This is a genomic window from Streptomyces sp. NPDC002499, from assembly GCF_053595415.1.
In genome coordinates this window covers 340,954-398,624 of the sequence record NZ_JBSFXO010000011.1, presented here as the reverse complement: position 1 = coordinate 398,624, position 57,671 = coordinate 340,954, and the positions used below count along the sequence as shown (strand labels likewise).

The window sequence follows — 57,671 nt, the reverse complement described above, 5'->3', positions numbered from 1 at the left end:
CTCGGGATCTACCAGCCAGTCCTGAAGGTACGTCACCCGCACGTGCCGCAGGGCGCCGATCCGGCCCTCGGCCACCATGTTCCGGGCGAGCGCGGTGGCGGGCACCCGGCGGTAGTTGAAGCCGACCATCGCCAACTGCCCGCGCTGGTAGGCCGCTTCGGCCGCCGCCGTCATCGACTCGGCCTCCTCGACGGTGTTCGCGAGGGGCTTCTCGCACAGCACGTGCTTGCCGGCGGCGAGGGCCGCGAGGGCGATCTCGGCGTGGCTGTCGCCCGGCGTGCAGATGTCGACCAGGTCGATGTCGTCCCGCGCGACCAGCGCCCGCCAGTCGGTCTCGGCCGCCGCCCAGCCGTGCCGGTCCGCCGCCGCCCGTACGGCGGCGGCGTCGCGCCCGCAGATGGCGGCCAGGACCGGGCGGCGCGGCAGGTCGAAGACCCGGCCCACGGTGCGCCAGCCCTGGGAGTGGGCGGCACCCATGAAGGCGTAGCCGACCATGCCGACCCGTAGCGGCGGCTGTTCTCCCGGTGACCCGTCCGACTGCTGCGGCTGTCCCATAGGGATGTCCTCCTCGTCCTCGTGGTGAATGCGCCGTGGGGGGTGCGGGGCCGGCACGGTCAGCGGAAGCCGGTGGACATGTACTGGTCGACGTTGTCCTTGTCGACGACGGCGGAGTAGAGGGTCAGCGAGGCCGGGATCTCGAACTCGGAGAGACCGCCGATGCCCTTGCCCTGGCCGAGCGCGCGGGCCAGGTCGATCGCGGAGGAGGCCATCGTCGGCGGGTACAGGACCGTCGCCTTGAGCACGCCGTTGTCCTGCTTGATCGCCTGGAACGCGGAGAGCGCGCCCGCGCCGCCGACCATCAGGAAGTCGTCGCGTCCGGCCTGCTCGATGGCGCGCAGCGCGCCCACGCCCTGGTCGTCGTCGTGGTTCCACAGAGCGTCGAACTTGGGCTGCGCCTGCAGAAGTTGGGCCATCTTGGCCTGGCCCGACTCGACCGTGAACTCGGCGGCCTGGCGGGCCACCTTCTTGACGTTGGGGTAGTTCTTCAGGGCGTCGTCGAAGCCCTGGGTGCGCTGCTTGGTCAGCTCCAGGTTGTCGAGCCCGGCGAGTTCGATGACCCGGGCGTTCTTGGTGTCCTTGAGCTGTTCGCCGATGTAGGTGCCGGCGTTGAGGCCCATGCCGTAGTTGTCGCCGCCGATCCAGCAGCGGTACGCCTGCGGGGAGTTGAAGATGCGGTCGAGGTTGACGACCGGGATGCCCGCGCGCATCGCCTTCAGCCCGACCTGGGTGAGCGCCTTGCCGTCGGCGGGCAGCACCACCAGGACGTCGACCTTCTTGTTGATGAGGGTCTCGATCTGCCCGATCTGCTGGGCGGTGTCGTTGGAGCCCTCGGTGATCTCCAGGGAGACGTCCGAGTACTTCTTCGCGCGGCTCTTGGCGTTGTCGTTGATCGCGTTGAGCCAGCCGTGGTCGGCCTGCGGTCCGGCGAAGCCGATGGTGACGTGCTTGCCGGGGGTGTCGGAGGCGGCCGGCTGGTTGTCGGAGGCGGCTGCCTCGTCCTTGGGGTCGTTGCTCGTGCAGCCCACGAGGAGGGCACCGGTGGATACGGCGGCGGCCCCGAAGAGGAGTCCTCTGCGGCTCGTGAAAGGCGTCGGCTCTGGCATGGCGGTGAACCCTTTCCTCAGGTCGTGCTCGCGGTACGGCGCTGGACCAGCACGGCGGCGACGATGATCGCGCCCTTGGCGATCTGCTGGACGTCGCTCTGCAGGTTGTTCAGGGCGAAGATGTTGGTGATCGTGGTGAAGATCAGGACGCCGAGCACGGAGCCGGTGATGGTGCCCCGGCCGCCGCTGAGCAGGGTGCCGCCGATGATCGCGGCGGCGATGGCGTCGAGTTCGTAGAGGTTGCCGTTGGTGTTCTGGCCTGAGCCGGACAGGATGATCAGCAGGAACGCGGCGATGCCGCAGCACAGTCCGGACAGCAGGTACAGGTAGAGGCGTTGGCGGCGGACGTCGATGCCGGCCAGGCGGGCGGCCTCCGAGTTGCCGCCGACGGCGACCGTGCGGCGGCCGAAGGTGGTGCGGTTGAGGATCAGCCAGCCGATGATCGTGACGACGGCGAAGACCATGACCAGCGGCGGGATGCCGAGCACGTAGGCGTCGCGTTCGCCGAGGTCGAGGATGCTGTTGATGGTGACGATCTGCGTCTTGCCGTCGGTGATCTGCAGCGCGAGTCCGCGCGCCGAGGCCAGCATGGCGAGGGTGGCGATGAACGGGACCATCCCGCCGTACGCGATGAGTAGTCCGTTGACCAGGCCGCAGCCGACGCCGACGAGCACCGCGGTGAACAGGACGCCGGCGAAGCCGTAGTCCTGCGTGGCCAGCGTCGTCGCCCACACCGAGGACAGGGCGACGATCGCGCCGACCGACAGGTCGATGCCGCCGGAGGTGATGACGAAGGTCATGCCGACGGTGACGACGCCGATCACCGAGGCCTGGGTGAGGACGAGTTGGAGGTTGCGGGTGTCCAGGAACTCGTCGGGCTTGGTGATCCCGCCGATCAGGACCAGTACGGCCAACACGCCGAGGAGGGACAGGGTGCGGACGTCGGCGTGGGCGAACACGCCCCGCCACACAGGGGGTTGGCCGACCGTCGGCACCTTGTCGGTGTTGTCCCGCGGTGGGGAGGCATGCTGCGTCATGACGCCGGGCTTCCTTCCATGACCAGGTCGAGTACGCGGTGTTCGTCCAGCTCCCGGGCGGGCGCCGTGTGGACGACGCGGCCCTCGCGGAGCACCAGTACGCGGTCGGCGAGGCCGAGCACCTCGGGCACCTCGCTGGAGACCAGGAGCACGGCGAGGCCCTCGTCGGCGAGCCGGCGGATCACCGCGTACAGCTCGGCGCGGGCGCCGACGTCGACGCCCCGGGTCGGTTCGTCGAGGAGCAGCACCCGGCAGCCGCGCAGCAGCCAGCGGGCCAGGACGGCCTTCTGCTGGTTGCCGCCGGACAGGGTGCGGATCGGGACGGACGGGTTGTCGGGCCGCAGCGACAGTTCGCGCGTGGCGGCGCGGGCCGCGCCCGTCTCGGCTCCCCGGTCGATCCAACCGGCCCGCGAGAAGCGGGACATGGAGGAGACCGAGACATTGCGGGTGACGGACTCCAGCATCAGCAGGGCCTGTGCCTTGCGCTCCTCGGGGGCGAGCCCGAGCCCGGCCCGGACCGCGGCGCGCACACTGCCGGGCCGCAACGCCCGTCCTTCGACGCGGACTTGACCGGCGGTGGGCTTGCGGGCGCCGTAGATCGTCTCCAGGATCTCCGACCGCCCCGAGCCGACGAGTCCGGCCAGTCCGACGATCTCGCCGGGCTGGATGCTGAGGTCGAGCGACTCGAACTCGCCCTCCCTGGCCAGTCCTTGGACCTCCAGGACGGGTGTGCCCTGCGGCTGTGCCGTGGGCCGCTCGGGGAAGACGTACTCGACGTTGCGGCCGGTCATCAGGGCGACCACCTCGCGCGTCGGCGTCGACTCGGCGGGCAGTCCGACCGCCACCGCGCGCCCGTCCTTCAGCACGGTCACGCGGTCGCCGATCCGGCGGATCTCCTCCAGGCGGTGCGAGATGTAGACGACGGCGACCCCGTCGGCCGTCAGGTCGCCGACGATCCGGAAGAGGTTGTCGACCTCGTCCGGGTCGAGGGCGGCGGACGGCTCGTCCATCACGATGAGGCGTACGTCGTGGGAGAGCGCGCGGGCCATGGAGACGATCTGCTGCTGGGCGGCGGACAACGCCCCGACGAGCCGCGCCGGGTCGATCTCCGGATGCCCAAGTCGCTTCAGCAGGGCGGCAGTTGACGCCTTGGCGGCCTTCCCCCGTACGACGAAACCGGCCGCCGTGGGTTCATGGCCCAGGTGGACGTTCTCGGCCACCGACAGGTGCTCCACCAGGTCGAGTTCCTGGTAGATGGTGGCGATGCCGAGGCGCATGGCGGCGATCGGCGAGCGCAGGGTGACCGGCTCGCCGCGCCAGTGGATGGTGCCCGTGTCGGGCTGGTGGGCGCCGGACAGGACCTTGATGAGCGTGGACTTGCCGGCCCCGTTCTGGCCGAGCAGACAGTGCACCTCGCCGGCCTGGACGTCGAGGTCGACGCCGTCGAGGGCCCGGACTCCGGGGAACGACTTGGTGATGCCGGACATGCTGAGCAGCGGTGGTTCTGGTGCCATCGGTGTTCCCCTTGGCTGGCGTGCGGGCCGGTTTCAGGGCAGGGCGAAGATTCGGCGCGGGGAGGAGAGTCCACGCGGGGCGAAGCTTCTGGGCAGGGCGAAGCAGGGCGCTGTACGGGTGGGCCGTTGCGGACCGCGCGTCCACGCGGTGCGGAACGTGTCTACGCGGGTGAGAACAGGTGGTCGCTGATCAGTCGGGCCGCGCCGATGACTCCGGCGGTGGGGCCCAACTCACCTAGGACGATGGGCAGGTTGCCGGTCGCCAGCGGGAGTGACTGGCGGTAGACCTGGGTGCGGATCGCGGCGAGCAGGGTGTGGCCGAGGCCGGTCACCCCGCCGCCGATCACCACCAGGCCGGGGTTGAAGAAGGAGACGAGGCTGGCGATGACCTCGCCGGTGCGGTTGCCGCCCTCGCGGATCAGGTCGAGGGAGGTGGCGTCACCCGCGGCGGCCGCGGCGGCGACGTCCACGGCGGTCAGGGTGCCGGTCGCCTCCAGCCGGGTCGCGAGCTCCACCGACCGCCCCTGCTGGGCCGCCTCCAGCGCGTCCCTGGCCAGGGCCGCGCCGCTGAAGTGGGCTTCGAGACAGCCCCGGTTGCCGCAGGCGCACGGACGTCCGTCGGGCACGGCCTGGATGTGCCCGATGTCGCCCGCGCTGCCCGTCACCCCGCGGTGGACCTCACCGCCGGCGACGATGCCGCAGCCGATGCCGGTACCGATCTTGACGCAGAGGAAGTCGCCCACGGAACGGGCCACGCCCGCGTGCTGCTCCCCCATGGCCATCAGGTTCACGTCGTTGTCGACCATGACCGGACAGCCGAGTTCCTGACTGAGCGCCTCCCGTACCGGGAAGCCGTCCCAGCCCGGCATGATCGGCGGCGCCACCGGGACGCCCTCGGGGAAGCGGACCGGTCCGGGGACGCCGATACCGGCGCCGTCGAACCCTTCCGCGAGCCCCGAGGCCCTCAACTTCGCGGCCATGGACAGGACTTGCTCGAAGACCGCGACCGGGCCCTCGCGCACGTCCATGGGCTGGTTGAGATGGCCCAGCACCTCCAGTTCGGCGTTGGTGACGGCGACGTCGACCGAGGTCGCGCCGATGTCCACGCCGAGGAACCGCAGGTTCGGGGCCAACCGGATGTTGTGGGACCGCCGGCCACCGCGCGAGGCGGCGAGTCCGTCGGCCACGATCAGGCCCGTCTCCAGCAGCCGGTCCACCTCCACGGCCAGCTTCGACCGTGACAGATCGATCTGATCGCCCAGCTGCGCACGGGAGTTGGGACCTCCGTCACGCAACAGCTTGAGGAGCCTGGCCTGATGGGCGTTGGCGGGTCGTGCCGTCATGCGTCTCACTGGCCCCTCCCCGCCTCAATCGGCCGCCTCTGTTCGGGCTTTCGAGGGGAACGTAGCAGCGGGCGCCGAACCTGGGAAGAAGCTGTGCACGAATTAGCTACGACTTTCTCCACTGAGAGGACAAAGGGAAGTCGGACGTCTCCCGGCCCCAAGAGGGTTGAAAAGGGCCGTTGTTGGCTACCCTTTGGCTGCGGTGCAGGAGTGCTTGGGGGGAGCGCGAATGACTCAGGAACCATCGCCAGGACGGATCGGCACCGGCGAGGCCGACGCCGGAACCGTCGTCGACACCGAGCCCGGTTACGCGATGAAGGTGGCGAACGGCTCGTACGACTGGTACCGCTCGGCGGCGATCAAGGCCCGCCGCTACTTCCGGCTCACCGAGGCTCTGCAACTCCTGCTCTCCGCGGCGATCCCGGTCTCCGCCGTCATCGCCCCCTCGAACGCTCAGGTCCCCGCCGTCCTCGGCGGTGTCGTGGTGGTGATCACCGGCCTGCGCGCCGTCTTCCACTGGCAGGACGACTACCTGCGCTTCAGCGAGGCCCGCGAGGCCGTCGAGGCAGAACGCAGGCTCTACCGCACGGGCGCCGAGCCGTACGACGACCCCGCCACCCGCGACCAGGTGCTCGCCGCCGGCGTGACCCGGATCGAGCAGCGGGAGATGGGCACCTGGGTGCAGCTCGCGAGCGCGCGGACCGAGTCCCAGGGGAAGTGACGGACGGGTTCATGAACGCGGCACGACGGATCCCTACGTACTTCAGCCACAGCTACCGGCGTGCGGACCGGGATGTGAACGAGTTCTTCTGGCGGACCTTCGACGCGCACCGTTTCGGGTTCACCGTCGACCCCCAGTCCGGCCCGCTGTCGACATGCCATCTGGAGATGGTGATGCGGCGCAGTGCCTGCTTCGTCGCCGTGGTGACCCTGCGCCGCCAGCAACACACTTACAAGTGCTCGCCGTTCATCGTCTACGAGTACGGGCTTGCGGTGCGGGCGCGCAAGCCGCGGCTGGTGTTCGCGGAGAAGGGGGTCCCGGCGCACCTCTTCCCGGACGCGACCGAACGCTTCGTGTTCGACCGCGACGACCTGGACACGTACGGCGGCTTCGAGGGACCGGTGCGCAAGCTGCTGCTGCAGGCGCAGGGGTACTCGGCCGCCGGCGACCAGTTGATCGGCGAGGTCGGTCTCGCGCTGCCCGACTCACCCGCCTACCGCAGGGCGATGCCGCTGCTCACCCAGGCCCTGCAACGCTTCGGGTACGCCGTCAGCAAGGTGGACCTCGACTTCCGGGACCCGGGCGGCATCGCCTTCCAGTTGGACCGCTTCGACTTCGTGATGATCGACGTGGCCGCCAGCCGCCTGCCCAAGTGGCTCTACCCGCTGCTGTTCGGCCGCTTCATCCCCACGCTCAACCTCGTCCACCACGAGGCCGCCGACCGGAGTGACCGGCGCGTTCCCGAGATGGTCGTGGGCGAGGTGCTGCGCGACGCGACCCAGCCCTACGATCCCGTCCTGTGGTGGCGGGATCCTGCGCGACTCGCCGCCGAACTCGAGCGCCAGCTGGCCCGGTTCGACCTGCCGAGGCACCAGTTCCGCACCATGGACGAGGGGATCGGGTACATCCGGAGCACCGGGCGTGCCCACGGCCGGATCTTCCTGAGCACCGCCGGACCGGACAACGCGCTCTCGCGGGAGGTGGGCCGGGTGCTCAAGCTGCACAACTTCGACTTCTTCCACTACGTCTACAACAACACGATCCCGAAGGGCTCGAACTGGCAGGTGCGGCTGGAGGAACAGCTCACCGCCAGCCAGGTGTTCGTGCCGCTCGTGAGCGAGGCGTACTGGCGGAGCGACTGGTGCAGACGCGAGTTGGTCACCGCGCGCAAGCTGAGCGACGCGGGGCGGCTGACGATCATCCCCTACTTCCTCGACGGCAGTTCCGGAGAGACGATTCCCGAACAGGGCACGGACATAGCCGACTTGACGGAGGCGGAGCGGGTGAGCCGGATCGTCGGCGACATGGACACCCACTTCACCGACCGCCCCGCCGAGGACCCCGTTTCAGGAGCAGAGGCATGACCGAACCGGGCGCGTGGCAGCCCACGCCCATCGACACGAGCGCCGTGCGGCTCGGTCCTGAACTGCTGGGCCTGGTCGAGCTGTTGGCGGAGAACACACATGCCCGCTGGGGTCTGCGCCGTCTCGCCGAACACTGGCGGTACGGCCGAAAGCGCGACGACGTCAAGCGGACGCACCCTTTGCTGATCCCCTACGCGGAGCTGCCGGAGTCCGAGAAGGAGTACGACCGGGAACTCGCCCTGGAGACCATCAAGGTGGTCCTGGGCCTCGGTTACCGGATCACCCCGCCGAACACCTGAACCGCCTGAATCCGGCGGCGGCCTGTCCCCGCCCCGCTCACTTGCTCCGCGCGTGATACGACCGCCGAGTGTGCTCCGTGTGCTCCCGCATCAGTGCCGTCGCCCGCTGTTCGTCGCGCGCCGAGATCGCCGCGATCAGCGCCCGGTGTTCGATCCACGACTCGTGGCCGCGCTGGCGGGCGATCGGGGTGTAGTACCAGCGGACCCGGCGGTCGACCTGGGCGGCCAGTTCGGCGAGGACCGTGTTGCCGGCCAGTTCCATCACCTTCGCGTGGAAGCGGGCGTTCATCGCGACGGCGCCGTCCACGTCGTCCGCGGCGACGGCCTTCTCGCCCTCGGCGCACAGTTCTTCGAGGACCTTGATGCCGGTGCTGCCCGCGTTGGCGGCGGCGAGGCGGGCGGCCTCGGCCTCCAACAGGGTGCGGACGGTGAGGAGTTGGTCGGCCTCCTCCTCCGTCGGCTCGTGCACGAACGCGCCCTGGGCGGGCCGCAGATCGACCCAGCCCTCGGTGTTCAGCCGCTGCAGCGCCTCCCGCACCGGCTGCCGCGAGACGCCGAGATGCCCGGCGAGTTCGCTCTCGACCAGGTGCTGGCCGGGCTGGAGCGCGCGCGTGGTGATCAGTTCGAGGAGCGCCTCGTAGACGCGGTCGCGCAAGGGGCCGGGCCGTTCGAGCTTGGGCACCGCGCCTTGCGGCAGTCCTGTCGACAACATCGGTCCGTCCCCCTCCTGGGCAGCGCGGGGCAACTGCAGCCGGAAAGCCAGTATGAATTGTCTTTCGTCTACAGTCTACGGCGCACAGCGGCCAGGGAGTTCGGGCGTCGACTGCGTCACATCAGCGAGAACTTCCAGGTCAGGGGCAGCGGACGACCTGACCGGCATACGACAGGTTTCCGCCGAAGCCGAACAGCAGGACCGGGTCGCCGGTGCTGAGCGCGCCCTGTTCGACCAGCTTCGAGAAAGCGAGCGGGATGCTGGCCGCCGAGGTGTTCCCAGACTCCACTACGTCCCGGGCGACTACGGCGTTCACCGCGCCGATCTTCTCGGCCAGCGGTTCGATGATCCGCAGGTTGGCCTGGTGGAGGACGACTCCGGCCAGTTCCTCGGGCGCGAGCCCGGCCTTCTCGCAGGCCTTGCGGGCGATCGCGGGCAGCTGGGTGGTGGCCCAGCGGTAGACGCTCTGCCCCTCCTGCGCGAACCGGGCGGGCTGGCCCTCGATCCGCACGGCGTGCCCCATCTCGGGCACCGAGCCCCACAGCACCGGCCCGATGGCGGCCTCCTCGCCCGGCCCGCACGCCTCGACCACGGCGGCACCCGCGCCGTCGCCGACGAGCACGCAGGTGGTGCGGTCGGTCCAGTCGGTGACCTCGGACATCTTGTCGGCGCCGATGACCAGGGCCCTGGTCGCGGCACCCGCGCGGACCGCGTGGTCGGCGGTGGCCAGGGCGTGGGTGAATCCCGCGCACACGACGTTGACGTCCATCGCGGCCGGCGAGGGGATGCCGAGCCGGGCGGAGACGCGCGCGGCCATGTTGGGCGAGCGGTCCACGGCGGTGGACGTGGCGACCAGGACGAGGTCGATGTCGGCGGGCGAGAGCCCGGCGCCGGCGAGCGCCTTGGCGGCGGCGTGCGCGGCCAGCTCGTCGACGGGCTCGTCGGGACCGGCGATGTGTCGTGTGCGGATGCCCACCCGGGACGTGATCCACTCGTCGCTGGTGTCCACCATGCCCGCGAGTTCCTTGTTGGTGAGTACCTTCGCGGGCTGGTAGTGACCGACGGCGGCGATGCGCGTGCCGTTCATCTGGGTGGTCCCCCTCGTTGTCGCCTTGAGTTGCGGGATCCTCCAGTCTGGGGAGTGACTCACCGGTACGACGGCAGCCAAGGCGACAGGATTCGGGCGCCCCTGTTGTCGGCTTCTGTCAGCCGCATGGCCTAGAGCCGGACGCCCGAACCCTTCCCGAACAATCACCCGGTGAGCGGGGCACTCACTTGGTGAACAATTGTGTCGCTTTCTGTACGAGTTCGTACAGTCCGTACACGAGCGGCGCCCCCACCCACAGCCAGGCGAAGGCGATCAGCGGGCGCCGGTCAGGCGGACTCTGACTGCTGTCGTTCGACATCGACGGTCTCCTCCCTCGGGGCGGGGATGTGGTGGCGGGCGTCGACAGGCCGGACGAGTTCGTTGGCGACGAAACCGACGACCAACAGGCCGATCATGATGATGAAGGACAGCCCGTACAGGGCGGAGCCGTGCTTGCCGGCGTCCTCCTGCCGGTCGGCGATCCAGTTCACGATCAGCGGTCCGAGGACACCGGCCAGGGACCAGGCGGTGAGCAGCCGCCCGTGGATCGCGCCGACCTGGTAGGAGCCGAAGAGGTCCTTGAGGTAGGCCGGGACGGTCGCGAAACCGCCGCCGTAGAAGGACAGGATCACCAGGGCGCACAGGATGAACAGCGGCTTGGAGGAGTCGCCGAACAGCGCGATCAGCGCGTACATCACGGCGCCGGCGCCCAGGTAGACGCGGTAGATGTTCTTGCGCCCGATCAGGTCGGAGGTCGACGACCAGCCGATGCGGCCCGCCATGTTGGCGGCGGACAGCAGCGCGACGAAGCCGGCGGCGGCCGACACGGAGACCGGGGTGGAGGTGTCCGCGAAGAAGTCCGTGATCATCGGGGCGGCCTTCTCCAGGATGCCGATGCCCGCGGTCACGTTCATGCAGAGCACCACCCACAGGCACCAGAACTGCGGGGTGCGTACGGCGTTGCGGGCGGAGACCTGCGGCCCCTGGAGGGCGCTCGGCGCACCCTCGACGGGCTTCTCGGTGCGCGGGACCCGCACGAGGAGCACCCCGAGCGACATGAACACGGCGTACACCAGACCGTGCACGAGGAACGCCTGCGCGATCCCGGAGCTGTCGCTGCCGAAGGACTCCAGCATCTGTGTGGACCACGGCGAGGCGATGAGCGCGCCGCCGCCGAAGCCCATGATCGCGATGCCGGTGGCCATGCCGGGCCGGTCCGGGAACCACTTGATCAGGGTGGAGACGGGCGAGATGTAGCCGATGCCGAGGCCGATGCCGCCGACGAAGCCGTAGCCGAGCACGATCAGCCAGTACTGCTCGGTGGCCGCGCCGAGCGCGGAGATCAGGAAGCCGGACGAGAAGCAGACCAGGGCGACGGTCATCGCCCAGCGCGGCCCGTTGCGCTCCACGAACGTGCCGCCGAACGCGGCCGACAGACCCAGCATGACGATGGCGAGCTGGAAGGGCAGCGCGCTCTGCGTGCCGCTCAGCCCGAGCGAGGATTCGAGCGGCGGCTTGAACACGCTCCAGGCGTAGGCCTGGCCGATGGAGAGATGGACGGAGAGAGCGGCGGGGGGAACGAGCCACCGGCTCCAGCCGGCGGGTGCGACGGGGGGACTCATGATCCCGGACGGTAAGCAGTACGGCGGTAGTTGAAAAGCCGCGCGTCGACCGTATGCGGTGAGCGGTATGCGACACGCGACGAACGGTCGTACCGGCAGCCGGTGTCCAAGGCTCGGTCAGGTCGTGCGCGAACCCTTGCCGCCCCAAGTCCCATACTGTAGACAATATTCCGTCGACAGACATCAAAAGTTCCTCGGTACCCTCGACCGAACGGAGCTCCCCCGTCATGAAAGTCGCAGTTCTCGGCGCCGGTGCGATCGGCGCCTACGTCGGTGCCGCGCTCCACCGCGCCGGTGCCGACGTCCATCTCGTCGCCCGTGGACCGCACTTGGCGGCCATGAGGCAGCACGGAGTACGAGTGCTCAGCCCGCGCGGCGACTTCACCGCGCACGCGCACGCCACCGACGACCCGGCCGAGATCGGCCCGGTCGACTATGTCTTCCTGGGCCTGAAGGCCAACTCGTACGCGGCGTGCGGGCCGCTGATCGAGCCACTGCTGCACGACACCACGGCGGTGATAGCCGCCCAGAACGGCATCCCCTGGTGGTACTTCCACCGACACGGCGGCCCCTACGACGGCCACCGCGTCGAGAGCGTGGACCCGGCCGGCGCGGTCAGTGCGGTGCTCGCGCCCCAGCGGGCCATCGGCTGCGTGGTGTACGCGGCCACCGAGCTCGAAGGACCGGGTGTCGTACGGCACTTGGAAGGCACCCGGTTCTCCGTCGGCGAGCCCGACCGCAGCGTCTCGACGCGCTGCACGGTGTTCGGCGAGGCCATGGTGGCCGGCGGCCTGAAGTGCCCGGTGGAGCCGGATCTGCGCAACGACATCTGGCTCAAGCTGCTCGGCAACATCTCCTTCAACCCGATCAGCGCGCTGTCCCGCGCCACCATGCGGCAGATGTGTCTGCACGGCGGCACCCGCAAGGTCATCGAGACCATGATGGCCGAGACGCTCGCCGTCGCCGAGGCCCTCGGCTGCGAGGTCGGCGTCTCCATCGAACGCCGGCTCGCGGGCGCCGAGAAGGTCGGCGACCACCGCACCTCCACGCTCCAGGACCTGGAGCGCGGCAAGCCGCTCGAACTCGACGTGCTGCTCGCGGCCGTCGTCGAGCTGGCGGAGATCACCGGCGTGGAGGTGCCCACCCTGCGCACCGTGCACGCCATCTCGGACCTGCTCGCGCTCAGGAGCGCGGCATGAGGAGCCAGGAGCGCCCCATGAGGAGCGTCGTATGAGGAAGCGGCAGCCGAAGACCTACACCCGCCTCACGCACCCGCTCGTGCGGGACTCCCGTGACGAGCCCTTCCGGCAGGCGAGTTGGGAGGAGGCCCTGGACCGGGCCGCCCGAGGACTCGCCCGCAACCGTGACGCGTTCGGCATGTTCTCCTGCGCCCGTGCGACCAACGAGATGAACTACGTGGCCCAGAAGTTCGCCCGCGTGGTCATGGGCACCAACAACGTCGACTCCTGCAACCGGACGTGTCACGCCCCGAGCGTGGCGGGCCTGACGGCCGCGTTCGGCTCCGGCGGCGGGACCTCCTCGTACGAGGAGATCGAGCACACCGACGTCATCGTGATGTGGGGCTCCAACGCCCGCTTCGCGCACCCGATCTTCTTCCAGCACGTCCTGAAGGGGATCAGGAACGGCGCCCGGATGTACGCCGTCGACCCGCGCCGCACCTCCACCGCCGAGTGGGCGGAGAGCTGGCTCGGTCTCAACGTCGGCACGGACATCCCGATGGCACACGCGATCGCCCGCGAGATCATCCACGCGGGCCTGGCCAACGAGGCGTTCATCGAGCGGGCGACCAGCGGCTTCGAGGAGTACAAGGCGCTCGTCGAACCGTGGACGCTGTCCCTCGCCGAGAAAGTGACCGGTGTACCGGCCGCCGCCATAAGGGAGTTGGCGCACGCCTACGCCCGCGCCGAGCGTGCCCAGCTGTGCTGGACCCTCGGCATCACCGAGCACCACAACGGCACCGACAACGTCCGCGCGCTCATCAACCTCTCCCTGCTGACCGGCCATGTGGGCCGCTACGGCAGCGGGTTGCAGCCCCTGCGCGGGCAGAACAACGTCCAGGGCGGCGGCGACATGGGCGCGATCCCCAACCGCCTGCCCGGCTTCCAGGACATCCTCGACCCGGAATCCCGCCTCAAGTTCGAGTCGGCCTGGGACACCGTCATCCAGCCGCACTACGGGCTGAACCTCACCGAGATGTTCGAGGCGATGGAGGAGGGCACGCTCAAGGCCGTCTACTGCATCGGCGAGAACCCGGCGCAGTCGGAGGCCGACAGCGAGCAGGCGGTACGGCGGATGCGGGAGCTGGACTTCCTCGTCGTACAGGACATCTTCCTCACGAAGACGGCCGAGCTGGCGGACGTGATCCTGCCCGCCACCGCCGGCTGGGCGGAGACCGACGGCACAACGACCAACAGTGAGCGGCGGGTTCAGCGGGTCCGGCGTGCGGTCACCCCGCCCGGCGAGGCCCGCGAGGACATCGACATCCTCTGCGAGCTGGCCGCGCGCCTCGGCCACGACTGGAAGTACGCCGACGCCGAGGCCGTCTGGAACGAGCTGCGCTCGGTGTCCCCGGACCACTACGGGATGACGTACGAGCGGCTGGCCGAGCACCAGGGCATCCAGTGGCCGTGCCCGAGCACCGAGGACATCGAACCGACCTATCTGCACGGCCGGTTGTGGGCGTCGGACCCGGCCGCGCGGGGTCGGCTCGCGCCCTTCGGGATCGTGCTGCACGACCCGCCGGTCGACCTCACGGACGAGCGGTACCCGATCCGGCTGACCACCGGGCGGCGCCTGGACTCCTACAACACCGGCGTGCAGAGCGGCAGTTTCGCCTCCCCGCTGCGGCGCGGCGAGTACATCGAGCTGTGCCCGGAGGACGCCGAGCGCTACGGGGTCGTGGTCGGCGAGGAGGTCCAGGTGTCCTCGCGGCGCGGTTCGGTGCGGGCACCCGTGTGGGTGGACACCGCGCTGCGGCCCGGGCTCGCCTTCATGACCATGCACTTTCCCGACGAGGTGGACACCAACCAGCTGACGATCGAGGCCAATTGCCCGATCGCGGGGACGGCGGAGTTCAAGGCCTCGGCGATCCGGATCGAGAAGCTTCCCGTGGCGACGATCGTGAGGTGACGTAAGTGGACCTGCACTTCGGTGACAGCAAACCGACGGACGACGAACGGGCGGCCGTGGACGCCCTGTTGGGCCCTCCCGAGTCCTCCTGGGAGGGCGCGGACCGCTCCGACGCGGACCTGCGCTGGGCCCGTGGCGGGCGCGCCGCCCGGGACCGCCGCGACCTGCTGCTGCCGGGGCTGCACGCGATCAACGACCGGATCGGCTGGATCAGCGACGGCGCCCTCGACTACCTCTGCCGCCGGCTCACGGTGCCGCCGGCGGAGGCGTACGGGGTCGCCACCTTCTACGCCATGTTCTCCGTCAAGCCCCGCCCGGCCACCGTCCTGCACGTCTGCACGGACCTCGCCTGCGCGGCGGCCGGGGCCGCGGACCTGTGCGCGGGGATCGAGTCCCGCCTCGGCCCCGGCAGCGGCGTCCACGTAGAGCGCAGCCCCTGCCTCGGCCTGTGCGAACGGGCCCCGGCCGCCCTCGCGATCAAGGCGGGCGACCCGGTGCGTACGGCGGTCTCGGCACCGGCGACCGTCCACGAGGCCGTGCTCGCCGCGAGCGCTCCGGACTCGGCGCACGAGGAGCCGTCGGCCGAACTGGCCGTACCGCAAGCGGGCAATGAGGAACTGGTCCTGCTCGGCCGCATCGGTGTCGTGGACCCGTCGAGCCTCGACGACTACCGCGCCCACGGCGGCTACACCGCCCTGCGCCGGGCCTTCGAGCTGGGTCCGGCCGGGGTCATCCGCGAGGTCACCGACTCCGGCCTGGTCGGGCGGGGCGGCGCCGCCTTCCCCACCGGCCGCAAATGGCAGGCCACGGCGTCGCAGCCCGACCACCCCCACTACCTGGTGTGCAACGCGGACGAATCGGAGCCGGGCACCTTCAAGGACCGCGTCCTCATGGAGGGCGACCCGTACGCGCTGGTCGAGTCGATGACGATCGCCGCGTACGCGACCGGCGCGCACCGAGGCTTCCTCTACCTGCGCGGCGAGTACCCGCGCGCCCTGCGCCGCCTGGAGCACGCGATCACGCAGGCACGCGCGCGTGGCTTCCTCGGCGACGACGTCCTCGGTCAGGGCTACGCCTTCGACATCGAGATCCGGCGCGGTGCCGGCGCCTACATCTGCGGCGAGGAGACGGCCCTGTTCAACTCCATCGAGGGCTACCGGGGCGAGCCGCGCGCCAAGCCGCCCTTCCCGGTGGAGAAGGGCCTGTTCGGCAAGCCGACGGTCGAGAACAACGTGGAGACCCTGGTCAACGTACTGCCGATCCTGACCATGGGCGCACCCGCGTACGCGGCGATCGGCACCGAACGGTCCACCGGACCCAAGCTGTTCTGCGTCTCCGGGAGCGTGGAGCGGCCGGGCGTCTACGAACTCCCCTTCGGCGCCACGCTCGGTGAGCTGCTGACGAAGGCCGGCGTGCGCGAGCGGCTGCGAGCGGTGCTGCTCGGCGGCGCGGCCGGCGGCTTCGTACGGCCGGACGAACTCGACATCCCGCTCACCTTCGAAGGTACCCGCGAGGCGGGGACCACGCTCGGCTCGGGGGTCGTCATGGCCTTCGACGACACGGTCCCGCTGCCCCGACTGCTGCTGCGCATCGCCGAGTTCTTCCGCGACGAGTCGTGCGGGCAGTGTGTGCCGTGCCGGGTCGGGACCGTGCGGCAGGAGGAGGCGCTGCACCGGATCGCCGAGCGCACGGGCGCGGCAGCCGCCGACGACATCGCCCTGCTGCGCGAGGTCGGCCGCGCGATGCGGGACGCCTCGATCTGCGGTCTGGGACAGACCGCGTGGAACGCCGTGGAATCCGCCATCGACCGTCTGGGGGCGTACGAATGACCGTGACACCGCTGGGGATTCCGCGCCGGCTGCTGGAGTTCACGATCGACGGGGAGAGCGTCCGCGCACCCGAGGGCGCGACGATCCTCGACGCCTGCCGGGCCGCCGGGAAGGACGTGCCGACCCTCTGCCTGGGCGACACGCTCACCCCGAAGAACGCCTGCCGGGTCTGTGTAGTCGAGGTCGAGGGCTCCCGGACCCTGGTCCCGGCGTGCTCGCGCAAGGCCGAGCCCGGCATGGAGGTCAGGACCGACACCGAACGCGCCCGGCACAGCCGCAAGATCGTCCTGGAGCTGCTCGCCTCCTCGGTCGACCTGTCGACCACCCCGCAGGTCGCCGGGTGGATCAAGGAGTACGAGGCGAAACCGGACCGTTTCGGCCCGGACGCGGCCCGTCTCGCCGAGGAGCCGAGGGTCGACAACGATCTGTATGTGCGTGACTACGACAAGTGCATCCTCTGCTACAAGTGCGTGGACGCGTGCGGCGACCAGTGGCAGAACACCTTCGCGATCTCCGTCGCCGGGCGCGGTTTCGACGCCCGGATCGCGGTCGAGCACGACGCCCCGCTGACCGACTCCGCGTGCGTGTACTGCGGCAACTGCATCGAGGTGTGCCCGACGGGCGCGCTGTCGTTCAAGTCGGAGTTCGACATGCGGGCGGCGGGTACGTGGAACGAGTCCGAGCAGACCGAGACGACCACCGTGTGCGCGTACTGCGGAGTGGGCTGCAACCTCACGCTCCATGTGCAGGACAATGAGATCGTGAAGGTCACCTCGCCGCACGACAACCCGGTGACCCACGGCAACCTCTGCATCAAGGGCCGTTTCGGCTACCAGCACGTACAGAACCGGGACTGAGGCACGACATGGGACGAGTCACGGAACGACGCAAGGTGATCCGCATCCGGGACGGGGCGGTCTCCACCCGACCGGACACACTGGTCGCGGAGGAGCCGCTGGAGATCCGGCTGAACGGCAAACCGCTCGCGATCACCATGCGCACCCCGGGCGACGACTTCGCGCTGGCCGTGGGCTTCCTGGTCAGCGAGGGCGTCCTCGCCGAGCAGAGCGACCTCCAGAACATCGTGTACTGCGCGGGCGCGACCGTCGACGGCTCGAACTCGTACAACGTGGTGGACGTCCGCACGTCCCCCGGTGTGCGGATCCCGGACATCACGCTGGAACGGAACGTCTACACGACCTCGTCGTGCGGCCTGTGCGGCAAGGCGAGCCTCGACGCGGTGCGGACGACGGCCCGCTGGCCGATCGCCGACACTCCCCCGGTCCGGGTGGAGCCCGACCTGCTCGCGAGCCTCCCCGACCGGCTCCGCGCGGCCCAGCGGGTCTTCGACCGGACCGGGGGTCTGCACGCGGCGGCCCTGTTCACCGAGGACGGCGAGCTGGTCGACATCCGGGAGGACGTGGGCCGGCACAACGCGGTCGACAAGCTGGTCGGCCGCGCCCTCCAGCAGGGGAACCTGCCGCTGTCCCGGACGCTCCTGCTGGTGTCGGGGCGGGCCTCCTTCGAGCTGGCGCAGAAGGCGGTCATGGCCGGGATACCGGTCCTGGCGGCGGTTTCGGCACCGTCCTCGCTGGCGGTGGATCTGGCGGCGGAGACCGGTCTGACCCTGGTGGGCTTCCTGCGGGGCAGCTCCATGAACGTGTACGCGGGCGAGCACCGCATCGCCCTGCGGACCGCGGCCGCCCAGGCGTGACCGGCTCTCCGCGACACGGCGGCGGGGCCCCGACCGGCGGGGAGCGCCCCCTGCGCCGCAGGGGCCCCGTCTCAGACGTTCGCGACCTGCGCGAACGCCGAGATCAGCGGTGACCGGCGGGACGCGTCCCAGGCGAGGATCACCTCGTCGGGCTCCGCGTCCGCGACCGGCACATAGGTGATGTCGGGCCGTGAGTACTGCTCGGCGACCGAGACCGGGACCAGGGTGATGCCCCGGCCCGCCACCACGCGCTCGAACTTCTCCTCGATCGTGCGGATCGGCACCTGGTCGGGACCGGCGTCGACGTAACGCAGCCGGGGCTCGTCCGCGAGGTCGGCCGTGAACAGTTCCTGCTTGCCGGCCAGCCGGTGATCGGCGGGGAGCATCGCCACCCGCGCCTCGGTGAACAGCGGCAGCAGTTTCAGTCCCCGCTCCCGGATCGGCCGGCGCAGATAGGCGAGGTCGACGGTGCCGTCGAGGATCAGCTCCTCCTGGTCGTCCCACTCGACCCGGCGGGCCTCGACGGCGACATCGGGATGCGCGGCACCGAAGGCACGCACGGCGTGCGACACGACGACACCCGCCCGGAAGCCGACGACGAACCGGCGCGGTCCGCGCGCGGCCCGGTGGGTCCGGCGGCGGGTGGCCTCAGCGGCGGCGAGCAACGTGCGTGCGTCTTCCAGGAGTTGGCGTCCGGCACCGGTCAACGTGACGCCGTGGCTGTCGCGTTCGAAGAGCGTGGCGTCCAAGTCCTTCTCCAGCGCCCGGATCTGCCGGCTCAGCACGGGCTGCGCGATGTGCAGCCCGTCGGCGGCCCGACCGAAGTGCAGTTGCTCGGCCACCGCCACGAAGTAGCGGACCTTGCGCAGGTCGAGATCCATGCCGCCCGCCCTTTCCCTCGGCGATGCCTCCAGGGTATCGCCACAGCTGAAAGAGGTCTTGGACGGCGGGACCCGGTCGGCCACAGGCTGGACGACGTCAGGACGTCAGGAGTCCCGACACCACGGAAGGAACACGTCATGAGCGTGCAGGGACAGCGGATCGTCGTCATCGGGGGTACGGGAGGGATCGGGCTGGCCGTCGCGGAGGCCGCCGCCCAGGAGGGCGCGGACGTGGTCGTCGCCTCGCGCCGGCAGGAGAGCGTGGACGCGGCGCTGAAGCGGCTGCCCGGCGGTGCCGAGGGACACGTCCTGGACGCGACCGACGAGGACTCCGTACGCGGCTTCTTCGCGCGGGTCGGCGCCTTCGACCACCTCGTCTACACGGCCGGCGAGTCCATCCTCATGGGGAGTCTCGCCGAGTCGGACCTGGGGCAGGCCCGGCGCTTCCTGGACACGCGGCTGTGGGGCGCGTACACGGCCGTGAAGCACGGCGCCCCGTCGATCCGTCCGGGCGGCTCCGTCGTCCTGACGACGGGTACGGCCGGGCAGCGTCCGATGCCGGGCACGACCGTCGCGGCGAGCCTGTGCGGGGCGATGGAGTCGCTCACCCGGGCCCTGGCCCTGGAGCTGGCCCCGGTCCGCGTCAACGTGGTCTCCCCCGGCGTGGTCCGCACCGAGCTGTGGCGGGACCTGGCCCAGGAGGACCGCGAGGGGCTGTACGCGTCCACCGCCGCGTCGCTTCCCGTCGGCCGGGTGGGCGAGCCCGCGGACATCGCCGAGGCATACCTGTACCTGATGCGCGGCGGCTACAGCACCGGCTCGGTCGTCACGGTGGACGGCGGCGGGACGCTGGTCTGAGTCGCGGTCCGCGCTTCGGGGGGCTCAGGCCACGAACCGCACCTCCGCCGCCGTGACCACGGTCCCCAGGCGCGGGAAGTCCAGCCGTACGGAGGCGTCGTGCTCGGGGCCGGTCAGCGCGGCCATGGCGTCCTCGACGAAGACGAGGTCGTAGCCGAGGTCTCCGGCCGCGCGGGCGGTGGACTCGACGCCGAGGTTGGTGGCGATACCGCCGAACACCAGCGTGCGGACGCCGCGTTCATGGAGGCGGTCGTGCAGGTCGGTGCCCTGGAAGCCGCCGATGGTCCGCTTCACGACCTCGATGTCGCCGTCCTGGGCGAGCCCCGCCACCAGTTCGCTGCCGGCCGGCTGCTCGGCGACGCCGGGCCGCTCGACCCGGATCAGCACGACGGGTGCGCCGGCCGCTCGGAAGGCGGTCGTCAACTCCTCGGCGGCGTGCAGGACTTCGGTGCCTTTGCGGGGCTCCAGGGGCAGCGCGACGATCCGGTCCATCAGATCGACGAGCACGAGGGCGCTGCGCGCGGGGTCGAGCGCTAGGGGTGCGGTCATGACGGAACGTTATCCGTCGTCAGCCGTCCGTACCGGAAATCCGGATCAACAGGTCCATGAACTGGTCGCGTTCGGCGGCCGAGAGCGGGGCGAGCAGCTCGTCGTTGGCCGCGCGGGCGGCCCGCTCGCAGCGCTCCAGGAGCCAGGCGCCCTGCACGGTGAGGGACACCGCGTTCTTGCGCCGGTCCTTGGGATCGGGCTCGCGCACGATGTGGCCCGCGGCCTGGAGGTCGTTGAGGACGCCGACCAGGTCCTTGGGGTCGAGACCCACACCGCGGCCGAGGTCGGCCTGGGCCACGGGGGCGAGGTCGCGGACGGCGGAGAGCACGACGTGGTGCCACATCTTCAGCCCCTCGGCGGCCAGCGCCCGGGCCACCAGGGTCCGCCCGTGGGCGGCCGCACGGCCGAGCAGCCAGCTGGGCAGGGAGCGGATGGCGACGAGGGGCGCTTCGGGCATGGGGACAGGGTAGCGAGAAGTCGTTGGACTTCCCAATGAATCATGTCTACCGTTGGGACTCCCAACGAAACCATGGGGAGCCCCAACGATCCCCGCGACACTGTCGACCCGCGACACCCGGAGGTGCGATGCGCCGCGTCCGCTACGAGTCCACCGGCGGCCCCCTGTTCCTGGAGGACGCCCCCGCCCCCGAACCGGGCCCCGGCGAACTCCTCGTCCGCAGCGAGGCGATCGGCGTCACGCTCCCGGTCGTGCGTAAGGTCACCGAGGCCGCCGAACCGATCCCGCTGGGCGGCGAGATCGCGGGCGAGGTCGTGGCGGTGGGCGCCGGCGTCACCCGCTTCGGCGCCGGCGACCGGGTCACGGGCCTGTGCTTCGGGCACGGCTACGCCGACTTCGCACTCCTGCACGAGGCGATGACCTCCCCGATCCCCGAGACCGCCTCCGCCGTCGACGCGGTCGCCCTCGTCCGCAGCGGCCTGGTCGCTCTCGGCGCCCTCGCCGCCGCGCACCCCGAGCCGGGCGAGTCGGCCCTGGTCACGGCCGCGGCGAGCGGGGTCGGTCACCTCGCCGTACAGCTGGCCCGCGTTCGGGGCGCGACCCGGGTGGTGACCGCCGTGTCCGACCCGGGGAAGGCCCACTTCGTGCGCTCTCTCGGCGCGGACGAGGTGATCGCCTACGCCGACGAGAGCTGGGGCGAACCCGTCGACTACGCCCTCGACGCGGTGGGCGGCGAGCTGCTCACCCCGGCGATCGGCGCCCTGGCCCCCGGCGGGCGACTGGTGGCGTACAGCTCGGGCGGCGGCACGATCCAGGCGTACGACCTGCTCGTGGGCGCCAAGTCCGTGATCGGCTTCCAGATGGCGCGGATCGCGCGCGGGCGGCCGGAGTTGTACGAACGATGGCGGCGCGAGCTGTGGGCGCTGTTCGCGGCGGGGGCGCTACGGCCCGCCGTGCACGGGGAGTTCGCGTTGGAGGACGCGGCGAAGGCGCATGCGGTGATCGAGTCGCGGGGGAATCTGGGAAAGGTCGTGCTGCGCACCTAGTACGGAAGAGGGCGGCCCGGCGCGGCAGCGGGCGGGGGCCGGTCTCGCCGGCCCCCGCCCTTCCTCGCTCTCCCTGACGGTCAGTTCGTCTGCTGCATGCGCCGGCGCCACCACGCCAGGCCCAGGCCGATCAGCAGGATGCCCGCGGCGCCCGCGCCCGCCGATGCGGCGATCAGGCCGCTGTTGGGCGTGCCGTCCGTGGAGCCGGCCGGCTCCAGGCTGTCGCCCAGCTGGTTGCGGACGTCATTGCCACCGGTCGCGCCCTTGGCGAGCGGACCTCGCGAACCCGAGACGGGCTGGGCCAGGTAGGGGAAGGAGTCACCGAACTTCTGGTCGTCGGCGTCGACCGCGTCCCCCAAGTCGTTCTTGGCGCCGACCAGTTCGCCCTCGACGACCTGGAGCGAGATGTCCACGACGTCGTCGGTGAGCCGACGCCCGTTCGGGAAGCCCGCGTTGTCGCCGTCGAGCACACCGAGCCGCTTCGGGTTCGCGGTCGGCTTGATCGAGGTGTTCAGGCGCAGCATCTCCGCCGGCCGCACATTCGGCGGCTGGTTGAGGCCCTTGACGCCCTTGAGGAAGACGTCGACGAGATCGTTGCGCGGTTCCGCGGGCGCCTTGATCTTGTAGATGGCCTCCAGGAGCTTCGGCAGCTCCGGATTGGTCACGTTCTTCAGGAACTGGCCGTCGTTCCACGGCGAGTCCGCGTTGAACTTGTCCTTGTCCTTCAGCGGATTGACGACTTCGTTGACCAGCGGGTTGCCCAGCCGCGAGACCTGCTCGTAGGAGCCCTGGGCGTTCTTGCGCTGGGTGGTCGACCAGATGCCCACGACCGGCTGCTGCTTCGACTGGGTGATCATGTCGGTGGGCAGTTGCAGGGCGACCGAGTTGACGTTGTAGCCCTTGAGGGTGTTGTTGCCGACCTCGGAGAGGTTCCCGCCGTACAGCAGGTCGAAGACACGCAGGTCCAGGAAGAACGGGTCGTCCGCCTGGCCGGCGAACGTCTGGCCCCCACCGGCGAGTTGGCGGACGGCCTGCCCGCGCAGCGTGCCGTAGTCCGGCATGGACGCCTTGCCGACGTTCGACGGAGCCACCGGTATGTCGTCGGCGAGCTTCTTCTTCGACACGACCTGCTGGTTGTGCAGCTTGAGCAACTCGATGTCGTAGGTCTGCGTGACGTTCAGGTCCGGGTCGTCCAGGCTGGTGACCGGGCCCGTGTTGTACAGGAACGTCTTCTTGTTCTTCGTGTGGGTCTTGAAGGTGTAGCGCAGCAGCAGTTCGCCCTGCGCGTCACCGTTGTTGTCGATGTGGATGTCGTACTGGGCGTCGTCCGCGAACGTGTAGAAGTTCGGGCCGCCCGAGGGGTCCTCGAACGGGATCCAGTTCGCGATGATCGTCGTCGTCTTCGGGCTGTCCGGACTCACGAACGCGTACACGTCCGTGTTGTCGTACCGGGGGTTTCCTGCGATCAGCGGGGCCTCCCGGTGACTGGAGGCGGAGGCCGCCCCCGGTTCCAGCGTGGCCACACCGGCGGCTGCGAGTCCCCCGGCGGCCAGCGCACCCGCTATGAGGGTGGCGAGGCTCCTGCGCCCCGCACCGCTCCTTGAGTTAGGTGTCATTCCGTCCGTCCTCCATGCCAACTTCCCTGACGCTGGAGGATTCGGAACGGCCGCCCGTGCGGATTGGTGACTATCGACCGATCTGACGGATCTTTCAGTTGATCAACCGGGTTGCGGTGAACCGTGTTCTCTCACGCCTCCACAGCGGAAATCTGCATCTATGCGTCACCTCAGACACCCCTTCACCACCCGTCCGGCGTAGTCCGTACCCCCGGCACACCCGTCCGGCACATGGCTCGTTACCTCTGTTGAGTTCAACGGGCCGCGTCGTGTGCGACCCGTCGTACGAGTAGGAGGCAGTCACTTGGATGCCGGCACCACCCTGCTCGGCTCGCTGCTGGCGGCCACGGGCGTGCTGGGGGCGGCCGTGGTGGCGTATCTGGGCAAGCGCGGCGAGAACGCCCTCAGCGGCTACTCCAGCCTGACCGAGAAGCTGCAGTCCGAGCGGGACCGTCTCGAACGGCAGGTCGCCGAACGGGACACGCGCATCACCGAGTTGGCCACCCTGCACGCCGCCGACCAGTCCGAGATCGCGCGGCTCAGGATCGACATCGACCGGCTCGGAGGTGCGCGGTGAGGTCCCGTTTCGAGCGGCTGCTCGCGTCGCGCTGGCGCAGCGTGTTCCTCGTCTGTGTGCTGATCGCCCTCTCCGGCGTCGCCGTGATCCTGTGGGCCCGCATCGACGCCGGGGACCGCCGCGCCGACCAGATGCAGACCGAGGCCGACCGTCGGGGCCGGGCCGTGTCGACGCTGGCGCGGGACGTGCGCGCGCTGCGGGCCCAGGTGCGGGCCCACGGCGGTACCCCGGCGGCCCCCGACCCTTCCGACGCGGTCGACGACCTCTTCGACCGGATCCGGGTACCGGCCGCGGTGCCCGGCGAGCGGGGCGAGAAGGGCGAAAAGGGGGACCGGGGCGCGGGCGGGACGCCCGGCGCCGCCGGTGACCAGGGGCCGAGCGGCGCACCCGGACCCTCCGGGCCGACGGGGCCGGAGGGTCCGGAGGGCTCGCCGGGTCCGACCGGTCCGACCGGCGACCCGGGCCCCGCGGGAACCGACGGCGCCACCGGTCCGGCCGGTCCCGCGGGCGGCGGAGGCGGTCAAGGAGCCCCGGGCGCCCAGGGACCCAAAGGAGAACAGGGCGAGCCCGGGCCGCGCGGTCGGCCGGGCCCCGACTGTCCCGACGGCTACTCCCTCCAGACCCCCGCGAACGACCCCGACGCCCTGGTCTGCCGCAGGGCCGGCACCGTCGCACCGGCACCGAGTCCAGGGCCCGCGGCGCTGCTTCCGGTCCTGCCGGTCCTGCGTCGGCGGATGCGGCGCACGAGACGCGGTCGCCGAAGGGGCGACGGAGAAGGGCGGGCCGGCAGAGAGGGGCGGGCCGGCCGCGCCTCGGGGCGTCCTCGGAGACGCCGGTCCTCGCGAACACCGGCGCGGCACCGGTGACTTGACGGGCTCGGCACCGGTGCCCTGAGCGGCCGCCGCGGGCAACCGTCGTGCCGCGGACGGACGTTGCTCCACCGACCACTCGGACGGACGCCGCTCCATCGGCCTCGCTCCACCGACCCCGCGCCACGGACCCCGAGAGCGGCCATCGCCCCATGGACCACGCGAGCGACAGCCACTAACGTCCCCTGGGTGCCCGACGACGTACGAGCACGACAGCGAGTGGGGGCCGGGCTCGGTGTGCTGCTGGCGCTGGTTCTCGGAGCCGTGCTGCTCAGCGCCCTGCCCGGCGGTGACGGGCCGGAGGGCGGGGCCGGGTGCGCGGCGCGGGCGATCCGGTCCTGGTCGGCCGACGCGGGACTGACCGGGGAGTTCGCCCGGTACGGCGATGACGCGAGCCGCAGTGACGACTGGACCGGGGGCGACGGCACGCACTCGGTGCGGCTGCCGGACGGGCGGCTGCTGTGGCTGTTCTCGGACACGTATCTGGGCCAGGTGCACGGGCCGCCCAACCCGGTCGGCGAGTCGTACGCGTGGCGGGACACGAGCGCCCCGCTGGTGCGCAACTCGGCCGTCGTGATGGACGGCGAGGGCCGGCTGGAACGCACGCTGCCCGCTCCGCTCTTCGCCGATCCCGCCCCGAATCAGTGGCGTTGGCCGGTGGCCGCCCGGGTCGAGCCGCGCTCCCCCGGTTCCGCGGAGTCGGTCGTCCGGGTGCTGCTGTGGGTGCGGACGGCCGGGCAGTCGCCGTGGATCTACGGGGTTCCCACCGCCTCCGAGGTCGCCACGCTCTCGCTGCCCGACCTGCGCGTCGAGTCGGTCGTGGAGGTGCTGGACCAGTCGCTGGTGCCCGACCCCTCCCAACGGGTGCTGTTCGGCACGACGTTGGTCGAGGAGGACGGCTGGACGTACGTGTTCGGCGGCGACGACGGACAGGCCGCGTCCCGGCCGGCCTCCTCGGCGTACGTCGCCCGGGTGCCGGAGGGACGGCTCGGCGAGCCGGGCGCCTGGAAGTACTGGAACGGCTCGGGATGGGGCGGCGCGCCGCGGCCGGTGCGCGGGGCGAAGGTCGGCAGCGCGTTCTCGGTGGTGCGGACGGAGGGGACGTACGTGCTGTTCACGATGGCCGCGGGTGCCGCGGGGCTGACCACCGTGACGTCCTACTGGGCCTGTTCCCCCACCGGGCCCTGGCACGGCCCGACGAAGGACTTCAGCCCGGCGCTGCCGCACGGCGGAGTGGCCGCGTACAACCCGCAGGCGCATCCCGAACTGAGCGGCGACGGGCGGCTGGTGCTGAGCTACGACGTCAACTGGCTGGAGACGGTGGGGGCTTCGGCGAGCATCAACGCGAACGTGGCCCTGTACCGACCGCGGTTCGTGACGCTGCGGCTGACGGAGCCGGGGTGACCTCCTCCTGCGGGTCGTGCGAGCGGCGCTTGGCGATCACCGCGCAGACCATCAACTGCATCTGGTGGAAGAGCATCAGCGGCAGCACCGCCAGGGAGGCGTGCGCGCCGAACAGGACGCTGGCCATGGGCAGTCCGGAGGCCAGGGACTTCTTGGAGCCGGCGAACTGGATGGCGATCCGGTCCTCGCGGTTGAAGCGCAGCGCCTTGCCGCCGTACCAGGTCAGGGTGAGCATCACGGCGAGCAGCACGGCCTCGACGACGAGGAGGCCGCCGAGCCGGATCGCGCTCACCTGGTGCCAGATGCCCTGGACCATGCCCTCGCTGAACGCGGTGTAGACGACCAGCAGGATCGAGCCGCGGTCGACCAGGCCGAGGACCTTCTTGTGCCGGGCGACGAAGTCGCCGATCCAGCGGCGCAGCACCTGTCCGGCGAGGAACGGCACGAGCAGTTGCAGCACGATCTCGACGAGCGAGTCGGCCGAGAACCCGCCGGCGCTGCTGCCGAGCAGGGCGGCCGCCAGCAGCGGGGTGACGACGATGCCGACGAGGGAGGAGAAGGAGCCCGCGCAGATCGCGGCGGGCACGTTGCCGCGGGCCATCGACGTGAAGGCGATGGACGACTGGATGGTCGACGGGACCAGGGTGAGGAAGAGCAGGCCCTGGTAGAGGGGGTGGGTCAGCAGGACCGGGACGAGTCCGCGGGCGGCCAGGCCGAGCAGCGGGAAGACGAGGAACGTACAGGCCAGGACCGTGACATGGAGCCGCCAGTGGCGCAGTCCGTCCATCGCCTCGCGGGTGGACAGGCGGGCGCCGTAGAGGAAGAAGAGGAAGGCGATCGCCGCCGTGGAGGCGCCGGAGGCCACGTCCGCCCCGGTCCCGCGTGCCGGCAACAGGGCGGCGAGACCCACCGTCCCGAGCAACACCAGGATGTACGGGTCGATCGGCATCCAACTCGGCCATTGCAGGCGTTTCACGGTGCTCCACTTGCTCGTTGCGTGCGCATTGCCGTCGGCGGTACGGGGACGTTCCAGGGTCGTTCCAGGGACGAGGAGTCCCCCGCCCATCGTCCTCCTCCGGACCTTGATCGGGAATCCGTCATACCGCTCTGACTGTCATCATGTTTCGCGATAACGAGTTACTCTGTTCCCTGTGTACGACCCCTCTCACCTGCGCACCTTCCTGGCGGTCGCCCAGACCCTGAGCTTCACGCAGGCCGCCCGGCGGCTCGGGCTGCGCCAGTCCACCGTCAGCCAGCACGTGCGGCGCCTGGAGGAGGTGACCGGGCGGCAGTTGTTCACCCGTGACACGCACTCCGTGGAGCTGACGGAGGACGGCGAAGCGATGCTCGGGTTCGCGCGCCGGATCCTGGAGGTGCACGAGCAGGCGACGTCGTTCTTCACGGGTACCCGGCTGCGCGGCCGATTGCGCTTCGGCGCCTCCGAGGACTTCGTGCTGACCCGGCTGCCGGAGATCCTGGAGGGCTTCCGGCACGACCACCCCGAGGTCGACCTGGAGCTGACGGTCGAACTGTCGGGCACGCTGCACGAGCAACTGGCCGCCGGGAAACTGGACCTGGTCCTCGCCAAGCGGCGCCCGGAGGATCCGCGGGGCGAACTGGTCTGGCACGACGAGCTGGTGTGGATCGGCGCGGAGCGACTGCGCCTGGACCCGGACCGCCCGGTGCCGCTGATCGTCTACCCGCCGCCCGGCATCACCCGCGCCCTGGCCCTGGAGTCCCTGGAACGCCAGGGCCGGTCCTGGCGCATCGCCTGCACCAGCGGCAGCCTCAACGGCCTCATCGCCGCCGCCCGCGCCGGCCTCGGCGTGATGGCCCACTCCCGCGGCCTGGTCCCGCCGGGCCTGGTCCGCGTACCCGACCGCTTCGCCCTGCCCGAACTCGGCCGCGTCGACTTCGTCCTGGTCCACGGCCACCGCCGTACGTCCGCGTCGGGCCCGGCGGAGGCCCTGGCGCAGTCGATCCTGGGCGGCGGGGACCGGCTGCACCGGCGTTGACTCCCGGGCGGCCGTCGGATCGCATGCCCTCAGCGCGGGGACTGCGCGTACGTCAACTGTTTGATCCGGCGCAGATACGGCGTCGCCTCCACGTGCTGGAGCCCCGGCAGCCGGCCGAGCGGGCCGCTGATGTAGGCGTAGAGGTCCGCCGTGGTCCGCACGACCACCGAGGCGATCAGATTGCTGGGGCCGGCCGTGGCGGCCGCGTGGGCGATGGGGTCGTGGGTGGCGAGGGCCTCGCCGACGGAGTGGAGGGCGGCCGGGGTGGTGGTCAGCCACAGGACGGCGGAGACCGGGTAGCCGAGGGCCTCGGGGCGGATCTCGACGTCGATGTAGATCGCGCCGGAGGCGAGCAGGGTGGCCAGGCGGCGTTTGACGGCGGACTCGGAGCGGCCGGTGGCGCGCTGGAGTTCGGGGTAGGTGGCGCGGCCGTCGCGCTCCAGGACGGCGAGCAGCGGCTCGTCCTCCGGGTCGATGCGGGCCGGTCCGGGGGCGGGCAGTCGCTCGGGGCGCAGGGCCGCCCGCTCCTCCCCGGTGAGCGCCTCGAAATTGCGCAGCCAGCCCACCGGGCCGCCGTGGAAGCGGTGCAGCAGCTGGTGGGCGCGGATCTCCATCAATCGCGGGGTGCGCGGCAGCTTGCCCAGGAGCAGGTCGTCCCGGTCGCCGACGCTGCGCGGCCGGGTGCCGCAGATGATCTCGGTGCCGCCGGAGGCGATCGCGATCCAGCTGGTGTCGGGCCGTTTGGCGAGCGCGTCCGCGATGGTCAGGGCACTGTCGGGGACGCAGCGCAGGCGCAGCGTCCAATCGTCCTGCCCCAGCGCCACCCCGTCCCGGACGGCCACGATCCGCAGCCCGACCTCGGCACGGAGCCGGCGGTAGCGGCGGGCGACGGTCTGGTCGGAGACACCGAGCACCGCGCCGATCCGGCTGAAGGACGCCCGGGCGTCGGCCTCCAGGGCGCTGAGCACCCGCAGATCGAGCTCGTCAAGGGTGTGGGATTCCATCTGCATGCCGGTCGCTCCCGTCGGATTCCGTCGCCCGGCCACCGGTTACCGCTCCGATCGACCGCGCACTCCTCATCGTACGAACCGATACGCATCCGTCGAACAGGGAGTTGAGGACATGCGCACATGGGGGCCGCTCACGGCGGTGTGCCTGGGCACGTTCATGTTGTTGCTGGACGTCACGATCGCGGTGGTCGCGCTGCCGGACATGGCGCGGTCGCTGCACGCGTCATTGAGCGATCTGCAGTGGGTGATGGACGGGTACGCGCTGGCGCTGGCCGCGCTGCTGCTCGGGGTGGGGGCCGCGGCCGACATCCTGGGCCGGCGGCGGGTCCATGTCGTGGGCGTGGTGGTGTTCGCGGCGGCTTCGCTGCTGTGCGGGCTCGCGACCGGGCCGGGGATGCTGGTCGCCGCGCGCGGGGTGCAGGGGCTGGGGGCCGCGGCGATGTTCGCGACCACGCTGCCGCTGCTCGGCTCGATCTACCAGGGGCGGCAGCGCTCGGTGGCGCTCGGCGTGTGGGGCGCGGTCAGCGGGGCCGCGGCCGCGGTGGGACCGGTGCTCGGCGGACTGCTGACCGCGGGGCCCGGCTGGCGGTGGATCTTCTACGTCAATCTGCCGGTGAGCGTGATCGCGGTGTGGCTGACCCTGCGGGTGGTGCCGGAGTCGCACGGCTCGCGCGAGCGGAAGGTCGACTGGGCGGGCACGGTGACGTTCGCCGCCTTCGCCGCCGCGCTGACGTACGGGGCCGTGCGCGCCGGACAGCAGGGCTGGAGCGAGACGGGTACCCTCGCCGTCCTCGGGGCGGCCGTCGTGGCGCTGGCCGGCTTCCTCGCCGTCGAACTGCGCGGCGCCGACCCGCTGTTGGATCCGCGGCTGTTCCTGAAGCCGGCGTTCTCGGGCGTCATGGTGGGCGCGCTCGCCTTCAACGCGGCGGCGTTCAGTCTCCTGGCGTACGACTCGATCTGGCTGCAGACGCTGCTCGGGATGAGTCCGGTGCGCGGCGGGCTCGTCTTCCTGTGGCTGTCGCTGGCGTCGTTCGTGGTGGCGGCGGCCGGCGGGCGGCTGCTGCACGGGGTGCCGGCCCGGTTCACCGTCGGGGGCGGGCTGCTCGTGATCGGTGCGGGGCAGTTCTGCATGGCGTTCCTGGGCGCGGGCTCGACGGCGTCCGCACTGGTGCCCGGGCTGGTGCTCGTGGGTATCGGTACGGGTCTGGTGGCGCCCGGGATCGCGGGCGCGGCGCTGGCCGCCGTACCGCAGGAGCGGGCGGGCATGGCGGGCGGCGCGGTCAACACCTTCCGGCAGCTGGGGTACGCGCTCGGCATCGCCGGGTACGGCACCGTGTTGACCTCCCGTATGCAGGACACGCTGCCGCACGACGCGGCCCACGCGCTGGCGGGCGGCGCGGCCGGGGCGCTGCGCGGTGCCTTCTCCGAGCACGTGCTGCGCACGGCGTTCGCCTCGGGGCTGAACACGGCGGCGGTGCTCGCGGGAGTGACGGCGACGGTGGCGGGCGTACTGGTCCTGACCTTGGTCAAAGCCCCTCGCCCGGTCGCGCGCGAGGCGGTCGGGACCCGCGTGGAGCAGCCCCTGTGACCCGGCTGGGAGCGCCGTAGCCGGGTCGTACAGATTCGGTGGAGATTACGGTGCCGAAACTTACTCAACCGTCAGCTTTGTGTCCGACCCTTCCGCATGTGGGCGCATTTTCCGGCGGTGACCTGCCGGTACCTGAACACTGCTCGGCTTCCGACCCCCTCCCGCCCTGTCGCCGGGTGGGGTAGCTTTCACGGCGCTGCGGAGCGTCACCAGAGGCGGGGAGCGGGGTTTGCGCGAGTTCACCAATCCTCCGTTGGCGTCGGCACCGCCGGTGGGCGGTCTGGCCGATGTCGTCTTCGAACGTGCCCAGGAAGACCCGCTGCACATCGCCCTCGGTCGCAAGGACGAAGCAGGTCAGTGGCGTGACGTGACCTCCGCCGAGTTCCGGGACGAGGTCCTGGCCCTCGCCAAGGGGCTGCTCGCCCAGGGCATCCGGTTCGGCGACCGCGTCGCGATCATGTCCCGTACCCGCTACGAATGGACCCTGTTCGACTACGCACTGTGGACGATCGGTGCCCAAGTGGTGCCCATCTATCCGACGTCCTCCGCCGAGCAGTGTTTCTGGATGCTCTACGACGCCGAGTGCACGGCCGCGATCGTGGAGCACGAGGACCACGCGATGACCATCGCCACCGTCATCGGCCGGCTGCCGCAGCTGCACCAGCTGTGGCAGCTGGACTCGGGCGCGGTGCAGGAGCTGTACGACGCGGGTGCCGCCATCGACGACGAGGTGGTGCACCGGCACAGACAGGCGGTCACCCCGGACTCGACCGCGACGATCATCTACACCTCGGGCACGACCGGCCGCCCCAAGGGCTGTGTGATCACGCACGGCAGCTTCATGTGGGAGGCGGACACCGTCATCGAGGGCTGGGAGCCGGTGTTCCACTCGAAGCGGGGCGACGAGGCGGCGACCCTGCTGTTCCTGCCGCTCGCGCATGTCTTCGGGCGGATGGTGGAGGTCGCGGCGATCCGCGGCGGGGTCCGCTTCGGGCACCAGCCGCAGCTGAACGCCGCCGCGCTGCTGCCGGATCTGCAGGCGTTCAAGCCCACCTTCATCCTCGCGGTGCCCTACATCTTCGAGAAGGTCTTCAACGCCTCCCGCCGCAAGGCCGAGAAGGAGGGCAAGGCCGGTCCGTTCGAGAAGGCCGTCGAGGTCGCGGTGAAGTACGCGGACGCGCTGGAGGCGAAGGCCTGGGGCATCGGACCCGGCCCGTCGGCCGGACTGCGCATGCAGCACCAGCTCTTCGACAAACTCGTCTACTCCAAGGTTCGAGCGGCCATGGGCGGCCGCATCCGCAATGCCATGTCCGGCGGGTCGGCCATGGACCGACGGCTCGGACTCTTCTTCGCGGGCGCCGGGGTGCAGATCTACGAGGGGTACGGGCTCACCGAGACGACGGCCGCCGCGACCGCCAACCCGCCCGACCGCACCCGCTACGGCACGGTCGGCCAGCCCATCCCGGGTGTCACCGTGCACATCGCGGACGACAGCGAGATCTGGCTGCACGGCCCGAACGTCTTCCAGGCCTACCTCAACAACCAGAAGGCCACCGACGAGACCCTGCACGACGGTTGGCTCGCCACCGGCGACCTGGGCGCGCTCGACGAGGACGGCTACCTCACCATCACCGGCCGCAAGAAGGAGATCCTGGTGACCTCCGGCGGCAAGAGCGTCTCGCCGGGGCTGCTGGAGGAGCGCGTCCGCGACCATCCCCTGGTCAACCAGTGCATCGTCGTCGGCAACGACCGCCCGTACATCGCGGCCCTGGTCACCCTCGACCAGGAGGCCGTCGAGCACTGGCTGACGATGCGCGGCAAACCGCAGATGGCCCCCGCCGAGCTGGTGCGCGACAACGACCTGGAGACGGAGGTGCGGCGCGCGGTGGTGGCCGCCAACACCCTTGTCTCGCAGGCCGAGTCGATCCGTACCTTCCGCATACTGGCGCAGCCGTTCACCGAGGAACACGGCCTGCTGACACCGTCGTTGAAGCTGAAGCGCAAGGCCATCGAGAACGCCTACGCCAACGAGGTCGACGCGCTCTACCAGGCCTGACGCTCCGCCGGCTGACGGGCCGTCGATCAACGGCCCGTCAGCCGGCGCTCGCTCAGCTGATGTTCACGCGGAAGATCTTGTCCGCGCCGTCCGCCGCACCTCCGTTGTTGTCGCAGTTGGTGGTCGACAGCCACAACTGGTCGGCGCCCGGCACCTTGGTGACCGTGCGCAGCCGCCCGTAGGTCCCCACGTAGTACGCGGTCGGCGTGCCGACGCTCTCGTTGTCGCCGTTGATCGGGATGCGCCACAGCCGCTCGCCGCGCAGGGACGCCATGTAGACGACGTTGCGGACGATGGCGATGCCGCTCGGGGAGGCCTCGTTGACGTTCCAGGTGGCCTTGGGGTTGGTCATGCCCGCGACGCTGCACGTCCCTTCGCAGGTGGGCCAGCCGTAGTTGGCGCCGGGCTTGATCAGGTTCAGCTCGTCCTTGGAGCTGTTGCCGAACTCCGCCTCCCACAGCCGACCGCTGCGGTCGAAGGCGAGGCCCTGCGGGTTGCGGTGGCCCAGGCTGTAGACGTAGGTGCCGAACGGGTTGCCCGGGGCCGCCTTGCCGTCCGTCGTCATGCGCAGGATCTTGCCGTTGAGGGAGTTCTTGTCCTGCGCGAGATCGGGTGTCTGGGCCTCGCCGGTGGAGACGTAGAGGTAGCCGTCGGGGCCGAAGGCGAGGCGGCCGCCGTTGTGGTAGCGGTTCTTCTTGATGCCCTGGAGAAGGATCTTGTAGCCGGTCAGGTTCGTGCCGTCGTAGGTCATGCGGACGACCCGGTTGCCCTCGGACGCGGTGTGCATGAAGTAGACGTAGTGGTTGGTCTCCCACTTGGGGTCGACGGCGACGCCGAGCAGTCCGCCCTCGCCGTTCGTGGTCACCGCCTCGGGCACGGTCCCGACCTGTGTCCGGGCGCCGTCCTTGGTGACCTTCCAGACCCGGAAGTCGTCCCGCTCGGTGACCAGCGCGGTCGTCCCGTCGGGCATCCAGTAGGTGCCCCACGGGATGGTCCAGCCGGTGGAGAGGGACGCGACCGAGGAGGGCACCCCGCCGTCCGTCGCGCAGGCCTTCGTGGTGAAGGTGACGGTGTTGCTCGCCGCGGAGACGTTGCCGGCCGCGTCCCGGGCGACGACGTTCAGGCTGTACGGGCTGTTGCAGGCGAGCCCGGTCAGCGTGGTCGTCGTACCGCCGGTGACGGTCTTGTAGACGGTGGTGTCACTGCGGACGTCGTACGCGACGACCGCGCGGTCGTCCGTCGAGGCGCCCCAGCCGAGCGCGGCGCTGTTCGCCGTGATGTCGGTCGCGGACAGCGTGCCCGGCTTCGTCGGCGGGGTGGTGTCGGAGCTGGGCGCGGTGGTGCAGTCGACGACCGGACTGGCCGCAGACGTGTTCCCGGCCGCGTCGCGGGCGATGACCGTCAGGTTGTAGGTGGTGTTCGGCGTGAGTCCGGTCAGCGCCTTCGACGTCGAACTCCCGGGCGCCTCCCCGATCTTGTTGCCGTGCTCGTAGAGGTCGTACGCCGTCACGGCCACGTTGTCGGTGGCCGCGCCCCACGCCAGGGTGAGCCCGTCCTCGCCGACGTCCGAGCAACTGGGCTGCCCGGGACGGGTCGGGGCCTGGGTGTCGGCCGTGGCGGCGAGGCTGACGCGGTCGAGGTTGGGGCCGCCGTTGTCCGTGGTGGCGGTGGCGCGGATCTTGTTGGCGCCCGCGGTCAGCGGGACGTTGAGGGTCTTGGTGGCCCAGGTGTTCCAGTCGGCGGTGGCCGGGAAGGAGACGGCGGACTGGACGACCGTACTGTTGACGGAGATGTCCATCGGCCGGTCGACGGCGGTGCCGTTGGCGAAGCGGAGGGTGAGCGCGGAGCTGCCGGCGGCGGTCGCGCTCACCGTGAACTCCACATAGGAGCCTTTGATGTTGGTGTAGTCGACGAAGCCGGTGCCCGTGTAGCCGGTGTGGTTGGTGGCGACCGTGCCCTGGGAGATGGCCGCGTCCTCGGCCTGGTAGTCGGTGGCCGCGTTCGCGGTGCCCTGGCTCAGGCCGACGAGGGGCACGGCGAGGGCGAAGGAGAGGGCCAGCGGGACGGCCCGGGCGAGAACTCTGTCGCGTTTCATGATTGTCCCCTCAGTACCCTCAGCTCGCTGTTGACCGGGCTCACACGGATCAGCCGTGTTTCGCCCGGCCGCAGCGTCGCGCTGTATGAATCGGCGATCACGCCCTTGTGGGAGCCGGACCAGAGGTCGGTGACATCACCGGAGCCGGTGAATCCCACCTGCGACCAGTTCACGGAGACCGTCGAGTTGCCGGACGTCCCGGTGTTGAACAGCGCGACCACGTAGGCACCGCTGTTCTCCCGTTTGCTGAAGACCTGCTTGACACCACTGTTCACAACCCGTTTCGCGGCCACCCCGTCCTGGTCGACCCCGATCAGCCGGTCGTTGGTCAGCATCGCCTTGTCGACGGCGTCCAGCTTCGTGAGGTCGGTGCCGAGCAGCAGCGGCGAGGCCGCCATCGCCCAGAGCGTGAAGTGCGAGCGGCGCTGGTCGGCGGTGAGGCCCACCTGGTCGCCGTTCCCGAGCTCCAGCGAGTCGAGGTCGTTCCAGCCGCCCGGACCGGCGTACGGCTGCCAGGAGGCGGCCGAGTTGAAGCGGGCGGACACGTGGGACCAGTCGGTCAGCGGATAGCCGCTGCCGTTGGAACCCGGCCCGCAGTAGCACTCGACGTCGCCCTGGGTGCGCCAACTGTTCGCGAGCTGCCGCCAGGTGGCCCCGTCGGCGATCGGAAGGTTGTTGGACAGCGCGAAGTTGATGGGCCGTCCGCTCGCCCGCAGCGCCTTGTCCCAGGCCTGGACGTCCGGGATGTCGGCGCTGCCGACACCGTCGATCTTCAGGTAGTCGACTCCCCAGGAGGCGAACTGCTTCGCCCACGAGTTCACGAACTCCTGCGCGCCCGGCTTCCCGTAGTCGATGTAGTACATGTTCTTGCAGTTGTAGTTCTTCTCCGTCCTCGACGTGTCCGCGATGTCCTTCGCGTGGTACGAGGTCCCCTCGATCGGTGTGTTGGCGGTGACCGCGTTCTTGGCGATGCCCGGGGTGACGTAGAAGCCGAACTTCAGCCCCTTGCCGTGGATGTAGTCGGCCAACGCCTTGATGCCGGAAGGGAATTTGGTGGTGTCGACGGTCCAGCGGCCGTAGGAGTCCACGGTGAATCCGTTGGAGTCGCACTTCTGCCAGAAGTCGTCGAGGTTGACGTACACGAAGCCGTGGTCCTTGAGACCGCTCGCCACGATCGCGTCCGCCTGCGCCTTGATCTTCGCCTCGGTCGGCGTACGGCGGACGAAGCTCCAGCTGCTCCAGCCCATCGCGGGGCGCAGGGACTGGCCGTTGTCCGACATCGGCCCGAAGGCCGCCGGGGTGGCGTACGCCGTGCCGATCCAGGCCTCATCGATCCGTAGTCGCTTGTAGCGGGCGGTGTCGGTGGACTCGGCCCAGGTGGTGTCGACCTCCAGGCGCACGTACCGGGCGTTCGCGGCGGTGAGGTCGATGCCCTGGATGCCCCGGCGGCTGGGGAGTTGGCCGGTCTTGACCGCACTCCCCCAGGTGGTCCCGTCGTCGCTCAGGAACACCTTGTAGTCCTTGATGCGGGCGGACTGTTCGGTGGCGGAGCGGGCGTAGGCGACGGAGTCCTCGCGCTGGTTGAGCCCGAGGTACTGCACCTTCCTGGCCGCGCCGAGGTCGAAGGTGAGGTTGACGGGCAGGGTCTTGCCGTTGTCCCAGTAGGTGAGGTAGCTGCCGTCCCCGGCGGCCGTCGCCGCATGCCCGCTCGCCGAGGCGCTCGCGCTCACCTTGACCCCGCCGAGGATGCCCTGCCGGCCGGCGGTCGTGACCTTGAAGACGGTGTCGTACGGGTCCCAGGAGCCGAGGCCGGTCAGGGTGAGCACACCGCCGGACTGCGACCACGAAACGGTCGCTCCCGTACGGAGGTTGGTGACGGAGGCGATGCGGTAGCCGTTGTCACGGATGCGCAGGGTACTGGTGGACGGCGGGGTCAGGACGTGGACGTACTCCAGGTCCGGGTCCGTCCTGCTGACCGTCGTCACGCCGTGCGCGCCGTCGTTCCAGAAGCCGGGCTTGAGGCCGCCGTACATGTACCCGCCGCCCTCGGTGCCGTGCAACGACTCCCAGATCGGGTCGAGATAGGAGTCCGCGAAGGTGTTGAAGGCGGCCTGGTTGGCCGGGAACTTGCCGTTGACCTGGGCGGTCTCGGCCATCAACGCCTTCACGGACGAGCCCGCGTTGGTGACCAGACGGCCGAGGGTGAGCTTCTTGTCGACGGCCGGATCGGAGCCGTCGTACCACCAGGCGCCGGACGAGGGCAGCTTGAAGTCGGCCTCGGTCAGGCGGGGTTGGGCGGTGTAGACGGCCTGCGGGTAGTCGTAGGCCGGGGTCATCCCCGTCTTCTGCTCATTGCTGATCATGTCCATGATCGGCGTGTCTTCGTTGTTGTTGCTGATCGTGTAGTTCGGGCGCTTGTCGTAGATCTGCCGGTAGAGGTCGTGGCTCTCCCAGTACGCGTTGTCGTTGTCGATCCAGAAGCCGCCGAGGTCGGGGTAGCGGTTCATGACCTCGAAGAAGTTGTCGTAGCTGAACCGCCCGAAGCCGTCACGGGTGGTCAGGTCGACGTTCTCGCCCTTGTAGGCGGAGTAGGCGGCCGAGTCGAGCCATTCGTGGCCGCCCTCGTCGTGCCACTGGGGGTCGTCGGTCATGTAGAGGACGACCTTCATGCCCTTGGCCTTGGCGGCGGTGATGAGTTCGCCGAGGAAGTCCCGCTTGGTGGCGCAGGAGCCCGGGATCTTCGAGGGCCAGGGGCGGGCGTAGCCGAGGCGGCTGTGGAAGGTGGCGAGGACGAGGTACTGGGTGTGCAGCTTCCGTGCCTCGTTCACCCAGTAGTCGGGCGTCCAGCCGCCGCCCGTGACATCGCTCTCCCACCCCGTGCAGCTGGTGTGGGCTGGGGCGGTGCGCAGGCCCCAATGCAGGAACAGGCCGCCGACGGAGGAGCGGAGGAAGTCCTGGCGGGGGTTCTCGAGGTCGAGCGGGCGGGCGTTCGCAGGCGCGCAGTTCTCGGTGGAGCCGGTGCTGGACACGCGCGGCGAGCCGGCGCCGCTCACGCAGTAGCCGTTCACGTCCTGGAAGCCGAGGTCGTAGGGCGAGTCGGTGCCGCGCTGCGCGGTGAAGCCGGTGAAGCGGAGGTCGCTCGCCGCGTTGGCGATGACGGCGGGACGGCCGTCGTTCGCCGCGAACTTCACGGAGCTGTCGGTGAATCGGATGTCGTCGGCGTTGTGCAGGTACCAGCCGTAGGCCGGCCGGGTGCCGATGGCCTTGGGGTTGTAGTCGTTCGGGTCGTTGCCCGGCACGCCGGTGGACATGGTGCCGTTGCCGCCGGGGACGGTGATGTTGACGTTGTTGAACGTCACGCCGTGGATCCGGTGGCCGGTCTCGCCCCATAGAGTCGGGCTGAACGACGGGGAGTTGCCGGTGGCCGTGATGTTGTCGTAGGTGATGTCGCTGATGGAGCCGATGCCGGGGCTGTTCCCGCACCGTTTCCGGGTGCCGATCTTCTGCATGATCGGTGAGTGGACGCCGGTCATGGTGATGTCGCGGTAGTGGACGTCGGAGATCTTCGCACCGTCCATCGAGACCATGCCGAGGCCGGACTTGTCGGCGCCCTCGATGCGGATCTTCTCGAACTGGTAGTCCGAGAAGTCGCCGCAGGTCTCGGACCCGAACATCAGGGCGTTGCAGCACCTGGCCGAGAGATACGAATCGCTCACCCGGACATGGCCGTTGGGGAGCTTGGCGCCGAGGGCGTAGTCGCTCTTGAAGACCAGGGCGTCGTCGTTGGCCTTGATGTTGGCGTTCGTCACCGTGACGTCCGTCGTGGAGATGATGTTCCAGCCGTCGCGGTCGCTCGCGGTGTCGATGGTCAGCCGGTCCGAGGTGACGTCCTTGCAGCCGTTGATGAGGGCGGCGAAGTGGCCGCCCCGGCGCAGGGTGAGTCCGTCGCCGATCCGCAGCCCGTCGCACCGGGTCAGCGAGATGATCTTGTCGGCCTCGCCGGACTTGGGGTTGCCGGTGATCAGGTTGCCCATGCCGTCGATGACGCCTTCGCCGACGAAGCCGATGTCGGTCAGCCGGTCGCCGTAGATCATCGCGTTGTGGAAGTGGCTGTGTCCATAGTCCTGGTAGTCGTCGTACGGGTTGGCCTCGGCCTTGTCGTAGGTGTCGGCACTGGAGCCCTGGATCGTGGCGCCCCGGTCGACCTGGAGCGTCACATGGCTCTTCATGTGGATGGTGTTCTTGGACTTGTAGGCGCCGGCCGGGAAGCGGACCGTGCCGCCGCCGGCCGCCGAACTCGCCGCGTCGATGGCCTTGTTGATGGCCGGGGTGTCGTTGGCCGAGCCGTCGCCCTTGGCGCCGTAGTCGCGTACGTCGTAGGTGGCGGCGGGCTGTCGGAGGGTCGCGAGAGCGGTCGTGGGGTGAGTGAGACCGAGGACGACGGCGAGGACCAGCAGGACGATCGTCGCCGCGCCACGGGAGCGGGGGGTGGGGGGTCGCATATGACGGCTCCTCAGACGAGTTGGTAGCCGCGGAGGTTGGTGAGCAGCAGGTAGGTGTCCTGCAACGAGCCGGAGGTGTCGCCGAGGGAGCGGTAGATGCCCCACTTGGGGCGGACCCGGTCGGCGAGGAAGGTGTCGACGCCGGTCCTCGACGCGTCGATCACGGTCGTGGAGCCGGACGTGAGGATCCAACGGACCGAGCCCGCCGTGCCGTTGCCGACCTTGATCTGGAAGTCGACGTCGGTCCACCTGTCGTGCAGCGGGGCGAGGTCGGTGCGGCCGACGAGGATGTCGTCGATGGCGAGCTTGAGTTCGATGGTCTGCACGCCGTTCACCCGGCGCAGGGACTGCACCACGATCGGCGAGGTGCCGCTGCCGGGCTGCTTCATCTGCATGATGTGAGTGAAGGTGGTGGTCGCCTTCAGCGAGCTCGGGATGTACATCGAGTACGTGAGCCGCCAGGTCTGGCCCGCGGTCCACTTGAGGTAGTTCGAGCCGCTGCCGTTGCGCAGCCCGGTGACCTCCTGACGCTGCCGGTCGGTCGACGTGTCGCGGTCGACGGTGTGCATGTCGAAGCGCCAGTTGGCGCCCGTCGCGCGGATGTGGGGCTGTCCGGCCGGGTGCGAGTCGGCGCGGTCGTCCTCGATCGTCTCGAAGGCGCCGAGGCCGACGGCGCTCGCCGAGGGGGCCCATTTCTGCTGCCAGGAGGCGGCCGAGGCCGGCGGTGCGGGCAGTCCGACGACAGCGCCGGCCGCACCGCCGACCGCGGCCCCGAGAAGAGCCCTTCTGGACGTGCTCATGACACTAATCACCCCGCAGTTGTTCGTTCATGATCAGGAAGGCACCGAGGCCGTGGAAGTCGTTGGTGGCCCGGGTGCGGGCGATGTAGTACGCGTAGTCGCCGACGTTCGTGCCGATGGTGATGTCGGCCAGGTTCGTGCGGCCGTCCGCGCCGACCGACAGCCGCGCCAGCACGCCCTCGTAGCCGCGCCGGGCGACGGTGGCGAAGTGCGGTTCCAGATAGCCCTGTTGGGCGCCGCGCGAGAGGGCGTAGGTGAACATGCTGGAGCAGGAGGTCTCGGTCCAGTTGTCGGCCCGGTCGCCCTTGTCCATGACCTGGAACCAGCGTCCGCTCGCCGGGTCCTGGTATTTCTCCAGGCCGGCCGCCAACCGTTGGAGGATGCCGAGGAGTTGAGGCCTGCGCGGCTGGTTCGCGGGGATCGCGTCGAGGACGTTGACGATCGCCATGGAGTACCAGCCGACCGCCCGGCACCAGTGCTCGGGGGCGAGACCGGTCTGCGGATCTGCCCAACCCACGGTCCTCGACTCGTCGTAGGCGTGCTTGAGCAGGCCGTTCGCGACCTGGAGGTGGCCGCCGTAGACGGCGAGTTGCTTGGCGGCCTCGTCGTCGGTGTACGCGCGGTCGCCGAACTCCTTGCCGTACTCGACGAGGAAGGGGTTCACCATGTAGACGCCGTCCGCCCACAGTTGGTGCGCCCGGCTGCTGGTGTCGGCGTGCCAGAAACCGCCGTCGCTCGTGCGCGGATAGGTGGCCAGGCGGTCGCGGATCTTCTTGGCCGCCTTGCGGTAGCGGTCCTGGCCGGTCTCGTGGTGCAGGATCACCAGCAGCCGTCCGGCCTGCATGCTGTCCAGGCTGTTGAACGACTGGTCGATGGAGCCGTCGCTCTTCACGAAGCGGTCGACGTAGCTCTTGATGTAGGTCAGGTAGCGCGCGTCGTGGGTGCGCTTGTAGGTGAGGTACTGGCCGTAGAGGTAGAGGCCGACCGGATAGGACCAGCCGCCGATGGTGCTCGGCGTGTAGCGGGCGATCGTCGAGTCGACGACCGCCGTGGACCAGTCGGCGGCGACGGAGGGTGTGGCCGAGGGCGCGGAAGCGGCCACGGCCGACACCGGTACGGCCGCCGGCAGCGCGGTCAGGGTGGCGGTGGTGAGCGCGACCGCCGTGAGCGCCGCCCGTAGACGCCTGCGCCGGCGGGCGCTTTCATCCGATGTTCTCCTGATCGACGGCTCCGTTCGGGAGGCCGCGAACACTTTCTCGTTCATGTGCGCATACCTGCTCTCCAGGGGAGTGGGGGGTCTGGGAGCGTGCAAAACCCAAGCACAGGCAGCGTTCACATGCATGCACCGGGTTCATCGATACGTCCGACAGCGCGATCCAGAGTCCCGGCATGGCGATGCACGGTCAATGGTTCGGACCCAGGAGATCGGATGCTTTCCGGCCAATCTCGGGCTCGGAAACTGAATCGCCGGTCAGTTCGAGATGATTCTGCGCGGATTCTGCGGTCAGGAATGCATCACGGCCCGTAATCGTTGACCATGGGAGTGCCACCTGACCGCAACCGTAAGGATCGAGAGCTCGTGAGCAGCAAGGTCCCCCCGATCATCCTCAACAACGGCGTCGAGATGCCCCAGCTGGGCTTCGGCGTCTGGCAGGTGCCGGACGACGAGGCGGAGCGGGCGGTCGCCACCGCGCTCGAGGCCGGGTACCGCAGCATCGACACAGCGGCGATCTACGGCAACGAAGAGGGCACCGGCAGGGCGATCGCCGCCTCCGGCGTCCCCCGTGCGGACGTGTTCGTCACCACCAAGCTCTGGAACGCCGACCACGGGTACGACGCCACGCTGCGCGCCTTCGACACATCGCTGGAGAAGCTCGGCCTGGACTACCTCGACCTGTACCTGATCCACTGGCCGACCCCGGCCAAGGACAACTACGTCGACACGTACAAGGCGTTCGAGAAGCTCCTCGCCGACGGCCGGGTCCGCGCGATCGGTGTCTCCAATTTCGAGCCGGAGCACCTCAAGCGGCTCATCGCGGAGACGTCGGTCATCCCGGCGGTCGACCAGATCGAACTGCACCCGCAGCTCCAGCAACGCGCGGCGCGTGAGTACCACGCGGAGCAGGGCATCGCGACCGAGGCCTGGTCGCCGCTCGGCTCGGGCAAGGGCCTCCTGGAAGTCCCGGCGATCATCGCCATCGCCCAGAAGCACAACCGCACCCCGGCCCAGGTCGTGCTGCGCTGGCACCTCCAGCTCGGCAACGTCGTGATCCCGAAGTCCGTGACGCCGTCCCGGATCAAGGAGAACATCGAGGTCTTCGACTTCAGCCTGGACACCGAGGACCTGGCGGCGATCAGCGCACTGAACGAGGACCGTCGCCTGGGCCCGGACCCGACGACGTTCAACGCCGGCTGACCGCACCCGACCCCTCAAGGGCCGCCCGTCCACCCAGGACGGGCGGCCCTTTCGCGCGCCCCCACCCGCGCGACAGTCGCGCCCTCACCCGTAGATCAGTCACGCCCTCACCCGTACGGCAGACCAGGTCTGTACCAAAAGACGCGCGAAGGGGTTGACGCGAACACGCCCATGGGGCCACCTTGTACGGCACCCGGTAAGGAAACTTTCCTAACAGAAGGGTCCCCCACCAGTGCGCATACGAACACTGACCCTCGCCGCGGCCTCCGGTGCCGCACTTCTCGCGGCCGGTGTGCTCCCGGCCCAGGCGAACGGTTCCGCAGGTCCGGCGTCCACCCAGGAAGGCTCGGTCAGCGCGGCCTCCCTGCTGGCCAAGGTGACGTCGTGTCAGCAGATATCCAACGGCAAGTACCGCACGGACGAGGAGACTTCGGCCACGGTACCGGTGTGCGGCAAGAACGGCGCCGTGTTCTGGAAGGCCGACATGGACGTCGACTGCGACGGCCAGCGCACCGCGAAGTGCAGTGAGTCCACCGACCCCTGGTACCAGGACGACACGGCGTTCCACCAGTCCAACGGCCAGCCCCTGCGGGCCGATTCGCTGCCGTACGTCGTGGTGCCCAGCACCAGCAGCATCTGGAACTACTCCAGTGCCGGCATCAAGGGCGGCGGCGTGGTCGCCGTGATCTACAACAACAAGGTCGAGTACGCCGTCGTGGGCGACACCGGTCCCACGCAGATCATCGGCGAGGCCTCCTACGCCACCGCCCAGGCGCTCGGGATCGACCCCAACCCCGAGACCGGCGGCACCGACTCCGGCGTCACCTACATCCTGTTCAAGAACTCCAAGGTGTCCCCCATCGAGAGCCACAGCGCGGCGGTCACGCTGGGGGACAGCCTGGCCAAGCAGTTCCTGGCGAACAACTAGCAGCCGCCGACCCGGAAGGACCGTAGGTCAGTTGGGCTGTCCGAGCGGCCGTACGACGACGGTGTTGATGTCGACACCGTCGGGCTGCCGGACGGCCCACACGACCGTCTCCGCGATCTGGTCGGCGGTCAGCAGCTGCCCCGGCGGCAGTCCGTTCCCGTCCCAGAACGGCGTCTCCACGCGGCCCGGGGCGATCAGCGTCACGCCGACGCCCCAGTCGGTGACCTGACGCCGGGTGTTCTCGGCGAGACCGGTCACCGCCCACTTCGTCGCCCCGTAGATGTTGCCCGGGCCGTTCACGAAGCCGGCGACACTGCCCACCAGCACGATCCGGCCCCGGGTCTCCTTGAGGGCGTCGATCGACGCCCGGATCAGGAGGGCGGGGCCGAGCACGTTGGTCAGCACCATGTCGGTCCAGCCGGCCGGGTCCCCCTCCGCCACCGTGTCGTGGGAGGCGAAGCCGGCGTTGGCGACGACCGTGTCCAGCCGCCCGAACTCCTTGATCGTGGTGGCGACGGCCGTCTGGACGTCGTCGTAGTCGGACGCGTTGCCGACGAGCGTCAACAGGCCGTCCGGGTCGCCGAGTTCGGCGGCGAAGCCGCGCAGCCGGGCCTCCCCGCGGCCGGTGACGGCCACCCTGTGTCCCGCGTCGAGCAGTCGGCGCGCGACGGCGGCGCCGATGCCGCTGCCGCCGCCGGTGATGAGTGCGACCGGTGAGTCGGTCATGTGCGTACCCCCTGTGTCTCAGTGACGGGGGGAGTAGATCAGTTGGAGCGCGCTCGATGTCAAGGACGGCAGCCGTCCCTGCATCGGGCCGCGTACCGGTCCGACACCGGGCGGGGCACCGGTCCGACACCGGGCGCCACAGGCGTCCGGCCTCAGGCGTCCCGCCTCAGGTCCCGCACGTGTCCTTGTAGCCCGCCGACGGGAAGTACCGGTCCCACTCGGTCCTGCTCAACCCGCCCTCCGCCCGTTCGCACACCGTGGCCGCGGCGCGCTCCGGTGCCAACGGGCGGGCCCGGTCGGCCAGATGAGGCGTGGCGACGCGCACCTGGGAGCCGCCCGGGGTGAGGCCCGTGGCGAGGATCGGCCCGTCCCCCGCCGGCATCGTCGCGGCGGGCAGGGTGGGCGTCGCCGTCTCCCACACCTCGACGGAGCCGTCCGGCGCCCCGGCCACGAGCAGCGAACCGTCGGCGGAGAACGCCAGCGCGGCCTGGTGCCTTGTGGTGCCGGCGGCCTTCAGCACGGCGATCCGACGCCAGTCGTGCGCGTCCCACAGGGTGACGCGGTTCTGGAAGTCGGCGACCGCGACGTACCGCCCGTCGGGGCTGAAGGCACCGGCGGTCAGCAGATCCTCGCCCTTGACTCCCCCATCTCCCGTGCGCCGCTTGCCGGTTGCGGCGTCGACGAGCGTGCCCTCCTCGGTCAGCGCGGTGTGCCCGGTCGGGTCGACGGCGACGGGTCCGGAGCCCTTCGCGCGGGCCGCGTGCGGTACCGGCCGTCCCCGCCGGTCGAACGCGGCGACGGTCGCCGCCTTCTCCCGCCAGGCCCCGCCGGTCAACCCCTGCGCCGAGAAGGTCCGTACGACGCTGGTCCGGCCGCCCTCCCTGTAGCGCACCACCCCGGCCGCGATGTCGAGCCGGATGTCGCCGACGGACGAGGAGGCGACGGGAAAGGTGAGCAGCGGCTCGCGCAGGCTGTCGTCCGCCGGCTCGGGCAGGTCGGTGCGCCACAGCGCGACGGTGTCCGAACCCCAGGTCAGGGCGTAGGGACCGGCGAACTCCACGGTGTTCACGCCGGACAGCGGCAGCCGGGGCCGTTCCCGGCCGGTGCGGAGGTCCCAGGTCACGATCCCGTCGGAGGCGGCGGTGGCCACGGCCCGGCCGTCGGCGGAGAACACCAGCTCGTCACCCCGGCACAGGGCTCGTTCGGTGGCCGCCGGCACCGGTGTCGTCACCAGGCGACGCCGAGCGGCGTCCAGGACCCGCAGCTCTCCGTCGACGTCCGTGCACCAGGCGATGTAACGCTCGTCGGGGCTCAGCACCGGCAACCCGCCGTCGTCGTCGCCCCGTTCGTACCGCAGCAGCACCCGCCCGGTCCGCGTGTCCCACATCTCCAGCGTCGCGCGCCCTTCGGCCGCACCACGTCCGGGACGCCGCTGGAAGAAGGTGTATCCGCTCCGCCCGAACGCGCCGTCGGAGCTGTCCCACGCGGCGGTACCGAGCCGACGTGTGCTGCCGTCGGTGAGTCCGCCGATCAGCACGCCGTGGCCGCCCGGGTCCCGGTACGCGACCAGTCGGCCGTCCGGGCTGACGTCGATCACGTTCGCGGACAGCCCGCGGCGCGGCACCGAGCGCAGGTGCCGGTGGGTCGGGACATCCCATTGAAGGACCTTGTCGTGCACCACGGTTGAGAGGGTCCGGCCGTCCCGGCTGAGCCAGACGGGGGCGTCGAGGGCCCGGCCGCCCGCCTCGGGCTGGGTGAACTCGTCCTGTTCGCTCTGCGCGGCGGCCGTCCTGAGCGCCTGCCGGGTCTCGGGCAGGTCGGCGGTGCGCCACGCGGCGAGGGCCAGGCGCATCGCGGTGCGCGGCTCGGTGGCGCGCAGCGTGTCCGCCTGTGCGGCGACCCGACGGGCCTCGGCCTCGTCGCGCTGCCGAGCGCTGACCCCGCCCTGCCGCCAGGCGGCCACGCCCGCGACGACGGCCAGACAGAGCAGTACGGCGAGCGCGCCGCTGAGCGTGCGCATTCGGCGGGCGGCACGCGTGGCGGACCGTACGCCCTGCTCGTACGCGGCGACGCCGGCGGCGAGGAAGTCGCGCTCCAGGGGGTTCAACTCCCCTGCCCGCCCGCCGCTTTGCTCCTCGCGTCCGTCCCCGAACGCCTCGCGGGCCTCGGACAGCCGTCTCCCCCGGTACAGCGCGCCCGCGTCCCGGCCCAACTCGGCCCAGGCGCCCGCCGCTTCGGTGAGCCTGCGGTGCAGGCGCAGCCGCTCGCGGTCCTCGTCGATCCAGGCGCGCAGTCGCGGCCAGGCGCCGATCAGTGCCTCGTGGGCGAGGTCGACCGTGTCGCCGTCGACCGTCAACAGCCGGGCGCGGACGAGGTGTTCGAGGACATGGGCGGTCGTCCCGTCGGCGTCGAGCTCCGCCCGCTTCGCCGGCCTCCGGGTGTCCTCGGTGCCCTCGCCGGGGTTCACCAGCCGCAACAGCAGGGCCCGGACGGCGGTGGCCTCGGCGGGCGTGCGGCGCGCGTAGGTCTCCTCCGCGGTGTGCGCGACGGCGCCGTGGATGCCGCCGACGGCCTCGTAGGCGGCGAGGGTGAGCGTCTTGCCGGTGCGCCGGCGCCAGACCTCGCGCAAGGCGTGGGCCATGAGAGGCAGTCCGCCCGGTTCGTCGACGACGTCCGCGACGATCCGGGCGGTGAGCGCGCGCTCGACGACCAGCCGACAGGCCGCGGCCGGCCGTACCACCGCCTCCCGCAGCCCACTCGCCGTCATCGGCCCGGCCAGCAGCGTCGCGTCCCGCAACGCCTCGGCGAGCGGCCCGTGTTCGGCGCAGCGGCCGTAGAAGTCGGCGCGCACGGCGAGCAGGACGCGCAGCCGTGACGCCGGGTCGGTCGCGCGCAGCAACTGGCCGAGGAATCGGGCCCGTTCGGCCGGGTCGGCGCAGAGGGTGAAGACCTCCTCGAACTGGTCGACGACCAACAGGGTGTCGCCGGGCGAGTCGTGGGGCGTGAAGAGGGCTTCGTGGGTGCGGGCCGGATGGGGGCCCGGGGTGAGGAGCCGGATGGTGGAGGGACGGAAGCCGGTTCCCCCGGCCTCCGGGAAGCCGGCCCCCTCCGGCTCGCGGAAGTCGACTCCCCGCGACTCCCGGAAGGGGACTCCCTCCGGCTCCCGGAAGTGGGCTCCGCCCGGTTCCCGCAACCGCGGTATCAACCCCGCCCGCAGCAAAGACGACTTGCCGCTCCCCGATGCGCCGACGACCGCCGCGAACCTCGTACGCGCGGTGAGCCGGAGCAGTTCGGCGGTCAGGTCGTCGCGGCCGTGGAAGTGCTCCCCGTCGCCGGTCTCGAAGCGGGCGAGTCCGGGATAGGGACTGCCCTCCGAGTCCGTGTCGTCGCTCGCGCGGGCGTCGGCGGCCTCGGCGACGGCCTCGCGCAGGCGCAGCTCCCACTCCGCCGGATCGCCGTCGCAGGCGGTGACGTAGGCGAGCAGCACCGGCAGGCTCGGCAGCCGTTCGCCGCCCGCCGCCGCGGACAGGGTCGGGGCCGAGTAGCCCGCGCGGCGCGCCATCTCGCGGTACGTCGGGCTGTTCGCCTCGTCGCGCAACTTGCGCAGTTCGTAGGCGAACCGCTGGACGACACCGTCCCCCGGATCGAGCGGTTTCTCCTTGCGGCCCATGTGCGTTCCCCCTTCGCCACGGTCGCTTCCCACGCTAACAACCCGCTCGTCGAATTGTTCGGCGCGCCGGTTGGGGGCTGCCCAACAACGCGCTGACCTCTGAACTCGTCGGTGACACGCGCCGCTTCGCGAACCCCCGCATGCCTCCTCGCGATCCCGCATGCCTGTTCGCGACCACCGCAACGCACCGGAGCCGACCATCGCCACGACCCACGCACCCGAGCAACTGGCCGCCCCCGTCCGGCCCTCAGCCACCCACCGCCCCCGCACCGCCGGGCCCGCACGCACTCCCGCGGCCGTGCCCCTGGTCCCCGTCGCCCTCTCCCTCGCCCTCGGGCTGTGGGGCCTGACGCGCGGCGGCAGCATGTGGCGGGACGAGGCGGTGACGTACGACATGGCACGCCGTTCGCTGCCCGACCTGTGGGCGACGCTGGGTCACGCGGACGCCGTGCACGGCCTGTACTACCTGTTGATGCACGGCCTGTTCGCGCTGTCCGGCGGGGCGAATCCGCTGCTCGTGCTCCGGCTCCCCTCGCTGCTGGCGATCACGGCGGCGGCCGGGACGGTGGCGCTGCTGGGCCACCGCCTCGCCGGCCCGCGCGCGGGCCTGCTGTCCGGAGTCGTCTTCGTCCTCCTGCCGCCGGTGCAGCGCTACGCCCAGGAGGGCCGTTCGTACGCGCTGGTCTGCGCGTTGGTCGTCTGGGCGACGTATCTGCTGCTGCGCGCCGTACGCACGGGCACCGGACGGGCCTGGTTCGGCTATGGCGCCGTCGCACTCGCCGCCTGCGCGGTGCACGAGTTCGCCGTACTCGCCCTGCCCGCACACCTGTTGGCGCTGCCGAGGAGCGCCCGCGCCGCCGGACTGCGCACCATGGCGGGCGTCTGTGTCTGCCTCGCGCCCCTGGTCGTCCTGAGCACCCGCCAGACCGAACAGGTGGCGTGGATCGGCGGGATCGGAGCGGGCGCGGTCCTGGGCTTCGCGGGAGTGTCGGCGCTCGGGTTGGCCTGCGCAGGGGTGCTGCGCCGCGCGGGCCGCCGCGAGCCCATCGCGCCGGCGCTGTCCCTCCTCGTGCTCCCGCCCCTGCTGCTTCTCCTGTTCTCGCTGGTCAAACCGCTGTACGTGGACCGTTACGTCCTCTACGCGCACGCCGGGACGGCCCTGCTGGTCGGCGCGGCCCTCGACCGGCTGTTCCGCGCACGGGGTCGCATCCGCGCCGGCGCCGTGCTCGCGGCCGGGGCCGCGGTCCTCGCCCTGCTGCCGGTGACCCTGGACCTGCGCACCGCGCACAGCCGTACCGACGATGTCACCGCGATCGCCGAGGCGGTCCGCGGCGCCGGCCAGGGCGCGGACGGCATCGTCTATCTCCCGTCCCGCCGCCGGGTGTGGTCCCTCCCCGACCCGGCCCCCTTCCGCGGCCTGCCCGACCTGGCGCTGTCCGGCTCCCCGACCGCGTCCCACACGCTCTACGGCACGGAGCTGCCGGCAGCGGACATCCGCACCCGCATGCGCGCCGCGACCCGGATCGTCGCCCTGCGCGATCCGACGGGCGAGCCTGTCGACCGAACGGCTCAGGAGGCCGTCAAGCGGGAGGTGCTGGCGGAGGACTTCGTCGAGTGCGGCACGCGGCGGCTGCGGGGCGCGCGGCTCACGGTGTACGCACGGCCGGGCGGTTGCTGAGCACCGTACGACTCACGCAGCTCGTACAGCCGTGTGCACCGTGTGCGCGGCCAGCACGAAGACGTCCGGGCGGTGGTGGACGCTCGCCTTGTCGTCAGGGTCCAGGAGGCGGTCGAGGGTCGTACGGTCGTCCGCGTCGAGGCGGTCGCCGAAGCCGTCGCGGAGGCGGGTGAGCGTGTCGGCGATGTAGGCGCGGGCCCGGTCCTTGGCCGGGGCGTGCAGGTCGAGCAGGAAGGAGCGGGTGCCGGTCGGGCGCAGGCCCGCCGAGGCCATGAGCGCCGGCCAGTCCTCCGCCTCGGCAACGGCACCCGGCAGGTTCGCCCGCATCTCGGCGAACCACTCCTCCTCCAGCGCGTCGAGCCGCGCCTGGAGCCCGGGGCGCCCGAAACCGAGGTCACGCGGCAGGAAGCGGGCGGGCAGACCGCCCTCCATCAGCGCCAGCGTGCCGCCGGGCGCGAGCCGGGCGGCGAAGGCGGCGAGCGCGGCCCGCTGGTCGCCGAGGTGATGCAGGCTGCGGCTGGCCCACAACAGATCGGCGGGGTAGTCCAACTCCTCCAGAACACCGGGCAGTTCACCGGCGAGCGTGCCGAAGCGGTCACCGACACCGAGCCGCTCGGCGCGGTCGCGGGCCCGGTCGAGGAGCGGCTCGGCACCGTCGACGGCGACGACCCGGGCCCCCGGAAAGGCCTCGGCCAACAGACACGCGACGACACCCGGCCCGCTGCCCGCGTCCACGATCAGCCCGGGTTCCGTCTGCTTGTCGGCCAGCCAGGCCATGGCCCGCTCGTACAACGACGTGAACAACTCGGCCTGCGCTTCGAGCCGCGGTGCCATCGCGGCCCAGTCGAGGTCGGTGTGGTGGTGATCGTGACCGTGAGTGTGTCCGTGCTCGTGCCCGTGATCGTGGTCGTGCGCCATGGAAGGAAGCCTCTCGTCCGGATACGGCTCCAGACTGCTCCGGCTCACCAAGAAACGGCAACGACTATTGCCGTGTCGGCAACAAAGTCGCCGGGTCCTATGCCAAAAGAGGGCTGACCCCCACGCCCCTGAAGGGGCGCGGGGAACTGCGCGACCAGCCACAACGGACCCGCAGCCAAAACTCAACCCACCCGCCAAGGCCTAGAGCGGCGGGTACGCATTCTGCATCAGCTGCTGGAACTGCGCCGAGAACCAGTGCCCCGACAGCGGCGCATTGGCCAACGCCCCCGACATGCTGTTCCCGTTCCGCGCATTACCCGTGTACGTCGGGTCGCACATCCGGTCGAAGCCCTTCCCCTCGTCGTTGGGAATGGCGGTACTGGACCCGTCCGACTCCCCCGGCGGCTTCATCCACACATACGCGTCGATCCCGGCCGCCGGAGCCGCCTTCGGACGCTCACCGAGACCCGCCCCGGACTGGTTGCACCAGTTCCCGACGTGGATCCGCCGGTCATAGCGCCCGCCGTCGACATACGTGTCCACGCTGGTCGTCGCGCCCGGCCCGGCGGGCCGCGCGGTGCCGCCCCAGCCGTTCCTGGAGGTGTCGATCAGCATGCCGATACCGGAGTTGAAGCCCACCGACACCAACTGCGTACGGAAGGCCTGGGCGTACGACAGCTCGTCCACGTACCGGTTCCAGTCGACCCACTTGGACTGGCGCACGGACGTGCCGTTCACGGAGTCGTTGATGGTGAAGTTGTTCTCCTTCAGGGCGCTGTAGTTGGCCGTGTTGGTGATGAAGCCGTGCACGTCGTCGACGGTCGCGCCCTCACTGGTCGCCGCCTGCTTGAACAGGGTCGCGGAGGGCGCGAAGTTGTCGTCCCAGCCGAGCCAGCCGTGGTGGCCGGCGTCGATGTAGTTGTAGACGTTGGGGATCGCGCCGAGCTTGGCCAGCGCGTAGCCGACGCCCTTCACGTAGTTGCCGTTGGCCAGCATGGTGTCGCAGGCGGGAGTGGCGGTGGCCCGACTGCCGGTGTTGGTCACCAGGTTGGGCAGCGAGTCGATCTCGATGGTCGTGACGATCCGCAGACCCGCGTACTTGCTGTCGGCGAGGATCGCCGCGATCGGGTCGATGAACTGCGTCTTGTACTTGTCGATCTCCGTCGGTCCGAGCTCACCGTTGGAGGCGAGGGCAGCGCAGTCCCGTCCGGGGAGGTCATAGACAACCAACTGGACGACTTCCTCGCCACTGCCCTTCTGGGCGAGCGCCGCGTCGAGGTGGGCGCGCAGACCCATGCCGCCGTTCACACCGTTGATCGCGGCGATGCGGTCGAGCCAGACGCCGGTGGGCTGGTTGGAGATCCGGCTGCCACCGGTCTCGGCCGCCGCCTTCGCGGACCACTCGGGGTTCACGTACACCTTGGCGCCGGCGTACGGGTTGTCGACCTTGGTGGACGGTTCGCCGGGGTCGCCCGGATCCGTGGGTCCGCCGCCCCCGTCGTCGACGTTGCAGGTCACGCCGTCGAGCGTGAACGTGGTCGGCAGCGCGTTGGTGCCGCTGTAGGAGGCGTTGAACCCGAAGCTGACCGAACCGCCGCTCGGCAGACTCCCGTTGTACGTCTCGTTGGCGGCGGTGACGGCCGCTCCGCTCTGGCTGATCTTCGCGTTCCAGCCCTGGGTGACCTTCTGGTTTCCGGCGTACGACCACTTCACCGCCCAACTGCTCTTGGCGGCACCGTTGTTGGTCACCGTCACGGCGGCGGTGAAGCCGGCGTCCCACTGGCTCTGCACCTTGTAGTCGACGCTGCACGGGATCGCGGCGATCCCGGCGTCGCCCGGCACGACGGCGGCCGCCGTCCCGGTGGCCCCGGCGATCAGCGCCAGGGCGGCGAGTATCGCTGTTCTGGTACGGCTCATGAGTGCGGGTTTCCTATCCGTTGAGGGCGCGCAGGTGATCGCGCAGTCCGATGCCGTACGACGTGGGTGTGCCGTCGTAGTTGGAGATCAGGGACGGACCCGAGGAGCAGTCCCAGGTGTTCCAGGTCCAGCCCAGATAGGAGAGGTTCCGGTCGTCGAACCACTTCATGACCTGGTCGACGAAGGCGTGGGAGCAGGTGTTCTCGCCGATCTCCCCGGCCACCAGGGGTACTTGGGCCGCGACCGGGGCGAGCGTGGAGTTCCAGCAGCTCTCGCTCGCGCAGGTGTTGAAGTTGTAGACGTGGTAGGCGGCGACCAGATTGCCCTTGGGATCCGTGGGCCTGTACGTCAGCCACTGGCTGAGGTCGTTCGAGTAGGCCAGCCCGCCGGCCAGGATGACGTTCGCGGCGCCGGTGCCGCGGATCGCGTCGACGAGGTCCTGCATGCCGGCCACCTCGTAGGAGATGCCGGGGCAGGTGCCGCCGTCGCGCCAGCACTGCCACGCCTGGGTGGTCGTGGACGTGGCGCGGTCCGGGTAGGGCTCGTTGAACAGGTCGAAGACGACGGCCTGGTCGGCCTTGAAGGTGTTCGCCACCGAGGACCAGAAGGACGGCGTGTACTGCATGTCCGGCATCGGCTTCTGGCAGGTGGCGTGCACGTCGGAGCAGCCGGCCGAGTTGCCGGTGTACTGGCCGTAGGACCAGTGCAGTTCGACGACCGGTGTCATGCCGTGCGCCTCGACGCGGGCCACCAGGTCCTTGACGGCGGCGATGTAGTTGGCGCCGCCGTACTCGGGCTTGATGTTGGAAAGGCCCAGCCAGCACTCCTCGTTGAGCGGAATGCGGACGGTGTTGGCCTTCCAGTCGGCGATCGCCTTGACCGCCGCGTCGTCCACGGGACCGTCCCAGATCCCGTAGCCCTGGACGCACATGAACTCGCCGCCGGACCGGTTGACGCCGAGGAGGCGTCGGGTGGCGCCGCCGGCGTCCACGAGCTTGTTCCCGGAGACGTGCAGGGCGGGTGCGGTGCCGTCACCCGGATCCGGTGGATCGGTCGGGTCCGTCGGATCGGTCGGCGGCTGCGAATCGACGTTGCACGTAGTCCCGTTGAGCTTGAACGACGTGGGTACGGCGTTGGTCCCCGACCGGGAGCCGAGAAACCCGACGCCGACGCTCGCGCCGGTGCCGAGCGCGCCGTTCCAGCTCTCGTTGGCGGCGGTCACCGTCGTGCCGGACTGGGACCACTTGGCGTTCCAGCCCTGGGTGACCTTCTGGCCGTTCGCGAAGTCGAAGGCGAGGCTCCAACTGCTCACGGCCGCCGAGTTGTTGGTGATCGTCACCGAGCCCTGGAAGCCGGTGTCCCACTGGCTGGTGACGGTGTACTCCACCGTGCAGGCGGGTGTTGCTCCGTGCGCCGTGACGACCGGAATGGTCATGGCCCCGACAAGGGCGACCGCTCCGGCGGCGGCTAAAAGTACTGAACGCGGAGGGTGTCGCATGAGCGAGTCCTTGCAGCTCGGGCGCGTCGTGACGGACGCGTCGACTGATGGAGTCGCTCCCACTGGTGTCAACGAAGCTAGCGCCAAGTGACGGCAAAGGACAGGGGGGTCTCACACATTCGCTGACTTTCCATCAGTTCAGCCGTGTCGAATGTTTTCGACTCTTCAAGCACCTTGACCGCTCTCACCCCCGTCCCCACTATGGGAGCGCTCCCACTGGTTCAAGGCTTGTTGCTGCTCGACCCCCCACCCCCTTCAGAGCCGCCTCTCAGAGCTCTCCCCTCAGAGCCGCAAGGAGGACCAGCACATGCACCCCAGCAGGAGACGCCGCCGTGCGCGGCGCCTGTGGACCGCCGTCGTGGCCGCCCTCGCGCTTCCCCTCACGATGCTCGGTTCCGGCACAACTCCCGCGCAGGCCGCGGCAGTTCAGTGCAGCGTGGACTACAAGGCGAACGACTGGGGATCCGGCTTCACCGCGGACCTCACGCTCACCAACCGGGGCACGGACGCCATCAGCGGCTGGACGCTGACGTACGCCTACTCCGGCAACCAGAAGCTCTCCAACGGCTGGAACGGCACCTGGTCGCAGTCCGGCCAGTCGGTCACCGTGCAGAACGCCTCCTACAACGGGACGATCGCGGCGGGCGCGGCCGTCTCCACCGGTGCGCAGTTCTCGTACTCCGGAACCAACACCGCGCCGAGCAACTTCTCGATCAACGGCACGAGTTGTGTCGGCGCGCACCAGCCGCCGGTCACGGTGCTGACCAGCCCCACGGCCGGCGCGGTCTACACGCAGGGCACCGCGGTCCCGCTCGCGGCGACGGCCGCCGCCGCGGACAGCGCGACGATCAGCAAGGTCGAGTTCTACGACGACACGACCCTGCTCGGCACGGACACCAGCGCGCCGTTCACGTTCTCGGCCACCGGCCTCGCCGTGGGCAGCCACTCCCTGGTGGCGAAGGCGTACGACAGTCTGGGCGCGTCCGCGTCGTCGACGCCGGTCGGCATCACGGTCGCCTCGGGCCCCGCCGTGGTCGCCTCCCCCACCCAACTCGGCGTCCAGCAGGGCAAGTCGGGCACGTACACGGTGAAGCTGTCGACGCAGCCGAGCGCCAATGTCACCGTGACGACGGCCCGCGCGAGCGGCACCACCGGTCTGTCCGTCACCGGCGGCGCGACGCTCACCTTCACGCCCGCCAACTGGAGCACGGCGCAGACGGTGACGATCACCGCGGACGCCGCCGGCACGGGTTCGGCCTCCTTCGAGTCGTCGGCGACCGGCCACGCCAAAGCGGCGGTCACGGTGACGGAGCTGGCGGCCTCGAAAGCGTACGATGCCCGCTTCCTGGACCTGTACGGGAAGATCACCAACCCGGCGAACGGCTACTTCTCCCCCGAGGGCGTCCCGTACCACTCGGTCGAGACGCTGATCGTCGAGGCGCCGGACCAGGGCCACGAGACCACGTCGGAGGCGTACAGCTACCTCCTGTGGTTGCAGGCCATGTACGGCAAGGTCACCGGTGACTGGTCCAAGTTCAACGGCGCGTGGGCCCTCATGGAGAAGTACATGATCCCGACCCACGCCGACCAGCCCACCAACTCCTTCTACAACGCGTCGAAACCGGCGACCTACGCGCCCGAACTGGACACTCCGAACGAGTACCCGGCGAAGCTCGACCCGTCGGTCCCGGTCGGCTCGGACCCGATCGCGGGCGAGCTGAAGAGCGCGTACGGCACGGACGACGTGTACGGCATGCACTGGCTGCAGGACGTCGACAACGTCTACGGGTACGGCGACACACCCGGTGGCGGCTGCGAGGCCGGACCCACGGCCGACGGACCGTCGTACATCAACACCTTCCAGCGCGGCGCGCAGGAGTCGGTGTGGGAGACGGTGCCGCAGCCGACCTGCGACGCCTTCAAGTACGGCGGCACGAACGGGTACTTGGACCTGTTCACCGGTGACTCGTCGTACGCGAAGCAGTGGAAGTACACCGACGCCCCGGACGCCGACGCGCGTGCCGTGCAGGCCGCGTACTGGGCGGACGTGTGGGCCAAGGCGCAGGGCAAGGGCGGTGACGTCTCCGCGACCGTCGGCAAGGCGGCGAAGATGGGCGACTATCTGCGCTACGCCATGTACGACAAGTACTTCAAGAAAATCGGCAACTGCGTGGGCTCGTCGACCTGTCCGGCCGGCACCGGCAAGGACGCCTCGTCGTATCTGCTGTCCTGGTACTACGCGTGGGGCGGCGCGACGGACACGAGCGCGGGGTGGGCCTGGCGGATCGGGTCGAGCCATGTGCACGGCGGCTATCAGAACCCGCTCGCCGCGTATGCGCTCAGCTCGTATGCGGATCTGAAGCCCAAGTCGTCGACGGGGGCGGCCGACTGGGGAACCTCGCTCACCCGCCAGTTGGAGTTCTACCGCTGGCTGCAGTCGAACGAAGGGGCCATCGCGGGTGGGGCGACCAACAGTTGGGCGGGGCGGTACGCGACTCCGCCGGCCGGGACGTCGACCTTCTACGGCATGTACTACGACCAGCAGCCCGTCTATCACGACCCGCCGTCCAACCAGTGGTTCGGCTTCCAGGCGTGGTCGATGGAGCGGGTCGCCGAGTACTACCAGCAGACGGGGAACGCGAGCGCCAAGGCGGTTCTCGACAAGTGGGTCGACTGGGCGCTGTCCAAGACCACGATCAATCCGGACGGGACGTATCGGATTCCGTCCACGCTCCAGTGGTCAGGTCAGCCGGACACCTGGAACGCGTCAAATCCCGGCGCCAACAGCGGACTTCACGTCACCGTCGCCGACTACACGGATGACGTCGGGGTGGCTGCCGCGTATGCCAAGACGTTGACGTACTACGGCGCCAAATCCGGTGACGCGGAGGCGAAGTCGGTGGCGAAGGCGTTGCTGGACGGCATGTGGGCCAACTATCAGGACGGGCTCGGTGTCGCCGCGCCGGAGACGCGGGCCGACTACAACCGCTTCGACGACTCGGTGTATGTGCCGAGCGGGTGGAGCGGGAAGATGCCGAACGGGGATGTCGTCAACTCCTCGTCGACGTTCGCCTCGCTGCGGTCCTTCTACAAGAACGACCCTGCGTGGTCGAAGATCGAGGCGTATCTCGCGGGTGGCGCGGCGCCGTCGTTCACGTATCACCGGTTCTGGGCCCAGGCGGACATCGCCATGGCCATGGGTTCGTACGCGGAGCTTCTTGAATAGCTGCCTCGCCGGGCGCTTCTCGGGAAGGTCGTGGTTCCGCTGCGGGCCGTGTGTGGCTGGTCGCGCAGTTCCCCGCGCCCCTCAAGAGGGACGTGGCGAGTCACCGTCTCTCCAGGAAGCGTCCGTTCAGGCTCCGCGTACGTTGCTCCGTCACCTGACGACGGAGCCGATCGGCCGGGCGGCCCTCTCCCGCACTGGGGGCCGCCCGGTTCTCGCGCGCCCCCCTTTCCGGAAGGACCCCCCGTGCGAAGAACCCGCATTCTTACGGCCGTTCTGGCCCTCGCGGCCGGACTGCTCGCGGGCAGCCCGCCTGCC

45 protein-coding genes (2 of these 45 only partly in view) are annotated in these 57,671 nt (G+C 70.4%); 21 read left to right on the top strand and 24 right to left on the bottom strand.

From position 1 onward, the window contains the following. The 5 genes from ACWD5F_RS31360 to ACWD5F_RS31340 form a co-directional block, all read right to left on the bottom strand. On the bottom strand, positions 1–555 hold the beginning of the coding sequence (locus ACWD5F_RS31360) for a Gfo/Idh/MocA family protein (RefSeq protein ID WP_451259473.1). 654 nt of this gene lie to the left of the window's left edge; the window shows 555 of its 1,209 coding nt (coding positions 1–555); it begins with the start codon at positions 553–555; its stop codon lies off the left edge, out of view. A 59-nt stretch (positions 556–614) separates the two neighbouring features. Further along, positions 615–1,664 carry a substrate-binding domain-containing protein gene (locus ACWD5F_RS31355; protein ID WP_124001823.1) on the bottom strand — a complete coding sequence of 350 codons (1,050 nt, stop codon included), beginning with the start codon at positions 1,662–1,664 and terminating at the stop codon, positions 615–617. Between the two features lie 17 nt (positions 1,665–1,681). Beyond that, positions 1,682–2,701: an ABC transporter permease gene (locus ACWD5F_RS31350; protein WP_451259471.1), complete on the bottom strand. Its 1,020-nt coding sequence runs from the start codon at positions 2,699–2,701 to the stop codon at positions 1,682–1,684. Continuing rightward, positions 2,698–4,215: a sugar ABC transporter ATP-binding protein gene (locus ACWD5F_RS31345; protein WP_451259469.1), complete on the bottom strand. Its 1,518-nt coding sequence runs from the start codon at positions 4,213–4,215 to the stop codon at positions 2,698–2,700. The genes ACWD5F_RS31350 and ACWD5F_RS31345 overlap by 4 nt, the downstream gene beginning before the upstream one ends. Before the next feature lie 161 nt (positions 4,216–4,376). Then, positions 4,377–5,558: an ROK family transcriptional regulator gene (locus ACWD5F_RS31340; protein ID WP_401728622.1), complete on the bottom strand. Its 1,182-nt coding sequence runs from the start codon at positions 5,556–5,558 to the stop codon at positions 4,377–4,379. Between the two features lie 229 nt (positions 5,559–5,787). Here ACWD5F_RS31340 and ACWD5F_RS31335 point away from each other — a divergent pair, with 229 nt between their 5' ends. From ACWD5F_RS31335 to ACWD5F_RS31325, 3 genes are read left to right on the top strand one after another with little or no spacing between them, the layout of a single operon-like run. Further along, positions 5,788–6,279: a DUF4231 domain-containing protein gene (locus ACWD5F_RS31335; RefSeq protein WP_451259467.1), complete on the top strand. Its 492-nt coding sequence runs from the start codon at positions 5,788–5,790 to the stop codon at positions 6,277–6,279. 11 nt (positions 6,280–6,290) lie between these two features. Continuing rightward, positions 6,291–7,643, top strand: coding sequence for a toll/interleukin-1 receptor domain-containing protein (locus ACWD5F_RS31330; RefSeq protein WP_451259465.1), 1,353 nt, complete (start codon positions 6,291–6,293; stop codon positions 7,641–7,643). Then, on the top strand, positions 7,640–7,942 hold the full coding sequence (locus ACWD5F_RS31325) for a RyR domain-containing protein (RefSeq protein WP_451259463.1): 303 nt from the start codon (positions 7,640–7,642) through the stop codon (positions 7,940–7,942). The genes ACWD5F_RS31330 and ACWD5F_RS31325 overlap by 4 nt, the downstream gene beginning before the upstream one ends. Before the next feature lie 37 nt (positions 7,943–7,979). Here the strand turns inward: ACWD5F_RS31325 and ACWD5F_RS31320 are convergent, their stop codons facing one another. From ACWD5F_RS31320 to ACWD5F_RS31305, 4 genes are all read right to left on the bottom strand, one after another. Beyond that, positions 7,980–8,654 (bottom strand): GntR family transcriptional regulator, encoded by a 675-nt coding sequence (locus ACWD5F_RS31320; RefSeq protein ID WP_401728619.1) that lies wholly within the window; start codon positions 8,652–8,654, stop codon positions 7,980–7,982. Positions 8,655–8,793: 139 nt separating this feature from the next. Next, on the bottom strand, positions 8,794–9,741 hold the full coding sequence (locus ACWD5F_RS31315; protein ID WP_401728618.1) for a beta-ketoacyl-ACP synthase III: 948 nt from the start codon (positions 9,739–9,741) through the stop codon (positions 8,794–8,796). 184 nt (positions 9,742–9,925) lie between these two features. After that, positions 9,926–10,060 (bottom strand): MFS transporter small subunit, encoded by a 135-nt coding sequence (locus ACWD5F_RS31310; RefSeq protein ID WP_451259461.1) that lies wholly within the window; start codon positions 10,058–10,060, stop codon positions 9,926–9,928. Then, positions 10,029–11,363 (bottom strand): OFA family MFS transporter, encoded by a 1,335-nt coding sequence (locus tag ACWD5F_RS31305; protein WP_451259459.1) that lies wholly within the window; start codon positions 11,361–11,363, stop codon positions 10,029–10,031. Before ACWD5F_RS31305 ends, ACWD5F_RS31310 begins: the two co-directional genes overlap by 32 nt. A gap of 227 nt (positions 11,364–11,590) precedes the next feature. On the opposite strand from ACWD5F_RS31305, the gene ACWD5F_RS31300 reads away from it, so the two are divergent. The 5 genes from ACWD5F_RS31300 to fdhD are packed head-to-tail and all read left to right on the top strand — an operon-like array spanning position 11,591 to position 18,056. Next, entirely contained in the window at positions 11,591–12,562 is a 972-nt protein-coding gene (locus tag ACWD5F_RS31300; protein ID WP_451259457.1) for a 2-dehydropantoate 2-reductase, read from the top strand. A gap of 31 nt (positions 12,563–12,593) precedes the next feature. Next, positions 12,594–14,513: a molybdopterin oxidoreductase family protein gene (locus tag ACWD5F_RS31295; protein WP_451259455.1), complete on the top strand. Its 1,920-nt coding sequence runs from the start codon at positions 12,594–12,596 to the stop codon at positions 14,511–14,513. Between the two features lie 5 nt (positions 14,514–14,518). After that, on the top strand, positions 14,519–16,342 hold the full coding sequence (locus ACWD5F_RS31290; RefSeq protein WP_451259453.1) for an NAD(P)H-dependent oxidoreductase subunit E: 1,824 nt from the start codon (positions 14,519–14,521) through the stop codon (positions 16,340–16,342). Then, complete coding sequence (locus ACWD5F_RS31285) at positions 16,339–17,199, top strand: 2Fe-2S iron-sulfur cluster-binding protein (RefSeq protein WP_451259451.1); 861 nt, start codon at positions 16,339–16,341, stop codon at positions 17,197–17,199. The genes ACWD5F_RS31290 and ACWD5F_RS31285 overlap by 4 nt, the downstream gene beginning before the upstream one ends. Before the next feature lie 8 nt (positions 17,200–17,207). Further along, entirely contained in the window at positions 17,208–18,056 is an 849-nt protein-coding gene (fdhD, locus tag ACWD5F_RS31280) for a formate dehydrogenase accessory sulfurtransferase FdhD (protein WP_451259449.1), read from the top strand. A 71-nt stretch (positions 18,057–18,127) separates the two neighbouring features. On the opposite strand, the gene ACWD5F_RS31275 is transcribed toward fdhD, so the two are convergent. Further along, on the bottom strand, positions 18,128–18,937 hold the full coding sequence (locus ACWD5F_RS31275) for a LysR family transcriptional regulator (RefSeq protein WP_451259447.1): 810 nt from the start codon (positions 18,935–18,937) through the stop codon (positions 18,128–18,130). Between the two features lie 138 nt (positions 18,938–19,075). On the opposite strand from ACWD5F_RS31275, the gene ACWD5F_RS31270 reads away from it, so the two are divergent. Further along, positions 19,076–19,795 (top strand): SDR family oxidoreductase, encoded by a 720-nt coding sequence (locus ACWD5F_RS31270; RefSeq protein WP_451259445.1) that lies wholly within the window; start codon positions 19,076–19,078, stop codon positions 19,793–19,795. Positions 19,796–19,819: 24 nt separating this feature from the next. Here the strand turns inward: ACWD5F_RS31270 and ACWD5F_RS31265 are convergent, their stop codons facing one another. Together ACWD5F_RS31265 and ACWD5F_RS31260 are read right to left on the bottom strand one after the other, a co-directional pair. Further along, entirely contained in the window at positions 19,820–20,344 is a 525-nt protein-coding gene (locus ACWD5F_RS31265; RefSeq protein WP_451259443.1) for an isochorismatase family protein, read from the bottom strand. A gap of 19 nt (positions 20,345–20,363) precedes the next feature. After that, positions 20,364–20,801 (bottom strand): MarR family winged helix-turn-helix transcriptional regulator, encoded by a 438-nt coding sequence (locus ACWD5F_RS31260; RefSeq protein WP_401728605.1) that lies wholly within the window; start codon positions 20,799–20,801, stop codon positions 20,364–20,366. 128 nt (positions 20,802–20,929) lie between these two features. Here ACWD5F_RS31260 and ACWD5F_RS31255 point away from each other — a divergent pair, with 128 nt between their 5' ends. After that, positions 20,930–21,847, top strand: coding sequence for a quinone oxidoreductase family protein (locus ACWD5F_RS31255; protein WP_451259440.1), 918 nt, complete (start codon positions 20,930–20,932; stop codon positions 21,845–21,847). A gap of 80 nt (positions 21,848–21,927) precedes the next feature. Here ACWD5F_RS31255 and ACWD5F_RS31250 read toward each other — a convergent pair whose 3' ends face one another. Next, on the bottom strand, positions 21,928–23,463 hold the full coding sequence (locus tag ACWD5F_RS31250) for a DUF4331 domain-containing protein (RefSeq protein WP_451259438.1): 1,536 nt from the start codon (positions 23,461–23,463) through the stop codon (positions 21,928–21,930). Positions 23,464–23,767: 304 nt separating this feature from the next. Between ACWD5F_RS31250 and ACWD5F_RS31245 the strand changes: the two genes are divergently transcribed. The 3 genes from ACWD5F_RS31245 to ACWD5F_RS31235 all read left to right on the top strand — a co-directional run bounded on the left by ACWD5F_RS31245 (position 23,768) and on the right by ACWD5F_RS31235 (position 26,313). Beyond that, positions 23,768–24,040, top strand: coding sequence for a hypothetical protein (locus ACWD5F_RS31245; RefSeq protein ID WP_401728601.1), 273 nt, complete (start codon positions 23,768–23,770; stop codon positions 24,038–24,040). Further along, a complete protein-coding gene (locus ACWD5F_RS31240) occupies positions 24,037–24,906 on the top strand; it encodes a collagen-like protein (protein ID WP_451259436.1) in 870 nt (289 codons plus the stop codon). Before ACWD5F_RS31245 ends, ACWD5F_RS31240 begins: the two co-directional genes overlap by 4 nt. Before the next feature lie 192 nt (positions 24,907–25,098). Then, positions 25,099–26,313 (top strand): DUF4185 domain-containing protein, encoded by a 1,215-nt coding sequence (locus ACWD5F_RS31235; protein WP_451259434.1) that lies wholly within the window; start codon positions 25,099–25,101, stop codon positions 26,311–26,313. On the opposite strand, the gene ACWD5F_RS31230 is transcribed toward ACWD5F_RS31235, so the two are convergent. Continuing rightward, on the bottom strand, positions 26,249–27,262 hold the full coding sequence (locus ACWD5F_RS31230) for a bile acid:sodium symporter family protein (RefSeq protein ID WP_451259539.1): 1,014 nt from the start codon (positions 27,260–27,262) through the stop codon (positions 26,249–26,251). The genes ACWD5F_RS31235 and ACWD5F_RS31230 overlap by 65 nt on opposite strands. Before the next feature lie 202 nt (positions 27,263–27,464). On the opposite strand from ACWD5F_RS31230, the gene ACWD5F_RS31225 reads away from it, so the two are divergent. Beyond that, positions 27,465–28,328 carry a LysR substrate-binding domain-containing protein gene (locus tag ACWD5F_RS31225; RefSeq protein ID WP_401728596.1) on the top strand — a complete coding sequence of 288 codons (864 nt, stop codon included), beginning with the start codon at positions 27,465–27,467 and terminating at the stop codon, positions 28,326–28,328. A gap of 29 nt (positions 28,329–28,357) precedes the next feature. On the opposite strand, the gene ACWD5F_RS31220 is transcribed toward ACWD5F_RS31225, so the two are convergent. Further along, positions 28,358–29,338, bottom strand: a complete 981-nt coding sequence (locus ACWD5F_RS31220; protein ID WP_451259432.1) for an Lrp/AsnC family transcriptional regulator — start codon at positions 29,336–29,338, stop codon at positions 28,358–28,360. Positions 29,339–29,450: 112 nt separating this feature from the next. Between ACWD5F_RS31220 and ACWD5F_RS31215 the strand changes: the two genes are divergently transcribed. Both ACWD5F_RS31215 and ACWD5F_RS31210 read left to right on the top strand, forming a co-directional pair. Continuing rightward, positions 29,451–30,926: an MFS transporter gene (locus ACWD5F_RS31215; RefSeq protein ID WP_451259430.1), complete on the top strand. Its 1,476-nt coding sequence runs from the start codon at positions 29,451–29,453 to the stop codon at positions 30,924–30,926. 229 nt (positions 30,927–31,155) lie between these two features. After that, positions 31,156–32,982: an AMP-dependent synthetase/ligase gene (locus ACWD5F_RS31210; protein ID WP_451259428.1), complete on the top strand. Its 1,827-nt coding sequence runs from the start codon at positions 31,156–31,158 to the stop codon at positions 32,980–32,982. Positions 32,983–33,034: 52 nt separating this feature from the next. Here ACWD5F_RS31210 and ACWD5F_RS31205 read toward each other — a convergent pair whose 3' ends face one another. From ACWD5F_RS31205 to ACWD5F_RS31190, 4 genes are read right to left on the bottom strand one after another with little or no spacing between them, the layout of a single operon-like run. After that, positions 33,035–35,077: a PQQ-dependent sugar dehydrogenase gene (locus ACWD5F_RS31205; protein ID WP_451259426.1), complete on the bottom strand. Its 2,043-nt coding sequence runs from the start codon at positions 35,075–35,077 to the stop codon at positions 33,035–33,037. Then, a complete protein-coding gene (locus tag ACWD5F_RS31200; protein ID WP_451259424.1) occupies positions 35,074–39,579 on the bottom strand; it encodes a glycosyl hydrolase family 28 protein in 4,506 nt (1,501 codons plus the stop codon). The genes ACWD5F_RS31205 and ACWD5F_RS31200 overlap by 4 nt, the downstream gene beginning before the upstream one ends. 11 nt (positions 39,580–39,590) lie before the next feature. After that, complete coding sequence (locus tag ACWD5F_RS31195; RefSeq protein ID WP_451259422.1) at positions 39,591–40,379, bottom strand: Tat pathway signal sequence domain protein; 789 nt, start codon at positions 40,377–40,379, stop codon at positions 39,591–39,593. 4 nt (positions 40,380–40,383) lie between these two features. After that, on the bottom strand, positions 40,384–41,643 hold the full coding sequence (locus tag ACWD5F_RS31190) for a glycoside hydrolase family 88/105 protein (protein WP_451259420.1): 1,260 nt from the start codon (positions 41,641–41,643) through the stop codon (positions 40,384–40,386). 315 nt (positions 41,644–41,958) lie between these two features. Here ACWD5F_RS31190 and ACWD5F_RS31185 point away from each other — a divergent pair, with 315 nt between their 5' ends. Beyond that, a complete protein-coding gene (locus ACWD5F_RS31185; protein WP_451259418.1) occupies positions 41,959–42,795 on the top strand; it encodes an aldo/keto reductase in 837 nt (278 codons plus the stop codon). A 232-nt stretch (positions 42,796–43,027) separates the two neighbouring features. Next, positions 43,028–43,723, top strand: a complete 696-nt coding sequence (locus tag ACWD5F_RS31180) for a glycoside hydrolase family 75 protein (protein WP_451259417.1) — start codon at positions 43,028–43,030, stop codon at positions 43,721–43,723. 27 nt (positions 43,724–43,750) lie between these two features. On the opposite strand, the gene ACWD5F_RS31175 is transcribed toward ACWD5F_RS31180, so the two are convergent. Together ACWD5F_RS31175 and ACWD5F_RS31170 are read right to left on the bottom strand one after the other, a co-directional pair. Continuing rightward, positions 43,751–44,449, bottom strand: a complete 699-nt coding sequence (locus ACWD5F_RS31175) for an SDR family oxidoreductase (RefSeq protein ID WP_451259415.1) — start codon at positions 44,447–44,449, stop codon at positions 43,751–43,753. A gap of 166 nt (positions 44,450–44,615) precedes the next feature. Next, positions 44,616–48,119 (bottom strand): nSTAND1 domain-containing NTPase, encoded by a 3,504-nt coding sequence (locus tag ACWD5F_RS31170; protein WP_451259413.1) that lies wholly within the window; start codon positions 48,117–48,119, stop codon positions 44,616–44,618. Between the two features lie 160 nt (positions 48,120–48,279). On the opposite strand from ACWD5F_RS31170, the gene ACWD5F_RS31165 reads away from it, so the two are divergent. Beyond that, a complete protein-coding gene (locus ACWD5F_RS31165; protein ID WP_451259411.1) occupies positions 48,280–49,797 on the top strand; it encodes a glycosyltransferase family 39 protein in 1,518 nt (505 codons plus the stop codon). Between the two features lie 12 nt (positions 49,798–49,809). On the opposite strand, the gene ACWD5F_RS31160 is transcribed toward ACWD5F_RS31165, so the two are convergent. The 3 genes from ACWD5F_RS31160 to ACWD5F_RS31150 form a co-directional block, all read right to left on the bottom strand. Beyond that, positions 49,810–50,715: a class I SAM-dependent methyltransferase gene (locus tag ACWD5F_RS31160; protein ID WP_451259409.1), complete on the bottom strand. Its 906-nt coding sequence runs from the start codon at positions 50,713–50,715 to the stop codon at positions 49,810–49,812. Positions 50,716–50,916: 201 nt separating this feature from the next. Then, complete coding sequence (locus ACWD5F_RS31155) at positions 50,917–52,632, bottom strand: glycoside hydrolase family 6 protein (RefSeq protein WP_451259407.1); 1,716 nt, start codon at positions 52,630–52,632, stop codon at positions 50,917–50,919. Between the two features lie 13 nt (positions 52,633–52,645). Beyond that, positions 52,646–54,130 carry a cellulose binding domain-containing protein gene (locus ACWD5F_RS31150; RefSeq protein WP_451259405.1) on the bottom strand — a complete coding sequence of 495 codons (1,485 nt, stop codon included), beginning with the start codon at positions 54,128–54,130 and terminating at the stop codon, positions 52,646–52,648. Positions 54,131–54,437: 307 nt separating this feature from the next. Between ACWD5F_RS31150 and ACWD5F_RS31145 the strand changes: the two genes are divergently transcribed. Both ACWD5F_RS31145 and ACWD5F_RS31140 read left to right on the top strand, forming a co-directional pair. Further along, positions 54,438–57,356: a glycoside hydrolase family 48 protein gene (locus ACWD5F_RS31145; RefSeq protein WP_451259403.1), complete on the top strand. Its 2,919-nt coding sequence runs from the start codon at positions 54,438–54,440 to the stop codon at positions 57,354–57,356. Positions 57,357–57,599: 243 nt separating this feature from the next. Then, on the top strand, positions 57,600–57,671 hold the start of the coding sequence (locus ACWD5F_RS31140; RefSeq protein ID WP_451259401.1) for a cellulose binding domain-containing protein. Its footprint extends 2,577 nt past the window's final position; only the first 72 of its 2,649 coding nucleotides appear in the window; it begins with the start codon at positions 57,600–57,602; the stop codon falls past the right edge of the window.

Bases quoted from the DNA above. Each gene is read 5' to 3' on its own strand.
- ACWD5F_RS31355 (WP_124001823.1), bottom strand. From the start codon at position 1,664: ATGCCAGAGCCGACGCCTTTCACGAGCCGCAGAGGACTCCTCTTCGGG.
- ACWD5F_RS31350 (WP_451259471.1), bottom strand. From the start codon at position 2,701: ATGACGCAGCATGCCTCCCCACCGCGGGACAACACCGACAAGGTGCCG.
- ACWD5F_RS31345 (WP_451259469.1), bottom strand. From the start codon at position 4,215: ATGGCACCAGAACCACCGCTGCTCAGCATGTCCGGCATCACCAAGTCG.
- ACWD5F_RS31340 (WP_401728622.1), bottom strand. From the start codon at position 5,558: ATGACGGCACGACCCGCCAACGCCCATCAGGCCAGGCTCCTCAAGCTG.
- ACWD5F_RS31335 (WP_451259467.1), top strand. From the start codon at position 5,788: ATGACTCAGGAACCATCGCCAGGACGGATCGGCACCGGCGAGGCCGAC.
- ACWD5F_RS31330 (WP_451259465.1), top strand. From the start codon at position 6,291: ATGAACGCGGCACGACGGATCCCTACGTACTTCAGCCACAGCTACCGG.
- ACWD5F_RS31325 (WP_451259463.1), top strand. From the start codon at position 7,640: ATGACCGAACCGGGCGCGTGGCAGCCCACGCCCATCGACACGAGCGCC.
- ACWD5F_RS31320 (WP_401728619.1), bottom strand. From the start codon at position 8,654: ATGTTGTCGACAGGACTGCCGCAAGGCGCGGTGCCCAAGCTCGAACGG.
- ACWD5F_RS31315 (WP_401728618.1), bottom strand. From the start codon at position 9,741: ATGAACGGCACGCGCATCGCCGCCGTCGGTCACTACCAGCCCGCGAAG.
- ACWD5F_RS31310 (WP_451259461.1), bottom strand. From the start codon at position 10,060: ATGTCGAACGACAGCAGTCAGAGTCCGCCTGACCGGCGCCCGCTGATC.
- ACWD5F_RS31305 (WP_451259459.1), bottom strand. From the start codon at position 11,363: ATGAGTCCCCCCGTCGCACCCGCCGGCTGGAGCCGGTGGCTCGTTCCC.
- ACWD5F_RS31300 (WP_451259457.1), top strand. From the start codon at position 11,591: ATGAAAGTCGCAGTTCTCGGCGCCGGTGCGATCGGCGCCTACGTCGGT.
- ACWD5F_RS31295 (WP_451259455.1), top strand. From the start codon at position 12,594: ATGAGGAAGCGGCAGCCGAAGACCTACACCCGCCTCACGCACCCGCTC.
- ACWD5F_RS31285 (WP_451259451.1), top strand. From the start codon at position 16,339: ATGACCGTGACACCGCTGGGGATTCCGCGCCGGCTGCTGGAGTTCACG.
- fdhD (WP_451259449.1), top strand. From the start codon at position 17,208: ATGGGACGAGTCACGGAACGACGCAAGGTGATCCGCATCCGGGACGGG.
- ACWD5F_RS31275 (WP_451259447.1), bottom strand. From the start codon at position 18,937: ATGGATCTCGACCTGCGCAAGGTCCGCTACTTCGTGGCGGTGGCCGAG.
- ACWD5F_RS31270 (WP_451259445.1), top strand. From the start codon at position 19,076: ATGAGCGTGCAGGGACAGCGGATCGTCGTCATCGGGGGTACGGGAGGG.
- ACWD5F_RS31265 (WP_451259443.1), bottom strand. From the start codon at position 20,344: ATGACCGCACCCCTAGCGCTCGACCCCGCGCGCAGCGCCCTCGTGCTC.
- ACWD5F_RS31260 (WP_401728605.1), bottom strand. From the start codon at position 20,801: ATGCCCGAAGCGCCCCTCGTCGCCATCCGCTCCCTGCCCAGCTGGCTG.
- ACWD5F_RS31255 (WP_451259440.1), top strand. From the start codon at position 20,930: ATGCGCCGCGTCCGCTACGAGTCCACCGGCGGCCCCCTGTTCCTGGAG.
- ACWD5F_RS31250 (WP_451259438.1), bottom strand. From the start codon at position 23,463: ATGACACCTAACTCAAGGAGCGGTGCGGGGCGCAGGAGCCTCGCCACC.
- ACWD5F_RS31230 (WP_451259539.1), bottom strand. From the start codon at position 27,262: ATGCCGATCGACCCGTACATCCTGGTGTTGCTCGGGACGGTGGGTCTC.
- ACWD5F_RS31220 (WP_451259432.1), bottom strand. From the start codon at position 29,338: ATGCAGATGGAATCCCACACCCTTGACGAGCTCGATCTGCGGGTGCTC.
- ACWD5F_RS31215 (WP_451259430.1), top strand. From the start codon at position 29,451: ATGCGCACATGGGGGCCGCTCACGGCGGTGTGCCTGGGCACGTTCATG.
- ACWD5F_RS31205 (WP_451259426.1), bottom strand. From the start codon at position 35,077: ATGAAACGCGACAGAGTTCTCGCCCGGGCCGTCCCGCTGGCCCTCTCC.
- ACWD5F_RS31200 (WP_451259424.1), bottom strand. From the start codon at position 39,579: ATGCGACCCCCCACCCCCCGCTCCCGTGGCGCGGCGACGATCGTCCTG.
- ACWD5F_RS31195 (WP_451259422.1), bottom strand. From the start codon at position 40,379: ATGAGCACGTCCAGAAGGGCTCTTCTCGGGGCCGCGGTCGGCGGTGCG.
- ACWD5F_RS31190 (WP_451259420.1), bottom strand. From the start codon at position 41,643: ATGAACGAGAAAGTGTTCGCGGCCTCCCGAACGGAGCCGTCGATCAGG.
- ACWD5F_RS31175 (WP_451259415.1), bottom strand. From the start codon at position 44,449: ATGACCGACTCACCGGTCGCACTCATCACCGGCGGCGGCAGCGGCATC.
- ACWD5F_RS31170 (WP_451259413.1), bottom strand. From the start codon at position 48,119: ATGGGCCGCAAGGAGAAACCGCTCGATCCGGGGGACGGTGTCGTCCAG.
- ACWD5F_RS31165 (WP_451259411.1), top strand. From the start codon at position 48,280: ATGCCTGTTCGCGACCACCGCAACGCACCGGAGCCGACCATCGCCACG.
- ACWD5F_RS31160 (WP_451259409.1), bottom strand. From the start codon at position 50,715: ATGGCGCACGACCACGATCACGGGCACGAGCACGGACACACTCACGGT.
- ACWD5F_RS31155 (WP_451259407.1), bottom strand. From the start codon at position 52,632: ATGAGCCGTACCAGAACAGCGATACTCGCCGCCCTGGCGCTGATCGCC.
- ACWD5F_RS31150 (WP_451259405.1), bottom strand. From the start codon at position 54,130: ATGCGACACCCTCCGCGTTCAGTACTTTTAGCCGCCGCCGGAGCGGTC.
- ACWD5F_RS31145 (WP_451259403.1), top strand. From the start codon at position 54,438: ATGCACCCCAGCAGGAGACGCCGCCGTGCGCGGCGCCTGTGGACCGCC.